The 57,671-nt window shown below is 64.2% G+C and carries 47 protein-coding genes and 4 tRNA genes (2 of these 51 only partly in view); 14 read left to right on the top strand and 37 right to left on the bottom strand.

The window, feature by feature from the left end:
• The 5 genes from GGC64_RS02475 to GGC64_RS02455 all read right to left on the bottom strand — a co-directional run.
• Positions 1 to 7,180: the 5' portion of an AAA family ATPase gene (locus GGC64_RS02475; protein WP_192720861.1), read on the bottom strand. 977 nt of this gene lie to the left of the window's left edge; 7,180 of the gene's 8,157 nt are visible here — the first part of the coding sequence; its start codon is at positions 7,178 to 7,180; the stop codon falls past the left edge of the window.
• A gap of 2 nt (positions 7,181 to 7,182) precedes the next feature.
• A complete protein-coding gene (locus GGC64_RS02470) occupies positions 7,183 to 8,250 on the bottom strand; it encodes an oxidoreductase family protein (protein ID WP_192720860.1) in 1,068 nt (355 codons plus the stop codon).
• A 114-nt stretch (positions 8,251 to 8,364) separates the two neighbouring features.
• Entirely contained in the window at positions 8,365 to 9,654 is a 1,290-nt protein-coding gene (gene aftC / locus GGC64_RS02465; RefSeq protein ID WP_192720859.1) for an arabinofuranan 3-O-arabinosyltransferase, read from the bottom strand.
• Between the two features lie 21 nt (positions 9,655 to 9,675).
• Complete coding sequence (locus tag GGC64_RS02460) at positions 9,676 to 11,241, bottom strand: alpha/beta hydrolase (RefSeq protein ID WP_192720858.1); 1,566 nt, start codon at positions 11,239 to 11,241, stop codon at positions 9,676 to 9,678.
• 25 nt (positions 11,242 to 11,266) lie between these two features.
• Positions 11,267 to 12,040 carry a pyrimidine reductase family protein gene (locus GGC64_RS02455; RefSeq protein WP_192720857.1) on the bottom strand — a complete coding sequence of 258 codons (774 nt, stop codon included), beginning with the start codon at positions 12,038 to 12,040 and terminating at the stop codon, positions 11,267 to 11,269.
• 34 nt (positions 12,041 to 12,074) lie between these two features.
• On the opposite strand from GGC64_RS02455, the gene zapE reads away from it, so the two are divergent.
• A complete protein-coding gene (gene zapE, locus GGC64_RS02450; RefSeq protein WP_192720856.1) occupies positions 12,075 to 13,115 on the top strand; it encodes a cell division protein ZapE in 1,041 nt (346 codons plus the stop codon).
• Here zapE and GGC64_RS02445 read toward each other — a convergent pair.
• Genes GGC64_RS02445 through GGC64_RS02415 form a run of 7 tightly spaced genes read right to left on the bottom strand, consistent with a single transcriptional unit; the run spans position 13,112 to position 17,027 of the window.
• Positions 13,112 to 13,642: a GNAT family N-acetyltransferase gene (locus tag GGC64_RS02445; RefSeq protein WP_192720855.1), complete on the bottom strand. Its 531-nt coding sequence runs from the start codon at positions 13,640 to 13,642 to the stop codon at positions 13,112 to 13,114. The genes zapE and GGC64_RS02445 overlap by 4 nt on opposite strands.
• A gap of 4 nt (positions 13,643 to 13,646) precedes the next feature.
• Positions 13,647 to 14,174 carry a hypothetical protein gene (locus GGC64_RS02440; RefSeq protein WP_192720854.1) on the bottom strand — a complete coding sequence of 176 codons (528 nt, stop codon included), beginning with the start codon at positions 14,172 to 14,174 and terminating at the stop codon, positions 13,647 to 13,649.
• A 46-nt stretch (positions 14,175 to 14,220) separates the two neighbouring features.
• Entirely contained in the window at positions 14,221 to 14,643 is a 423-nt protein-coding gene (locus GGC64_RS02435; RefSeq protein WP_192720853.1) for a PPOX class F420-dependent oxidoreductase, read from the bottom strand.
• Between the two features lie 41 nt (positions 14,644 to 14,684).
• Positions 14,685 to 15,278 (bottom strand): methylated-DNA--[protein]-cysteine S-methyltransferase, encoded by a 594-nt coding sequence (locus GGC64_RS02430; protein ID WP_192720852.1) that lies wholly within the window; start codon positions 15,276 to 15,278, stop codon positions 14,685 to 14,687.
• Positions 15,275 to 15,751, bottom strand: a complete 477-nt coding sequence (locus GGC64_RS02425) for an RNA polymerase sigma factor (protein ID WP_370581946.1) — start codon at positions 15,749 to 15,751, stop codon at positions 15,275 to 15,277. Before GGC64_RS02425 ends, GGC64_RS02430 begins: the two co-directional genes overlap by 4 nt.
• Positions 15,752 to 15,792: 41 nt before the next feature.
• On the bottom strand, positions 15,793 to 16,506 hold the full coding sequence (locus GGC64_RS02420) for a Clp protease N-terminal domain-containing protein (RefSeq protein ID WP_192720850.1): 714 nt from the start codon (positions 16,504 to 16,506) through the stop codon (positions 15,793 to 15,795).
• 32 nt (positions 16,507 to 16,538) lie between these two features.
• Positions 16,539 to 17,027, bottom strand: a complete 489-nt coding sequence (locus tag GGC64_RS02415) for an SRPBCC family protein (RefSeq protein WP_192720849.1) — start codon at positions 17,025 to 17,027, stop codon at positions 16,539 to 16,541.
• 75 nt (positions 17,028 to 17,102) lie between these two features.
• Between GGC64_RS02415 and GGC64_RS02410 the strand changes: the two genes are divergently transcribed.
• The gene (locus GGC64_RS02410) at positions 17,103 to 17,459 is read left to right on the top strand and encodes a helix-turn-helix domain-containing protein (RefSeq protein ID WP_192720848.1); all 357 of its coding nucleotides are present in this window, start codon (positions 17,103 to 17,105) and stop codon (positions 17,457 to 17,459) included.
• A 14-nt stretch (positions 17,460 to 17,473) separates the two neighbouring features.
• Here GGC64_RS02410 and GGC64_RS02405 read toward each other — a convergent pair whose 3' ends face one another.
• Together GGC64_RS02405 and GGC64_RS02400 are read right to left on the bottom strand one after the other, a co-directional pair.
• Positions 17,474 to 17,899 carry a hypothetical protein gene (locus tag GGC64_RS02405; protein WP_192722369.1) on the bottom strand — a complete coding sequence of 142 codons (426 nt, stop codon included), beginning with the start codon at positions 17,897 to 17,899 and terminating at the stop codon, positions 17,474 to 17,476.
• A 98-nt stretch (positions 17,900 to 17,997) separates the two neighbouring features.
• Positions 17,998 to 18,378, bottom strand: coding sequence for a hypothetical protein (locus GGC64_RS02400; RefSeq protein ID WP_192720847.1), 381 nt, complete (start codon positions 18,376 to 18,378; stop codon positions 17,998 to 18,000).
• 416 nt (positions 18,379 to 18,794) lie between these two features.
• On the opposite strand from GGC64_RS02400, the gene GGC64_RS02395 reads away from it, so the two are divergent.
• Positions 18,795 to 19,421: a GNAT family N-acetyltransferase gene (locus GGC64_RS02395; RefSeq protein WP_192720846.1), complete on the top strand. Its 627-nt coding sequence runs from the start codon at positions 18,795 to 18,797 to the stop codon at positions 19,419 to 19,421.
• 427 nt (positions 19,422 to 19,848) lie between these two features.
• On the opposite strand, the gene GGC64_RS02390 is transcribed toward GGC64_RS02395, so the two are convergent.
• The 5 genes from GGC64_RS02390 to GGC64_RS02370 form a co-directional block, all read right to left on the bottom strand.
• Positions 19,849 to 21,459, bottom strand: a complete 1,611-nt coding sequence (locus GGC64_RS02390) for a N,N-dimethylformamidase beta subunit family domain-containing protein (RefSeq protein ID WP_192720845.1) — start codon at positions 21,457 to 21,459, stop codon at positions 19,849 to 19,851.
• Between the two features lie 2,100 nt (positions 21,460 to 23,559).
• The gene (locus GGC64_RS02385) at positions 23,560 to 23,754 is read right to left on the bottom strand and encodes a hypothetical protein (protein WP_192720844.1); all 195 of its coding nucleotides are present in this window, start codon (positions 23,752 to 23,754) and stop codon (positions 23,560 to 23,562) included.
• Between the two features lie 164 nt (positions 23,755 to 23,918).
• Positions 23,919 to 23,993: transfer RNA gene (locus tag GGC64_RS02380), tRNA-Val, on the bottom strand.
• A gap of 10 nt (positions 23,994 to 24,003) precedes the next feature.
• Positions 24,004 to 24,077, bottom strand: a tRNA-Cys gene (locus tag GGC64_RS02375).
• A 27-nt stretch (positions 24,078 to 24,104) separates the two neighbouring features.
• Positions 24,105 to 24,177, bottom strand: a tRNA-Gly gene (locus GGC64_RS02370).
• Between the two features lie 304 nt (positions 24,178 to 24,481).
• On the opposite strand from GGC64_RS02370, the gene GGC64_RS02365 reads away from it, so the two are divergent.
• Positions 24,482 to 24,553 (top strand) — tRNA-Val (locus GGC64_RS02365).
• Positions 24,554 to 24,636: 83 nt separating this feature from the next.
• On the top strand, positions 24,637 to 25,629 hold the full coding sequence (locus GGC64_RS02360) for an NAD(P)H nitroreductase (protein WP_192720843.1): 993 nt from the start codon (positions 24,637 to 24,639) through the stop codon (positions 25,627 to 25,629).
• Here the strand turns inward: GGC64_RS02360 and GGC64_RS02355 are convergent.
• A complete protein-coding gene (locus GGC64_RS02355) occupies positions 25,615 to 26,145 on the bottom strand; it encodes a GNAT family N-acetyltransferase (protein WP_192722368.1) in 531 nt (176 codons plus the stop codon). The two genes, GGC64_RS02360 and GGC64_RS02355, sit on opposite strands and share 15 nt — an antisense overlap.
• 499 nt (positions 26,146 to 26,644) lie before the next feature.
• On the opposite strand from GGC64_RS02355, the gene GGC64_RS02350 reads away from it, so the two are divergent.
• Entirely contained in the window at positions 26,645 to 27,535 is an 891-nt protein-coding gene (locus tag GGC64_RS02350; RefSeq protein ID WP_192722367.1) for a universal stress protein, read from the top strand.
• 3 nt (positions 27,536 to 27,538) lie between these two features.
• Here GGC64_RS02350 and GGC64_RS02345 read toward each other — a convergent pair whose 3' ends face one another.
• The 3 genes from GGC64_RS02345 to GGC64_RS02335 are packed head-to-tail and all read right to left on the bottom strand — an operon-like array spanning position 27,539 to position 30,159.
• Positions 27,539 to 28,189 carry a response regulator transcription factor gene (locus GGC64_RS02345; RefSeq protein ID WP_192720842.1) on the bottom strand — a complete coding sequence of 217 codons (651 nt, stop codon included), beginning with the start codon at positions 28,187 to 28,189 and terminating at the stop codon, positions 27,539 to 27,541.
• Between the two features lie 44 nt (positions 28,190 to 28,233).
• On the bottom strand, positions 28,234 to 29,100 hold the full coding sequence (locus tag GGC64_RS02340) for a universal stress protein (protein WP_192720841.1): 867 nt from the start codon (positions 29,098 to 29,100) through the stop codon (positions 28,234 to 28,236).
• A gap of 60 nt (positions 29,101 to 29,160) precedes the next feature.
• Positions 29,161 to 30,159 carry an NAD(P)H nitroreductase gene (locus GGC64_RS02335; RefSeq protein ID WP_192720840.1) on the bottom strand — a complete coding sequence of 333 codons (999 nt, stop codon included), beginning with the start codon at positions 30,157 to 30,159 and terminating at the stop codon, positions 29,161 to 29,163.
• A gap of 128 nt (positions 30,160 to 30,287) precedes the next feature.
• Between GGC64_RS02335 and GGC64_RS02330 the strand changes: the two genes are divergently transcribed.
• From GGC64_RS02330 to GGC64_RS02320, 3 genes are read left to right on the top strand one after another with little or no spacing between them, the layout of a single operon-like run.
• The gene (locus tag GGC64_RS02330; protein WP_192720839.1) at positions 30,288 to 31,787 is read left to right on the top strand and encodes a bifunctional aminoglycoside phosphotransferase/ATP-binding protein; all 1,500 of its coding nucleotides are present in this window, start codon (positions 30,288 to 30,290) and stop codon (positions 31,785 to 31,787) included.
• Complete coding sequence (locus GGC64_RS02325) at positions 31,769 to 32,719, top strand: universal stress protein (RefSeq protein ID WP_225951143.1); 951 nt, start codon at positions 31,769 to 31,771, stop codon at positions 32,717 to 32,719. The genes GGC64_RS02330 and GGC64_RS02325 overlap by 19 nt, the downstream gene beginning before the upstream one ends.
• Positions 32,716 to 34,077 carry a wax ester/triacylglycerol synthase family O-acyltransferase gene (locus GGC64_RS02320; RefSeq protein WP_192720837.1) on the top strand — a complete coding sequence of 454 codons (1,362 nt, stop codon included), beginning with the start codon at positions 32,716 to 32,718 and terminating at the stop codon, positions 34,075 to 34,077. The genes GGC64_RS02325 and GGC64_RS02320 overlap by 4 nt, the downstream gene beginning before the upstream one ends.
• 45 nt (positions 34,078 to 34,122) lie before the next feature.
• Here the strand turns inward: GGC64_RS02320 and ppsA are convergent, their stop codons facing one another.
• Positions 34,123 to 36,393, bottom strand: a complete 2,271-nt coding sequence (ppsA, locus tag GGC64_RS02315; RefSeq protein WP_192720836.1) for a phosphoenolpyruvate synthase — start codon at positions 36,391 to 36,393, stop codon at positions 34,123 to 34,125.
• Between the two features lie 157 nt (positions 36,394 to 36,550).
• Here ppsA and GGC64_RS02310 point away from each other — a divergent pair, with 157 nt between their 5' ends.
• Together GGC64_RS02310 and otsB are read left to right on the top strand one after the other, a co-directional pair.
• Positions 36,551 to 37,546 carry a 1-phosphofructokinase family hexose kinase gene (locus GGC64_RS02310; protein ID WP_192720835.1) on the top strand — a complete coding sequence of 332 codons (996 nt, stop codon included), beginning with the start codon at positions 36,551 to 36,553 and terminating at the stop codon, positions 37,544 to 37,546.
• Positions 37,543 to 41,499 (top strand): trehalose-phosphatase, encoded by a 3,957-nt coding sequence (gene otsB / locus GGC64_RS02305; protein ID WP_192720834.1) that lies wholly within the window; start codon positions 37,543 to 37,545, stop codon positions 41,497 to 41,499. Before GGC64_RS02310 ends, otsB begins: the two co-directional genes overlap by 4 nt.
• Before the next feature lie 6 nt (positions 41,500 to 41,505).
• Here the strand turns inward: otsB and GGC64_RS02300 are convergent, their stop codons facing one another.
• From GGC64_RS02300 to GGC64_RS02250, 11 genes are all read right to left on the bottom strand, one after another.
• Positions 41,506 to 42,390, bottom strand: coding sequence for a universal stress protein (locus tag GGC64_RS02300; RefSeq protein ID WP_192720833.1), 885 nt, complete (start codon positions 42,388 to 42,390; stop codon positions 41,506 to 41,508).
• A gap of 81 nt (positions 42,391 to 42,471) precedes the next feature.
• Positions 42,472 to 43,377: a carbamate kinase gene (gene arcC, locus GGC64_RS02295; protein ID WP_192720832.1), complete on the bottom strand. Its 906-nt coding sequence runs from the start codon at positions 43,375 to 43,377 to the stop codon at positions 42,472 to 42,474.
• Between the two features lie 3 nt (positions 43,378 to 43,380).
• Entirely contained in the window at positions 43,381 to 44,385 is a 1,005-nt protein-coding gene (locus tag GGC64_RS02290) for an ornithine carbamoyltransferase (RefSeq protein WP_192720831.1), read from the bottom strand.
• Between the two features lie 13 nt (positions 44,386 to 44,398).
• Positions 44,399 to 45,676, bottom strand: a complete 1,278-nt coding sequence (locus GGC64_RS02285) for an arginine deiminase (RefSeq protein WP_225951142.1) — start codon at positions 45,674 to 45,676, stop codon at positions 44,399 to 44,401.
• The gene (gene arcD, locus GGC64_RS02280; RefSeq protein WP_192720830.1) at positions 45,673 to 47,151 is read right to left on the bottom strand and encodes an arginine-ornithine antiporter; all 1,479 of its coding nucleotides are present in this window, start codon (positions 47,149 to 47,151) and stop codon (positions 45,673 to 45,675) included. Before arcD ends, GGC64_RS02285 begins: the two co-directional genes overlap by 4 nt.
• Positions 47,152 to 47,363: 212 nt before the next feature.
• Complete coding sequence (locus tag GGC64_RS02275) at positions 47,364 to 48,359, bottom strand: NAD(P)H nitroreductase (protein ID WP_192720829.1); 996 nt, start codon at positions 48,357 to 48,359, stop codon at positions 47,364 to 47,366.
• Between the two features lie 90 nt (positions 48,360 to 48,449).
• The gene (locus GGC64_RS02270; RefSeq protein ID WP_192720828.1) at positions 48,450 to 48,896 is read right to left on the bottom strand and encodes a hydrogenase maturation protease; all 447 of its coding nucleotides are present in this window, start codon (positions 48,894 to 48,896) and stop codon (positions 48,450 to 48,452) included.
• Positions 48,893 to 50,185, bottom strand: a complete 1,293-nt coding sequence (locus tag GGC64_RS02265; protein WP_192720827.1) for a Ni/Fe hydrogenase subunit alpha — start codon at positions 50,183 to 50,185, stop codon at positions 48,893 to 48,895. The genes GGC64_RS02270 and GGC64_RS02265 overlap by 4 nt, the downstream gene beginning before the upstream one ends.
• Positions 50,182 to 50,940, bottom strand: a complete 759-nt coding sequence (locus tag GGC64_RS02260) for an oxidoreductase (RefSeq protein WP_192720826.1) — start codon at positions 50,938 to 50,940, stop codon at positions 50,182 to 50,184. Before GGC64_RS02260 ends, GGC64_RS02265 begins: the two co-directional genes overlap by 4 nt.
• Complete coding sequence (locus GGC64_RS02255; RefSeq protein ID WP_192720825.1) at positions 50,941 to 51,798, bottom strand: FAD/NAD(P)-binding protein; 858 nt, start codon at positions 51,796 to 51,798, stop codon at positions 50,941 to 50,943.
• Complete coding sequence (locus tag GGC64_RS02250) at positions 51,791 to 52,888, bottom strand: 4Fe-4S dicluster domain-containing protein (RefSeq protein ID WP_192720824.1); 1,098 nt, start codon at positions 52,886 to 52,888, stop codon at positions 51,791 to 51,793. Before GGC64_RS02250 ends, GGC64_RS02255 begins: the two co-directional genes overlap by 8 nt.
• A gap of 166 nt (positions 52,889 to 53,054) precedes the next feature.
• Between GGC64_RS02250 and GGC64_RS02245 the strand changes: the two genes are divergently transcribed.
• Positions 53,055 to 53,489 carry a pyridoxamine 5'-phosphate oxidase family protein gene (locus GGC64_RS02245; protein ID WP_192720823.1) on the top strand — a complete coding sequence of 145 codons (435 nt, stop codon included), beginning with the start codon at positions 53,055 to 53,057 and terminating at the stop codon, positions 53,487 to 53,489.
• Positions 53,490 to 53,491: 2 nt separating this feature from the next.
• Here the strand turns inward: GGC64_RS02245 and GGC64_RS02240 are convergent, their stop codons facing one another.
• Together GGC64_RS02240 and GGC64_RS02235 are read right to left on the bottom strand one after the other, a co-directional pair.
• Positions 53,492 to 54,373 carry a 3-oxoacyl-[acyl-carrier-protein] synthase III C-terminal domain-containing protein gene (locus tag GGC64_RS02240; RefSeq protein WP_192720822.1) on the bottom strand — a complete coding sequence of 294 codons (882 nt, stop codon included), beginning with the start codon at positions 54,371 to 54,373 and terminating at the stop codon, positions 53,492 to 53,494.
• Positions 54,357 to 55,460: a 3-oxoacyl-ACP synthase III family protein gene (locus GGC64_RS02235; protein ID WP_192720821.1), complete on the bottom strand. Its 1,104-nt coding sequence runs from the start codon at positions 55,458 to 55,460 to the stop codon at positions 54,357 to 54,359. The genes GGC64_RS02240 and GGC64_RS02235 overlap by 17 nt, the downstream gene beginning before the upstream one ends.
• Positions 55,461 to 55,567: 107 nt before the next feature.
• Here GGC64_RS02235 and GGC64_RS02230 point away from each other — a divergent pair, with 107 nt between their 5' ends.
• Complete coding sequence (locus tag GGC64_RS02230) at positions 55,568 to 56,296, top strand: hypothetical protein (protein WP_225951141.1); 729 nt, start codon at positions 55,568 to 55,570, stop codon at positions 56,294 to 56,296.
• A 56-nt stretch (positions 56,297 to 56,352) separates the two neighbouring features.
• On the top strand, positions 56,353 to 57,671 hold the 5' portion of the coding sequence (locus tag GGC64_RS02225; protein WP_192722365.1) for a GAF domain-containing sensor histidine kinase. The gene runs 367 nt beyond the window's last position; only the first 1,319 of its 1,686 coding nucleotides appear in the window; the start codon lies at positions 56,353 to 56,355; its stop codon lies off the right edge, out of view.

Raw genomic sequence — 57,671 nt, 5'->3', positions numbered from 1 at the left:
CGAGGCGGGCAATGCCCCACTCGGGCGACAACCAGCACAACGCGCTGCTCCAGGACTTAGTCGAGGCGACCATGCCGTTCAGTTCCTCGAAGGTGGCGCGGAACTCGGCTGCAGTGGGATCTCCGAATACCGATAGCGATCGATTCTCGACGCGCAGGTCGGGGGCGGTGAGCTCGTTGAACAGTCGGTCGAAGTCCCCTCGATTGAGCGCACATACCCATTCGGTGCCGACTGCGCCACCGGCGCCGAACGCCGCGCCCTCGCCCGCGTAGTAACGGTCTTCGAGTTCACGGTAGGCCGCTTCGAAGTCGTCCTCTTCGAAGCGGCCGTGATAAGCGATTCGTCCGTCGTCGTCAACCTCGCACACGGTCAGGTACCTGGCCTCGTTGCCGGCGTCGTCCCACCAGCGAGTCCAGCGCATCTCCAAGCGATCACCTCGCACGGCCAGGACGCGCCAGTCGATGTGTGGGTACTGCTCGAGGATGCGCGCAGATGCTGCAAGTAACTCAGTGGTGCCTACTATCGGATCGCCGCTGAGTCGTCGGTGATCGTCATACACGAATCGATCTGAGTGCACCGCAACCGCGGCCTCGACATCATGGTCTCGCATTGCCCGCAAGGAGGTGTCCGCCGCCTGCGTTGCCCTGTTCCTCACCGCAAGCCTGCTCGCGGTCGTCCGCATTCGCTCCTCGGCGAAGGCGAATGCCGCCGCCTCATCCTCGAGTTCGAAACGGCACAGCGAGACCAGCCGCCCGTCGCGGATCTCGGTTACGTGAAGTTCTGCCCACGTGTACTTTTCGCCACCTTGTCCGATGGCCTCCCGCTCGAGACGGGCAATGCCCCACTCGGGCGACAACCAGCACAATGCGGAGCTCCAGGACTTAGTCGAGGCGACCATGCCGTTCAGTTCCTCGAAGGTGGCGCGGAACACGGCTGCAGTGGGATCTCCGAATACCGATAGCGACCGATTCTCGACACGCAGGCCGGGGGCGGTGAGCTCGTTGAACAGTCGGTCGACGTCTCCTCGGTTGAGCCCACATACCCATTCGGTGCCGACGGCACCCCCGGCGCCGAATGCCGCGCCCTCGCCCGCGTAATAGCGGCCTTCGAGTTCACGGTAGGCAGCTTCGAAGTCTTCCTCATCGAAGCAACCGTGATATTCGATCCGGCCGTCATCGTCGGTTTCATTCACATATATGGAGGTCGTCACGTTGCCGTCGTCGTCGGACCAGCGAGTCCAGAGAAGGTGCAAACGCTCTCCACGAACGGCCACAACGCGAGTCTCGAACTCGGTGTACTGATCAAAGACGCGCTCGATCGCGGCCCTCATCGCATCACGGTCGAGGATGGGATCGCCGCTCAACCGTCGTCGATCGTCAAACACGAACCGGTCTGAGTACCAGGCCAGCGCGCGATCGACGTCGTGGGCCTGGGACGCCTTGAGGAACGGGGCGATGTACTCGCATGACTTGTTTGTCACCGCAAGTCTGCTCGCGGTCGTCCGCATTCGCTCCTCGGCGAAGGCGAATGCGGCGTCTTCGTCGTCGAGTTCGAAACGGCAGGCCGCTGCGAACCGCCCCTCGCTGATCTCGCTTACGTGAAGCCATGTCCACGTGTACTTTTCGCCGTCAAGCCCAATCGCCTCTCGCTCGAAGCGAAACACGACGATGGTGGGCGACAGCCAACACAGGGCCGAGTGCCATGACCGCGACCAGGCGACCATCGCGTTCAACTCTTTGAAGCTGCCGCGAATCTCAGCGGCCGAGCGATCCACGAAGACAGATCGTGAACGACTGACGACATGCATATCGGGGGTTGTCAGCTCACCGAACAGTCTGTCGAAGTCGCCTTGGTTCAGCGCTGCGATCCACTCGGTCGCAATTGCGCCGCCGGCGGCGAATTCCGCGCCCTCATCGGCGTAGTAGCGGCGCTCCAGTTCGCGGTAGGCGCTTTCGAAATCGTCTTCATCGAAGCGGCCGTCGTAGTGAATCAGTCCGTCATCGCCGATTTCGTATAAGTGCAGGTAGGTGGTTTCATACCCGGCGTCATTGAACCAGCGATTCCAAAACAGATGAAGACGCTCGCCCCGGACAGCAAGGGCCTGCGTATCGAAGTGGTTGTACTGCTGGAAGATCCGCTCGATCGCGGAGCGCATGCCTTCCAGAGTATGCAACGGGTCACCGCTGATGCGACGCCGATCGTCGAACACAAACGGCTCCGCATAGCACGCGATGGCAGCCTCGCGATCACCAGAGCGCATCGCGTTCGCAAGCTTTTCCGCTCTCTGGCTGGCTCTGTTCGCAATTGCGAGCCTGCGCGTGGATGCCCGCATCAACTCATCGGCGTACGCGAACGCCGAGTCTTCGTCGTCGATTTCGAATTGGCACACTGACACAAGCCGACCGTTGCGGAGCTCGTTGACAAACAGCCGTGTCCACGAGTAGCGCTCGTCGTCGTGTCCGATGGCCTCCCGCTCGAAGCGTCCAACGACCACCGTCGGCGATACCCAAGACAATGCGGAGAGCATTGTCCGCGTCGAGGCGACCCTCGCGTTGAGGTCCTCGAAGCTGACGCGAAGTTCTGCGGCGGAGAGATCTGGAAGTGCCGAGCGCGAACGGTTCTCGACCCGCAAGTCGCTGCTACTCAGTTCATTGAAGAGCCGATCGAAATCGCCCCGGTTCATGGCGTTCAACCAGTCGGTTACCGCGGCACTCGCTTCAGCGAATGCCGCACCTTCACCGGAGCAGTAGCGGCGCTCGAGTTCGCGGTAGGCGCCCTCGAAATCTTCATCGTCGAAGCGGATGAAATGGCTCACCCGTCGGTCGTCGTCGGTCTCAATTACGTACAGTGTCGGTGTTTGGTTACCGTCATCGTCTGACCAACGGCTCCACAGAAGATGCAAGCGCTGCCCGCGCACCGCCAGAACGCGAAACTCGAAGTGGTTGTAGTGCTCGAAGACGCGCTCGATCGCCGTGCGCATCGCATCGCGGGTGACAATGGGGTCACCGCTGAGGTGTCGCCGATCGTCGTAGACGAACTCATCGGCGTAGACGGAGAGCGTGGCGTCGACGTCGTGGGCCCGTGTCGCCTCGATGAAGCCCGGCAGGAACTCGCATGACTCATTTGTGATCGCCAGGCGGCTCGTGGTCCCGCGTAGCCGCTCCTCGGCGTAAGCGAAGGCGGCGGCCTCGTCTTCGACGTCAAAGCTGCAGACCGCCGCGATTTGACCGTCGCGAATCTCGCCCGCGCTGAGCCATGCCCACGCATAGTTCTCGCCGTCCGGTCCAATGGCTTCGCGGTCGAATCGACCGACCATCACAGTCGGCGACAGCCAGGTCACCGTCGAGTTCCACAGCCGCGCCGATGTGACCATCGCGTTGAGTCCCTCGAAGCCGGTGCGAATCTCGGTGGCGTAGTCGTTGGTGAAGGGTGCGCGAGAACGATTCTCCAAGTGTGCTTCTGAACTGATGAGCTCACCGAACGCCCGGTCGAAGTCGCCCCGATTCAGCGCGGTGACCCACTCCGTGATGAAACTCCCCGCGTCTGCGGAAACCACCCCGTCTCCGGAGTAGTAGCGACGGTCGAGCTCGCCGTAGGCACCCTCGAAGTCGTCCTCGTCGAAGCGGACGTCGTGGGTCAGCAGTCCGTCATCGTCGACCTCGTACACGATGAGATAAGCGGTTTCGTAACCGGCGTCATTGGAACAACGGCTGTGCGCGAGGACCAGCCCTTCGCCGCGTACCGCCAACGTGCGTATCTCGAAGAGACTGTACTGCTCGATCAGCTTTTCGTACGACGCCCGCAACGTTGTGACATTGTCCACCGGGATGCCGCTCAACCGCCTCCGGTCTTGATAGGTGAACGTGTCCGAGCAGGCTGCAACCATACCGTCCACATCCCCGGCCTGTAGCGCGCGATAAGCAGCATCCACCGCTCGACTGGCCCGGTTGGTGACCGCCGTGCGTGAGGACGTCGTGGTCGGTGGAGCTGGTGGAACCGCACGTTCACCCCCCCGACTGATCGCACTCGCCACTTCCTTCGCTGTGTACAGCGCTTCGGCGTCAGCCCGAGCGGCGTTGCTGCCCTCCACATCTCCAGCTGCAGCAAGTACCCGGCTCAATGCGAGGCAGGCTTCGGCGTGGTCAAGTACCAGGTCGGTGCCTGCGGCGACGGCAACCGCATCCCGCGCCATAGTGGTGGCTTCATCGTATCGGTGCTGTGCTGCCAGGATCTCGGCCCGAACTGCGCGCCAGGCGATTGCCGTTTTCAGGTTGCGGCCTGCGAGGCGCTCGCTCTCCGTCGCATACCGGTCGGCTTCGTCAAGCCGGCCTTGGACGAGTACGGATCGCGCCAGAAGCGCCGCGGCCTGACCTGCGTCGGCGCCAACCCCGAGCGCATCCAAACCCTCGAGGGCAGTTCGGAAGTGGGGTTCGGCGGCGATCGGGTCGCCTTCCATCGTCTCGATGATGCCAGCGAACAGTTCGGTCTCCATGAGCCCGTGCCGCAGGCCGAGATCGGCGACCACCTGCCGGGCGTCGGCGAGCATCGTGCGGGCCTTGGTCGACCGGCCTCGTAACATTTCCAGAACCGCCAAGCAGCGCAACGATGTTGCCTCGAGTGACGGTGCGGCCGTGGTCATTCGCTGCATCCGCACCACGTCGAGGCAACGGCCGCCGGCCTTCGGCACGGGGCTAGGCCCCCATAGCGCGGCGCCGGGCGCGGCGCCAAGGGCGGCGGTGATCTGCCGGTGGTCCCCGCTTCGGCGCGCCGCGATGAGCGCCTCGAACAGGTCGGCTTCGCAGTCACCGATCCGGCCAAGGCGTGCGCGCGCGCCCGCCCGCACCCGATGCGCCTTCGCCAAACCTGCCGCATCGTTGCGGCGGCCGAACTCGTCGATGGCGCTTTGCAGGCGGTCATCGATTTCCAATAACCGCTCCGGGGCGGTGTAGACCACGAATTGGCATCGATAGCAGGTCGCCCACGGCGCCAGCGCGTCGCCGGCGATGCGGTCGAGTTCATCGACCAGTGGCGCTCCGGCGGACACGTCGCCCGCCGAAAGGAAAGCCTCACAACCGATCAGCAGCAGTTCGGCGTGCAGCGATTCGTCCGCCGCCGCCAATGCTGCACCGCGAGCGGCCTGGGTGCCCGCAGAGACCAGCTCGTCGCGATCGAGGGCCCGCCGCGCCGATGCGGCATAGCGGTGGGCCGACCGCAGGGCGAGATCGCCTGTGGGGGTGCCCAGTTCGAGTCGATAGGAGTGTGCGGCTTCCAGATTCCGGGCGATGATCTCGTCGGATTCGAATGCCGCCCCTGAGCCGCCCGCTTCGACCAAATCGGCCAGCCGCTCGTGCAGATCCGCGCGGTCAGACTTCAGCAGGCGGCGGTAGGCCACGTCACGGATGAGGACGTGGTGGAAGCGCCAGACCGCCTCGTCGCCGAGGTAGGTCCCGCTGGGTTGCGCGAACTCGAGGCGTCGAAGCCGGTTGAGGGACACCATGATCTCAGCTGCGCTTGCACCGGCGAGGGCGGACACCGCCCCGGGCGAGAAGTCGTTGCCGATCACCGATGCGACTTCGAGGACGCGACGGTCGGAAGCGTTGAGCCGTTCCAGACGCGACGCGAGCAAGGCATGGATCGTCGGCGGGATCGTGATCGCGTCGACGTCGATCGCAAGTCGCCAGCCCGTCGCCTCCTGCACGAGCACCCCGTCGTGTGCGAGCATGCCGATCAGTTCCCGTACGAACAGCGGATTGCCTCCGGTCGACGACGGCAGGCGGTGCAGGAGTTCGTCGGGCAGCGCAATGGCTCCGAGCACCTTGGCGGCGAGTTCGGCTGTGGCGCCGGCGTCGAGGCCGTCAAGGTGCACCGCCTCCGATACCCAGCGGCTGACGGTGACGAGGTCGGGCCGGATCTCGCGGAGTTCGGGCCGTGCCAGGGCCAGCAGCAGTATCGGCGCTTCCTGCGCCCATTCCACCAGATGCTCGATGAAATCCAGCAAGAGGGCGTCGGCCCACTGAATGTCGTCGAGAACCAACAGGACCGGGGACGCGGAAGCCAGCACCTCGACGAATCGTCGCAAGGCCCAGAAGTTTTCCTCGACAGAGCCCGCGACGCCGGTCGCCAAGCCGTTGAGGTCGCGCAGCAACCGATCGCGCTCGGGAACGCCTGCGGGAACGTCACTTTCGAGGTCTCTGGATCGGAGGACCTCCACGAGGGGTGCCAGGGCGACCGTCGCCGCGACGTCGCACCGGACCGGGATGATGCGCGCATCGCCTTGCGCCGCGGTGAACTCCGCCGCCAACCGGCTCTTTCCCACGCCGGGATCACCAATGACCGTGATCATCCGCGCCGCTCGCGCGGCGACAACGTCGTCGAGTACCGCCTGCAATCGCCGCACCTCGTCGGCCCGGCCGACGAATGGAGTGGCATCGGTGTCCGACTGGCGGCCGAGCCACTGGTACACCGCAACTGGGGCGCTTCGCCCCTTCACCTGCACGTCGCCGAGCGACTCGTACCCGTGCCGTCCCCGTGTGGACCGCCAGGTTTCCTCGCCGACCACGACCCGTCCGCGTGGGCACTCGGCCTCGAGTCGGGCTCCGACGTTCAGCGCGTCGCCGACAAGGTCGGCATCGCCGGCCCCGACGACGACTTCACCTGTGTTCACCGCAACGCGCAGTGCGAGTTCGACCCCATGGATTTCGGTGACCATGGCTGCCAGGTCGACGAAATGCTCCTGCAACTCGACAGCGGCTTCGACCGCCCGCGCGGCGTCGTCCGGGCCGATCTCGGGCACACCCCAGACGGCCATGAACCCGTCGCCGATGTACTTCGTCAGCCCCGCCCTGTGGTGTTCGGCGGTCGAGCGCAGCAGATCGTGGTAGCGGCCAATGACCTCGCGCGCTGTCTCCGCATCAACCTGCTCCTCGAAGCCGGTCGAACCGGCCAGGTCGGCGAACATCACCGTTACCGTCTTGCGAACCGGCCCGGCATTCGAAACGCCTTGTGACACTTGAGCATCCAGCCGTGCACCGCATCCCCGGCAAAACCGTGCGGTGGCACTGGCTTCCACACCGCATGTCGCGCACTCTCGGGCCAGTGACGAACCACAGCCCTCGCAGAAGCGCGCATCCTCTTCGTTCGGCGTCCCGCAGGCGGGGCAGGCGCGGCGATGCTCGGCCATGTTCAGTCCGGCCTGAGCATGAGGGCGTCGTGGTCTTCGATTGCCGTCGCCGACCTGTTGAGCATCGCTCGCAGCAGATCCAGTTGGCGTTCGTTGACGATGTCGATGCGGCCGGCCGCGATGACGGGGTAGCCGAAGCACCACGCTGTGGTGAGCCGGTAGTCGCGCAGCAATTGTTCTCGGGGGTAATCGATTCCGTGTTCGGCCAGCCGTTCGGCATACCGCTCGAGTAACCCACTTTCACAGCTTCGTCGGGTCTCGACGGTAAGGCTCTGGCTCAGGAAGTAGCCGACGTCGTAGGCCCCTCGACCCTTTGCGGTGATCTGCCAGTCCAGCGCGGTCACCGGCGGGTCGTCGGCGTCGACCGCGAAGAACAATTGGTCGAGGCGGAGGTCTCCATGCAGGAAGGTGTGGGGCGGGTGCGTGAGTTCGGTCAGCAACCAGGGCATCAAGGAGGGCAGCTTCCTGCCGAAATCGAGCAACGAGGGGGAGAGGTCGGCCCCCACGCGTTCGAGGAACACCGGCCAGCCGGTTGTGTAGTTGGCGATGGCGACGTCCGGAAAGGGAGGCAGGTTGAATGGCGTCAGCCACGACAGTGACGCCAGCCGGTCGTTGGCCCACCAATGGGCGTGGTGACGGGCGATGGCGTCGATCACGGTCTCGGCGTCCGCCGGGCTGCATCCGGCGGTCTGGTCTGCTAGGCGAAGCCGGCCCAGATCCTCGAGTACAAGGACGAAGTCGTGGGTGGTCTCGTCGAAGGCGGTGAAGTAGGGGAGCGCCGGTGGAAGAGGATTCGCGATACCGATTTCGTCGTAGAAGCGGACCTCGCGGAGATAGAAGTCGGCGGCCTCGCAAATCTGCCTGCGGACCTTGGTGTCGAGGGTCGGCAGCTTCACCACCACGGAGGCCGGAACGCCGGGTCCGCCCTCGAGATGGACGCGAAACAACCGGCCCAGAAGGCCGACCCCGATTGCGATCTGGTCGATCGCGCATGCCCGTACGTCTGCCTGCAGGGTGTCGCTCAGCCATGCCGGGGTTACGGATAAGGGATCGACTGGAATCGTCGGCATACGCTTCGCCTCCCCGTGGCGCCCCCCGGCCAGCGAATCAATCGTACGAGATTCGACCGCCATCAGCGCTGATACCGCACCCCGGGAAGTTGCAGAAGCAAACGCCGCCCGGGTTCAAGCCGGCACGGGCTCCTTGGGCTTCATCCACGTCGGGTCGATGCCGTCGTCGAGTCGGCCGTCGGCTTTGGCGTCGAGATAACGGAAGTAGAGCACGCAGAACACCACGATGAGCATCAAGCACCACCCGTAGGTGAACTTCATGTACTCCAGGAAGCGTCCCGTCGTCGGCCAGTGCCCGAGCAGCCAGCGGTCGGCGCTCATGAACCCGTAGATCGCCAGCCAGGCCGGCCAGTTGCGGATCACCGAATTCGGCAGCACCACCGTCATCAGGAACGGGAACAGCATCATCGAGTAGTAGCCCTGGCCAAGCGACAGCACCAGATACGACGCGATCAGCAGCACACCCGACGAGGTCGCCATCCAGAACAGCGGGTCACGGGTGCGGTAGTGACGGTACAACAACCACAGGCTGGCGATAGCCAACGCCAGAAACGCGATGCGCAGCAACAGGATCAGCCACCCCGGTAAGCCGTAGTAGATGCCGTTGCCCTGGATCGAGCTGTTGAAGTAGTCGCGGATCGAGAAGATGTAGGGAATCGTGCCGCGCACGAAGTTCATCGGATCGCTCACCATGAACCAGCCGATTGCGTTGAACACGACCGGAATCACGATCGCGGTGACAATGGCCCGCCATTGCCGGTTCAGCAGCGGCAACAACAGCAGCGGTCCCAGAAGCGGTTTCACCACAAGTGACAGCCCGATCGCCACGCCGGCCCACCATTGGTGATTGACCTTCCCGTCGAGCAGCCAGCGGAAGAACAACACCTCGAGCAAAAGAATGCAGCCGTTGATGTTGCCGAAAACCAGTGTGTTGACCACGCTTTCGGTGCAGAACATCGCGACGAGCAGTGCGGGCAGTGCCACCGACGTCCACGAGAACTTGAACAGGTTCACCAGCAGGAACGCCGCGATGACGATCGCGATCGTGTTGAACGTGATGAACCAGTACCGCGACGCGTCGACCGGTAGATAGCCGAACGGCGCCATGATCAGCGTGCCGCCGGGTGGGTACAGGTAGTGCGGGTCGACCTGATCGAAGTGCTCGTTGTAGATGTCCCAGCCGCGCTTGAAGTTGACGACTGCGCGGTAGACCGGGCCGTAGTCGTCGGTGATGTAGCCGTTGGTGGCCAGCACGTAGCTGCGGTGGATGATCATCACGATCGCGATCGGCCAGAGGATCGACCGCAGCACCGTTGCGACACTTGGGGCTGAGGTGGGGGGTGCAAACGCCTTCAGCAGGCCGGTTCGGATGGAGTCGGGAGCCGCCACCAGCGCACCGTACACCGACAGCCCGAGCGGCCCGTGTCAGGCAGGGCAGTACGTGTCGGTCGGCGGCAGGTTGCCGCTGTCCAGGTAACCGATGATCGGCGGCAGCGCGCAGTCCGAATAGATGCTGGCGCCGTGCCCGATGCCCTGCCACATCACCCGCCTGCTGGTGGTGCCCGCGTTGATCACCGTCGCGGCGACCGCCGCCACGCCCTCGTTGCCGACGATCGGGTCGTTCTGCACACCGAGTAGCACCACCGGGATCTTCAGGTTCTTGGGATCCTGCGGCGCCGATCCGCTCGGCCAGTTCAGGCACTTGACCAGGCTCAGCGCGCCGACGAGGCCGAACTGCGGGTAGAGCTTGGGCCACGCGACCACGAGCTCGCGGACCCGGTCGGGCGTCGGCCGGTTCAACGAGTCGCTGCAGCCGTTGACGAACTGCCCATCGGTCTGGCGCAGCGCCTCGGCGGCGGTGATCAGGTTGGTCATCTGGTTCGCATTGCCGGAGCGGGCCGCCGCCACCGCCGCGGCCAGGTCGTTGCCGGCGTTGACGCGGTCGCCGCGCGGGTACGCCAGCGCGGTCGAGATGGCGTCGGCGACGCTCGCCACCGACGCGCCGCCCGGCCCGCTTCCGTTGCGCGCCGACGTCAGCAGCGCGTCGATCGCCCCCTTGGGGTCGGGCGCGAGCGGGCAGTTGGTGGCCACGCACTGCGCGGCCCACGCGTCGAGCGCCGCCTGCTCACCTTTGACACGTTGTTCCATCGCGGCCTCGGCAGCGATGCCCAGCGGCAGCGGGGAGTCGAGTATCAGCCGGGCCACTTTGTTCGGGTGCGATCCGGCGTAGGCCAACGCGACCTGAGCGCCGTTACCGACGCCGAGCAGTGCGAGCGTGGGCACATCCCAGGTGCTCCGCAGCCGTTCGATGTCCTCTGCGGCATGCCCGTTGTCGTAGGCCGAGTCGCCGGGCGCGATGGTGTCGGTGCAGCTGGTGGTCGCGGTCTGGGTGATGGCGCCGAGGTTGGCCACCGGGTCATCGCCCGACTGGAACTGCGCCTGGTCGATCATCTCCTGGCGGTCGAACACATCGCGGCAGTCCAGCGCACCCGACATGCCGGTGCCGCGGCGGTCCACCGCCACGATCGGATTGGTCTTGAGAATGTCGGCGCCCGCGCGAGACAGCCAGACGGGCAGCTGCGTCGACGACGGCAGGTCCGATCCGGTGGTCATCACCAGCGGTCCGGCGTCCTTGGGCGTCTGCGCCGACGTGGCCCGCACGACGCCGATGCTGACGGTCCCGCTGGCGCCGTTGATGGGATCGAGGTCGGCGTCATAGCTGGCGCAGTCCAGCTTCACGCCGGGCAGTGGCGGCACGGCGGCCTCATTGAACAGCCGCGAGGTGCAGTCCCGCCAGGACAGGTCGTTCTTCGGCGCCTCGATCGGCGGCGGCCCCGTCGGCGGTTTGGTGGTCTGCGGCGCTCCCTGCGGGCCGGCGCCGGAGTCGGTGGCGTACCGAGGATTGGCGGCCAAACCCGGCGCGCATGCAGTCACCAACGCCAAAACAGTTGCCAAGCTCAGGGCTTTTGCGAGCTGACGACGCCGATGCATGCTGACCAATGTACTGGTGGTCGACTTAGGCGCCCTTGACGTAGCGGCTGTACAGGTAGCCGTCGTCGTCGGTCAACAGGTGGGTGCGCCGCATCGTGGTGTGCACGCTGCCCATGCCGGTCACGATGCGTTTGGATCCGCCGCCGACGAGGATCGGCGCGACGGTCAGGCACAGCTCGTCGAGCAGCCCCTCCTCGATCAGCGAGCCGAGCAGTAGCGGGCCGCCCTCGGTGAGCACGCGGTAGAGCCCGCGTTCGGCGAGGATTTTCAGGACGGTCGCATTGTCGACGGATTCGGGTTCGCGCCCCGACGCATCGACGACCTCGGCTACCGAGCCGAGTCGACGACGTGCGTCGTCATGGAAACGGCTGGTGGTCAGGATCAGCGGCGGCACCTCGGTGCGGGTGAACAGCAGAGCGTTCGGATCGATGTTGCCCGAACGGGTGACGATGGCGATCGGCGGTACCTCGGCCTGCCCGCGGTGCTGACGTTCTTGCCGGGCAGCGACGGGCAGTTGGGCGCCGGAGTAGTTCTCGATGCGGACGGTGGAGGCGCCGACCAGGATGACATCGGCGGCGTGACGCATCAGCGAGAACACCGCGCGGTCGCCGGCACCGGCCAGGCCGCCGGCCTTGCCGTCGTCGGTGGCGCCGCCGTCGAGGCTGGCGATCATGTTGCCGCGCACCCAGCACGACTGCAGGCCGTCGGGGTAGGAGTACAAGTCGACAAGCCGGCTGTCGTCGACGGAGTCGGTGGCGCCAAGCACTGTGAGCTGGATCCCGGCAGCGTCGTCAGGCATACGCAGAATTGCAGCACGTCGCTAAGGTGCGTGCATGCACGGGTCCAGTGGTGTCGCGCATTTGGTCGATCGGCACCCCACCGTGACGCCCGAGCGGCTGATCGCCCAGCTGATCCCGCCGCCGACCTTTTCCGACGTCAGCTTCGAAACGTACAAACCCGATCCCGCCGAGCCGACGCAGGCGGCAGCGGTGCATTCGTGCCGGCAGTTCTGTGAGCAGGCCGTCGCGCGACGGGCAGGCAAGAAGAAGTTGTTCGGCAGGCACGAGGTACTGCCAGGGGTCGGCATCTACCTCGACGGTGGGTTCGGCGTCGGCAAGACGCACCTGCTGGCGTCGTCATACTTCGCGATCTCTGCAGCCTCCGCGGCGCCGACGGCGTTCGCGACGTTCGGCGAGATGACCCAGCTGGCAGGCGTGTTCGGCTTCGTCGAATGCATCGAGCTGCTGGCCGGCTACACCGCGGTCTGCATCGACGAGTTCGAACTCGACGATCCTGGCAACACCACGCTGATCTCGCGGCTGTTGTCCGAACTGGTCGCCCGCGGCGTGTCGGTGGCAGCGACGTCCAATACGCTGCCCGACCAACTCGGCGAGGGCCGCTTCGCCGTGCAGGACTTCCTCCGTGAAATCCAGGCTCTGTCAAGCATTTTCACCTCCGTGCGCATCGACGGGCCGGACTACCGCCATCGCGATCTCCCGCCGGCGCCCGAACCGCCGAGCGACGAGGAGGTCGCGAAACGCGCCGCACAGGTGCCCGGTGCGACGCTGGACGACTTCGACGCGTTGTGCGCACATTTGGCGACCATGCATCCGTCGCGTTATCTGACGCTGATCGAGGGCGTTAGCGAGGTGTTCATCACCGGCGTGCACCCGATCGATGACCAGAACGTCGCGCTGCGCTTGGTGTCGCTGACCGATCGGCTTTACGACGCAGGCGTTCCGGTCGTGGCATCGGGGACGAAGCTGGACACCGTCTTCTCCGCCGAGATGATGGCGGGCGGCTTCCGCAAGAAGTACCTACGCGCGACGTCGCGCCTGTTGGCGTTGACCGCCGCCGGCCATAGCTCCGGCTAGAGCGGGCGCACCATCACGTAATCGTTCTCGACGCCGGCGCCGAGCCGAAAAGTCTTGGTGCCGTTGATCGTAAAGCCCTGCTTGGTGTAGAAGCGCTGGGCGCGCTGGTTCAGCTGGTTGACACCGAGCCAGACGCACTTGGCGTCGACATCGGCCGCGTACCGCAACGCCGCGGCCATCAGCGCGGCGGAGACGCCCGCGCCGTGGCTGCCGGGCAGCACGTAGATCTTGGACAGCTCGACGGCGGGTCGCAGCGTGACGGCTTGCTGCACATCGGCATCGTCGGGCACACCGCGAATCAGCATGGCGTAGCCCGCAATTCGGCCGTCATCTCGTGCACACAGCACTGCGCGATCAGGGTCGGCGAGGTAGTCGGCAAAGCGCACCTGCGACAGGTTCTCGGCGACGAACGCGGCGATGTTCTCCGGCGTCGCCGACGGCGGGCACGCCAGCGGAAAAGTGCGGGCGGCCACGTCGGCGAGTTCAATTAGATCGGCCGCTACGGCCGCCGCGACATCAATGGCCACGGTTCTACGGTAGCGGCGCTCCCGGCTGCCAGATGTTCCACTGCGCCAAGTGCTCACCCGACTGGCGGTCGAGTAGCACCACGTTCGTCACGAGTGCGCGATAGACCTGCCAGTACACCGCCCCGTTGACCGTTGCCCCCGCCGGCGCATTCACCAGGGCAGCCATCAGCTCGTCCGGTGCGTCGGTGTTCTTGGGCTGGTATGCATCGGCATAAGGGGTGACGCCGTTGAAGGCGAACGATTTGGCCATCGCAAACGGGGTGGGCGCCTGAATGGTGTGGACGGTGATCAGCGCCTTCCACGGGCCGCCTTGGTTGATCCACCGCGGCGAGCCCGTGGCAACGTAGCCCGGAGGTGGCGGATCGACCGGAATCACGTCGTGCACGGTGACGTCGGCGACGATGCCCTTGAACTCGACGCGCAGCGTGTCACCGAGGTTGCCGATCGGGCTGCCCTCCGCCAACGCAGACGGGGCTACGAAACCGGGGACGGCCACCAGTAGGGCGATGAGGAGCACGAAGCTGCGACGCATCCACGCATGATGGCACAAACTGAAACGTGTTACAGCCGGTTGGACGTCAGGAGGCCACCGCTCCGAAGCCGCCGACCTTGTCGATCCGGATGCGGGTCAGCAATCCTTCCGGAGCGTTCGGCGGCGGGAAGTGCTCGTCGCTGCCGAGCATCGCCTTGGCCAGCTTCTTGAGCAGCGCGGGCGCGCCGCCCTCCTCGATCCTCGCCGTCCCGCTGATCGCGAGGTAAGGCGTCTGCTGCTGCGGGTGCTTGGTGGACAGGATGGTGAGGGCCACCCGCGGGTCGCGGCGGATATTGCGGGTCTTCTGGTACTCGGACAGATGCGCGGAGACGAGCTCGTCGCCGTCGGGGGTTGATTCCAGCGCCACCCAGACGACGGTCACCTGCGGGCTGCCGTCGGGGTTGATGGTGACCAATGTCGCGTCGGCGCCTTCGCCGATGAGTTCGCGAGCAGCGTCGTTGAGTTTCATGTACTTGTTCTACCGCGGCGCCCGCCGAGAAATTCCCTCTGTCAGGCGGCCTCGAGGTTCAGCAGCGTCGACTTGGCCAGCGGTCCGCCGACGTACTGGCCCGTCGACCCGTCGGAGCGCACGACGCGGTGGCACGGGATCACGACCGGCAGCGGGTTGTGGGCGCAGGCCGTGCCGACGGCGCGCACCGCGCGCGGGCTTCCGATAGCGGCGGCCACTGCCGCATAGCTTTCGCGGTGGCCGTAACCGATCTCGCGCAGATGCTCGATGACGTTGCGGCGGAAGCCTTCGGCCAGCCGGAGGTCGACCGTCACCTCAAAGGCCTTGCGGCGCTTGGCGAAATACTCGTCGATCTGCCGAGCCACACTGTCCAACCGCGCCGGGGCGCGCAGCACACGCGGGCTGATCCGGTCGGCCAGGCTCGTGAGGACGGCGTCGTGGCCCTCGACGTCGTAGGCCACCCGGACGAGTCCTGCGGTGGTGGCCGCCAGCAGCAGCGTGCCGACGGGTGTGTCGACGGTGCGATACGCGACGTCGAGCAGGTCGGCCGCGGCGGCGTCTCGCTCCAGTCGTGCGTGGAGCCGCGACAGTGCGCCGTCGTCGGCGGCTAGACCGTCAAAAAGGTTGGTAGTCATGCTGTTTCGTCCTCACGGTAGTACTTGCGCAAAGTCTTGAGTCCGTCCGCCGCGGCGCGGCGCGCGGCATCGGGGGAGTTGCCGAGCAGTTCGGCGATCTCGGCGAACGGCAAGCCGGCGACGTGGTGGTAGGCCAGCGCCTGGCGTTGTTTGGTCGGCAACCGCTGCAGCGCGGTCCACAGGTCGGGATCACGTGCCGCGGGATCGGCATGGGTGGCGGGTCGGTCGGGCAGGGTGTCGGTGGGCACGGCGCGGCGTGAGCGGGCGCGGCCGACGTCGACGGCGCGGCGGTGGGCGATGGTGACCAGCCACGCTTCGACGTTGGCGTCGGCAGGCAGGTCGGGGTAGGCCCGCAGCGCCGACAGAAATGTTTCCGACCACGCGTCCTCCGCGTCGACCGGGCCGACGACGGCACGGCAGACCCGCAACACCGTCGCGCCGTGCTCGGCCACCACGTCCTCGAACGGTCGCACCCTCACATCATGTAGTCGCCGCGGCGCAAAGGGATGTGAGATCAGGCTTTGGTGTACGCCTCGAGCGCTGCGACGAGTTCGCGTTCGAAACGGTCCCTGTCGACACCTAGCCGGTGCAGCGTGCCGTCTTCGTCCTCGGCCTCCCACAGCGCCAGCAGGATGTGTTCGGTGCCGACGTAGTTGTGGCCGAGTCGAAGTGCTTGTCGGAAGGTCAATTCGAGCGCCTTCTTGGCCTGGCCGTTGAACGGGATCAGCGTGGGCCTGTCGTCGACGCGCGGCGGCAGGGTGATGGCCTTGGACACCTTGTCGGCGTCGATGCCTTGACCGGCGAGCAGTTTGGGAGCCAGGCCGTCGGGGTCTGCGAACAACCCGAGAAGTAGGTGGTCGGGCGTGATTTCGTTGTTGCCGGCTTCACCGGCCTTGTTCTGCGCGACGACGACGACATTCCTGGCCCGCGGTGTGTATCGGGCGAAGCCCGCCTGCGGATCGAGGGCCGCGTCCGCTTTGGGCACGAACCGCTTCTGCGCGGCCTGTTTGGTGACGCCCATGCACTTGCCGATCTCGGTCCACGACGCGCCTGATTTGCGTGCCTGGTCGACGAAATGGCCGATCAGATGGTCGGCGACCTCGCCAAGGGTTTCGGCGGCGAGCACTGCGTCGGTGAGCTGCTCCAGCGGTTCCTCGTGGACCTGCTTGATCACGTTGATCAAGTCGTCGAGGCGGACGGGATAGGAGATCTTCGCTGACTCGGTCATGACGTCAACTCTAGGTTGACGATCCGGGTTCGTCAACTCCGGGTTGACGAACCCGGGTAACCGCGGTGCACTGTGCGGTCGAGGATGCCCAGGGTGGCGCGTAGTGCGCTCTCCGGCACGACCGGGAAGATGTCGGCCTCGCGCCACTCCGGATCGATGTCGGACCAGTCGTAGAAGGACGTGACGAGGGTTCCGTCGTCCGTCGGCTCGAGCCGATAGCCGTAGATGTGCCCGATCTGTGGCCGGATCCGGCCGAGGATCGTCCATGCGATGAGCCGGTCCTGCTCGTACTCGCGGATGGTCACGGTGACGTCGTATTTGCCCATCGGATAGTCATTGAGCGATTCGCGATCCATGTGCACGACGAAGCTGTCGCCGACGGCCTGGGCAGGGGCGCCCTCGGCGTCCTGCAGCATGCCGCTTGCGTCGATGGCGACGTGACCCTGCGGATCGCACAGAACGGCGAAGATGTCGGCGGCCGGTGCGGCAATGGTGCGCTGGACTTCGATGCGTTCGGTCATGGGGCAGATCGTGTCAGGGCGCAGCGCGCGGCCGGGGCGGTTTGAGTTCTTCAGCGCCGGGTATGCGTCTGGCTAATGCGGAACTATGTCGGAACCTCTGTTGCGCAACCGCGGACGTTGCGCAGGGCAATCGCGTTCATCCACGAAAACGCGCATCGGGATATCGGTCTGAGCGACATCGCCGCCGCAATCAACGTCACCCCGCGGTCCGTGCAGTACACGTTCCGCCGCCATCTCGGCACGACGCCGCTGGAGTACCTGCGCCGGGTGCGTCTGGATCGCGCGCATCGTGATCTTTTGGCCGCCGACCCGACCGTCGACACTGTGATGGCGATTGCGGGACGGTGGCGGTTCAGCCACGCGGGCCGGTTCAGCATCGCCTACCGCGAAGCGTTCGGAACCCCGCCGAGCCAGACGTTGCGCGGCGCTTAGCCGCCGGCGAACTGTCAGCCCTGGAAGAATCCGTCGCGGGTGAAGAAGCCGGGCTGCCAACCTTGCTCGCCGAGGCATAACAGCGGGCGGCCGTCGGGGGACTGGGCCGCGGCTTGTGGCTTCGGGCACGGCGTGCCGATTTCTTGAACGCCGAACAACTCGTAGGTGATCACCCAGAAACCGGTGGTGACGGGGGGCCACTGATTGGCAATCCACCGGCACTGCAGGGCCTCGCCGCCTGGCCCGCGCCCGAAGGTGAAGAAGTCCATGTTGTCGCACGGCGCGGCGAGGTGGGCGTCGTAGTTCATGCCCGGCACGTCGGTGGCGTAATGCGCTGGCTGGTCGAAATACATGTTGTCGCCGTTGTCGGCGGCGGCGGCCGGTGCCGTGCTGACGGCAGCACCCGCGATCGCAGCGGCGGCGAGAAGTGCGCGAATCATGTCCCACCCCTTGGTCGTCATGACCGGTTGGTCTCCGCGAAGCCTAACGGGTGCGGTCTGGGCAGTGAACGTTTTCCCGGACTGTGCTGCGCATCGTGTCACTGCACGACGATATCGAGCGGGATGTCGAATCGCTCATGGGTCCCTTCGACCCGGAAGCTGTAGACGTGCCGCCCTCCGCCGGGCTCGATCGGCAGCGTGATCTGGGTCAGCACCATGAACTTCATCGCGCTGGGGAGTTGGAATTTCGTCGACCATGCCGGCGTCCAGCGTTGCCCGGTGGGGCCGGCCGCGTCGATGTGCACGGTGTAGTGAAATCCCACGTCGCGTCGCCGCGTATCGCAGAGCACGACGCAGCAGCACTGGAACGTAGTGGCGCCCGAGGGCACCGTGGTACTCGCCCAGAAGCCACCCTCGACATTGAGCATGTCGTCCACAACCTCCGCCTTGTTGGCGAAGAAGGCTCCGGCTAGCCGCATGCCACGGAAATTACCGCAAGTCGCAGCAAACATCGAGACGAACTGGATGGGTTGATGCGCCATGGGGAATCGTGCTCGCAGCAATATGCGGGGAATTGGCGAACGTTCAGACCAAGGCGACGACGAGGATGACGGCCATTACTGCGACGATGACCGCTCCAACGATCCACACCACCGCGTAACTTGGCCGCTCCGGTGCAAGTTGGTTGAAAATGCACTCACTCGGGTGATGGCAGTCGCATTGGCGAGGACAGTTATTGGGGTTCATGGGGGCTCCAGTTATTCAAACGTACCGTGAGCCGGTGAATTCGATGTATGCGCTTGTCACGGGCTGGTGACTTAGTGCTGGCCTGGGTGCGGTTAAGCCCGTTGACCAATCAATCCAGCGCCGTCAGGGCCGTGACACACTTCGCTCCATGGGGGGAATCGACATTTGTCCATTGAGAAGGAACGAAGTTAGCCAATCGGCGACGGTGTTGGCGCGCGCCTTCTTCGACGATCCCGTTATGACATGGGTCGTGCCCGATGACAAGGCTCGGGCCCGCGGCCTGGTTCGGGGCTTCGCCACTTTTGCGCGGCACCATTTCCTATCCCGCGGCGGCGCAGAAGTGGCCCGCCGAGAAGGGTCTGTCGGCGGCGCCGCGTACTGGGACCCGCCGGGAAAGCGGAAATCATCCCGGTTCGAGGAGCTTGCGATGCTGCCAGGCTTGCTGTGGGCCAACCGATTACGAATCACTGCACTGATGCAAGTGATGGAGTTGATGGAGGAACACCATCCAGACGAACCCCATTTGTACCTGATGTTGATCGGTAGCGACCCCGCCGCGCGGGGCGCACGCTTCGGACACGCGTTGATGCGTTCGCGTCTGGATCGCTGCGACGCGGAGGGCTGCCCCGCGTACTTGGAGAACACGAAGCCAAAGAACGAGGGCTATTACACGAGGTTCGGATTCGAGATAACTGGCGAAATGAAGCTTCCCGAAGGAGGCCCGAGCCTGCTGACCTCGATTTGCCCTTCAGCGACGAAGGACCAGGCGTCCTAGCGCCCCCGGGGCAAATTAGGCAGTGTATCGGCGTTCCGGGACAGTGGAACAAGGGTCCGGTACCGGCTCAGCTGATACCGCTGCTGCCCTTCTGTCCGGACCTGAATCCGGGTTTCCGCATCCGGGAGGGGTAGGAATTGCTAGCCGTGCGGGTAAGCAACGCGGACGGCCCATAATTAGGTCCCGGCACCGCTGGTGGCGGACCGAACCCATTACGTGGTGCGATTGTGACGCTTGGTAAACGGTGGTGGCGGTATGCAGCAACGTAGTGGGCGGCGTCTGTGAGGGATGACCTAGGCGTTTCCTGCAAGGCGGTCTGCGGGGTTCATCCCCTCTCGTCAAGACGCTAGCGTTGCCCCGCGGCAGTGCCACACCGGAAGTCCTCACCGAGGGCCGCGGTTGTCTGAGACGACGACTTCTTGCGTCGTTACCCCGGTCGAGGCGTCGACGCAGGCGCCGCGCCGAAGGCGTTGAGGACGTTTCGGGTGATTGTGGCGGCAGCTGGGCTCAACCGCGACGTCCGGATCGTTGGGGCGTTGTAGTCGTCGAGCCCCCAGCTCCACTGGATCGTCCCAGTGCTGAAAACGCCGGCGCCGCTGCTCGCGGTGTAGTAGGTCATCTGCGAGTTCTGGGCGGGCTGCCCGGTCCACAGGCTCACCACAGGCGTGCTTGTGAGCGTGACCGTGTTCGGCGGCTCACCGCCAAAGCGCCCATCGACCTCGTAGCCGAGCAGCCCGGTCAGCCGGCTTCCGTTCGACAGTCCCGTGCCCTGGAAGACCCAGTGCGAGGCATCCGTGACGATCAGGTCGTCGTCGACCGGATTGAGAATGTACTGACTGCCCTTCATTTGCTCCTCGGGCCGTAATACGGGTGGCAGCCGGAACTGCGTGGTAACGAGACGCTCGTGTGACGGGTCGCCATCTTTCGAGTAAGGGTCCGCCGCATCCTTGTACGCCACGATCACACGGTCGGAGGCACCAGTGGCAGGGCTGGGCTCCAACCTGATCTGCCAGTACGACGTGTTGGCCGAGAAGAACGCCAACTTCACCCCGGAGTCGCGCGCGCCTTCGACGTTATCGCGCATCTGCCATGTCCAGTACTCGTCGTGCCCGTCGGACATGAAGATCTTCGCGCTGCGGATCAAAGCGGGTGACGTATGAGTGTCGATGTTCGTCGCGTAGGAGACGTCGTATCCCTCCCGCTCGAGCCACCGGACCATGTTGTAGTCCCAGCCGGCTGGTGAGCTCGGTGCGCCGGCTAAACCAACGGGCTGCACGTTGGTCAGAAACTCACCCGCGCCGACGCCGCTGGCGGCCGACGGGACGGTGCTTGCGGCGTAAGGTCGATTGAGCGACACCTTCACAGCGGGCGGTCCTTCCGTGGAGCCCCATGGCGCCGCCGACCCGCTGTTGAATGAGTAGAGGGACTTGCCGCCCCAGTCGTTGTACGCCTCGTAGGTCGTGACCGGCAGCTGGAACAAGATGTCGTGGGCAAGCCGATCGTCGCGGACGACGAAGATGATGTAGGACTGTTTGCCACTGTCCGATGCCGTGAGCCGCGCGAGGTAGACGCCGGTCGCCCACGACGAGTCCGTTGCCAGCGTGTAGGACACGGCCCAGCGGCAGTCGACCAGCCCGGTTGTCGGGTCCGGCGTCGGCACAGTCTGCAGTCCCCCCGGTACCGTCACGGGGCCCGCGATGCGGCGGGCACCCAATCCTTGGTACCAACCCATCCGGAACACCTCGAGCTGGAACGTGGGCGCCGACGTGCTCACGTGGAACCAAATCGAACCACCACGTGCAACACTCGTCGCGGAGGCATAACCCTCGATCTCCCGGTTCATTGCGGGATTAGTCAGGGTCCACTCGGCAGTCCCCGGAAGCGCGTTCTCCGCGACCACCTGATTTTGCTTGTTCTCGTGATTCTCGGCTGCGGTGCAGCCCGCCATAACAGCGAGCAGTCCTACGACGAGAATCAAGGACACCCACCTGCGACCGACGCGCAAATCCTGGGGTTGGCGCGCCACGAGTGTGGCCACGCCTACCCTCGCCGGTCGCATCGTTGCAAGCCTATTGGTTGTCCGGAGTGCTAATGCCGCATACGCCGGTTCGGGGCCTAACCATGTCGGCATAGCGCTGACGTGACCGCTGGCGATCTGGCCCTGAGTGGACGTCGTGTTTCTCAGACGATTCATGTCAGTCGTTGTCCGCCTGGCGCACTGCCACGGACACACCCTCTAGCATGCAATAGCTTCGGACAAGATGGCCTCAGCTCGGTAACCACGCAGCTCAATGCGTTGGTCAAGATCCATACGGGCCCTTTGCTGTGTCCATGCTGCGACCCTCGTCCACGCATGAGCCCCCGGCCACATGGCAAACACGTGAAGCAATAGCGACGTCACGTGGACCCGATCGCGCGGATGAGTGTCTGATCTGTGTTCGGCCCTGACACCGGTGTCCTATGGCCGGCCGAATCCCCTTAAGCAGGAATCGCCGGGAGGCGGCTGGTAGGGCACGTCGCCGGGAGCATACGGCTCCGTGCCCATCCCGTTTGACCGAGGCGACCTTGGTGACCACCACCGTGGCGCTGACGTCGGTCGGGCCGTAACCGCCGATTCCGCGGTCGTGGCGGGTCGTTTCCTTCGGCCGAGGCGCTCACTTCACCGGCAGCGCCTGTAAACGCCCTTTCCGCCCGCACCCTCAGCGAGGATGCGGGCGGAAAGCGTTGAGATTGGCCGTGTTTGAACAGCGCCGTTATTTGGATTGCTGCTGATACTGGCCCGGCGTGAGGCCTGTATAGGTTTCGAAGACTTTCCCTGTGTGGCCGCCGAACTCGTGCGAAACAAAACTAGTGGTGTTTCCGGGAGGTCCCGTGACTCCGGGGCCGGTGCCCTGACCGCCACCGCTTTGAGGGTCTCCCGCCGCCCACGCTGCACCAGCGAGTGGAACAGAGACGGCCCCCGCGGCGACTATGCCGACCAGTAGTTTCTTAAGCATATTCGTCCCCCTGAATTTTCGGTTCGAGTGCGATGAACATGCCAGCTGCGCATGCTTGACTGCTGACACTTTTCCGTGGCCCCCCGACCGGTTTGGTTAACGACACTGACTTTGCAGGCTGATCTTGTGGGAGGAATCGGGTGTTTCCCTACGCGTTTGCTGGCTGCCTCGGCTTCAGCCGACAGATCTTCTCAGGACGCGTGCTGAGGCGAGTCGCAGCTAGATCCCCACGGTGGCGGACCGATTACTGCCCCCCAACAGACCAGACGGCCCGCCCCCAATGAAGGGGATACGGGCCGCCGGTCTTCAGCTTCAGAGCTGGTTAACACAACCCTGGCGTCGGGGCGATTACGAACGCACCGCCAGACCAGCAGTATTCCTCTCAACAACCCAGATCCAAGAGCCAGAGAAACTTCGAGAGCGAATCATCAATGATCATTTCAGCTCGCCGCTTGGCTTCGGCCGCTTGCTCGCTGGCGCGTTTGCGCTCGCATCCGCTCCGTTGACACACGCCTTACCCCCGCCGCCTCCACTGCCCACGGCCGGCGAGTGGGACATCGGCAGGTACGAGGATTGCCTTTCTCGAAGCGACGCCAGTGACCCGACTGAGGTTCGCTCTTGTTGTCTGGACAGCGGCGGCGTATGGATTCACCGCGACATTGGGCAGCCAGGAAAGTGCGTTGCTCCGGCAGGGCGGTCAAACGATTCCGAGCCGGGACAGATCCCCAATCGGTTGCCGACCACCAACATCCCGACTACACCGGTGTTCTAAATCTGAAGCCGATTGCTTATACGCAGACATAGTTTCGGGCCGCCACCGTGGGTCTCTAGGTGACGGGACCGAACAGTGGTGGACGTCAGTCTGACAAGTTCGGTTCCACGAAGGGATTCGGGCGGAACGGGTAGCCCGGCCCCATTTGCTCGCATTCAGCGATATCGGGATCGTCGCTGTCGTCTCTCAGGAGCGCGTGACGGGTGACTTGCCTACAGGCAGGCACTTGAGTAAGCAGACCATTCGCCAGCCGTTGGCGTTGCGCCCGTCGTCGGCGACGTATCCACGGTGTTGATAATTAGCGCTCACGGTTCGTAGATTCCCGCATTCACAGCACAGCACAGCGCACGTACGTGCGTCGGGGTGGCGGTCATCGCACCCAGCCGCCTAGTTGGTCGGCGATGGCGACCAGTGCGGCGGCGAGTTCTCGCGCCGCGGCCATCCGCCAACTGTGGATGGCCGACCCCTCAACGGACAGATTGAGGCCAGCGATGTCGTGGCGGTGGCAATACACGATCCGCCACGCCGACTCGCGGACTTCGCCCAGACGTCGGGGGCGATCCAACCGCTAGTTTCGTCGGCGCCGGGAGGCAAGGGGAGAGTGGTGGTTGTGGTGGTCATGGGCTAGCCCTCTGGTGTGGGTTGCTAGCGCGCCGATTGACGAGTTCACATCTAGTTCATGCGGTCCGCTTGTGGTGTGAGAAAAGTTACTCTGACCTCAGTCGGAGCTGGTGCGCGATACTGGGATTGAACCAGTGACCTCTTCCGTGTCAGGGAAGCGCTCTCCCGCTGAGCTAATCGCGCGGGTCCAACGTGGAGGTGGAGACGGGAATCGAACCCGTGTGCACGGCTTTGCAGGCCGTTGCCTCACCACTCGGCCACTCCACCGCTGGGGTTGATGCGACTGCACCCTCGAGCGGATGACGGGATTCGAACCCGCGACCCTCACCTTGGCAAGGTGATGCGCTACCAACTGCGCTACATCCGCGCGCCACGAACGACTGGTCGTCCGTCGCGAAGGACGACGATAGTCCACCAAAGTGTAGCCGCACAAATCCGATTGACGGCGAGGTCAGAACAGGCGATACGCCTCGCGAGAGATTGAGAACCCGTGGCCGGTGCGCACATCGCGGCATGTGATCCCTGACTGGGCACTCTCGCACGGACCCGGCGGCTCATCGCGCGACGATCACCCGCTGTATGTGCGCGCCGCAGTGTCCTTGCGGATTCGGGTGGCAAGGCGCTCACGTGCTAGTCTTCGACGTCGTTCGACCTATTCGGTCGGGCTCCCCGGTCTCGTAGCTCAGGGGGAGAGCGTCCGCCTCACACGCGGAAGGTCACTGGTTCGATCCCAGTCGGGACCACCGCAATCGGCGGTTCCCCAAGTCCCCCAGAGCAGGGTCTTTGTGCCCTCCTCAGGCAGCACGCCGGGCGTCATCGTGGATGCATGAACGCGTATTTCCCAGACGTCGAGACCATTCGGTCAGCGCTGTCGCTGGCCCTCCGCGCTCCGTCGGTGCACAACACACAGCCGTGGCGATGGCGCGTCGGGGAGCACAGCCTGCATCTGTACTCGGACCCCGACCTGCACCTGCCCCATACGGATCCAGACACCCGCGACATGATGATCAGCTGTGGCGCCGCGCTGAATCACTGCGTAGTCGCCTTCGCCGCGCTGGGGTGGCAATCGAAGGTCCACCGGTTCCCGAATCCAGCCGAGCCCCACCATCTGGCCGCCATAGAGCTTCACCGGTATCCGGCCAACGACATGGATGTGGCTCTGGCCGCTTCCATCCCGCGCCGTCGAACCGACCGACGGTTCTACAGTTCGTGGCCCGTACCGCAGGGCGACATCGCCCTGATGGGGGCGCGCGCAGCACGTGCTGGCGTCATGCTTCGCCGTGTCGACGGGCTCGCCAGTCTCAAGCACCTGGCGGCCGAAGCAGCACTGCGGCATTCGGCCGATTCTGAATACCTGGCCGAATTATCCACGTGGAGTGGACGATACGGGTCCCTGGCCGGCGTGCCTGCGCGCAACACTCCGGAGCCTGATCCGTCGGCTGTCATGCCTGCCAGGGCATTCGCGGGGCCGGTGCTCGCGCAAGCGCCTGGCTTTAGCGCGACTGAGGACAATGCCGCCGTCATAGCGCTGGGCACAGTCGAGGATGACGACATGGCGCGGCTGCGTGCAGGCGAGGTGACCAGCCTGGTGCTTCTGACGGCGACGGCATTGGGCCTGTCGAGTTGCCTGATCACCGAGCCGTTGGAGATCGCTGAAACGCGGGCTGCCGTGCAGTCCGACGTCTTCGGAAGCGACGGCTACCCACAAGTGTTGCTGCGCATCGGTTGGGCGCCGGTGAACACAGACCCGCTGCCGTCAACTCCGCGGCGCGCCCTGTCGGAAGTGGTTGCGCAGCTGGATGGTTCACCGTTCGGGTAGATCGGTCTCGGAATCCAAGTCGACCTCGATGGTCAACACCGAACCGTCGAGTTTTCGCGCGCACGGCCACCCGGCATCGGCGAGCACCCGCAGCATCGGGTGGTTTTCCCAAAGCACCTCGGCAACCAGACGATGCAGGCCGTTGGCCTTGGCTATCTGGCCGAGGCGGCCAAGCAGCGCAGTGCCCACTCCGCGGAGGTGTTCTGCATGTGCCACCACCACCGCCACTTCGGCCTCCCCGGGCTCTGGACATGCGGCGAAATTGGCTACGCCCAACAACTTTTCCGCGCTGAATGCGCCGAGCGAGCATTGGCCATCCCTGGGTTCGGCGATTGATCGCGCCCAACTATCCAGGCCGGCCGGATGCATCGCGAAAAAGCGAAAGTAACGTTCCTCGTCAGTCATTGACTGGTAAAGCTGAACTATTGCGTCGGTATCGCCCGGCTTCAGCTGACGAAGCGAAATCACTGACCCGTCAACGAGTTCAGCGGTACCGGGTTCCTGACAGCTCAGCATCTCACTGCGCGGCACGATTCCGTCCGCATGATCCACTCCATCATCACGCTGTGCGGCTGTGCCTGCGCCTTCCATGACCGACGGTATCTCGTGCCCTATCCGCGGTCCCAGTGACATCGGTCCACAGACTGAGAGTCGTTGGGCCCTGGGGAGCCTCGGCGGCAGCGCGCACCATCAATGGGTGGTTCCGCGCAAGCGGAACTCATGACCAGGGAGACGTGATGGTTTGGGTGAATGACGCCGGCCAGAACGTGGGGAAGCCAACACCACCGAGCCGCGCCGACGGCGAAGCGATCGGCGTTGCCTTGTTCGTATGGATCGCCGCGGCTGAAGGCGGGGCAGGCTTCGTGTCTGCCGTACGCCGCCGGCCGGATCGCGGGCGATTTGCCCAGCGGGACCGCGAAATCAACGGCTCCCATGACAACGATGACCGAAGGAATCACAAATCATGACACCAAGTGGACACACCGTACCGGTCACAGTGGCGGCCAGCGAGCAGATGTCCTTGCCCGCAACCGATCATGGAGTTGCCGTAGGAGTCGATGGTTCAGCACCGTCGAAAGTCGCGGTGGACTGGGCGGCTCGCGAAGCCGCGTTGAGGGGGCTTCGGCTGACCCTGGTCCATGTCGTTCCGTCCTCACTCACCCGCATGTGGCCCGAGGTTGCGATACCGGTCGAGCTCGAGGAGTGGTACGAACTCAACGGTCAGGAGACCTTGCGGGTGGCGCGTCAGGTCGCCGAAGACGCGATCACGGGCGGCGATGGAATCGAGGTGCGCTGCCACGTCATCAAGGGCAACACGGCCGCAACACTCATCGACCTTTCCAAGGAGGCCGCGATGGTTGTCGTAGGCAGTCGCGGACTGGGCGCAATCGGCAGGCGGCTGCTGGGATCAGTGGGCTCGGCGCTTGTGCACCATGCGCATTGCCCGGTCGCCGTGATCCACGACGAGGATCCGTTGATGCCGACGCCTGCGGTGGCTCCTGTCGTCGTGGGCATCGACGGCTCACCCGCATCGGAATCGGCAACGGCGATTGCGTTCGACGAGGCGTCGCGCAGGGGAGTCGAACTCGTTGCCGTGCACGCGTGGAGCGATTTCGGGGTCGACGAGCTGCCCGGCGTGGAGTGGACAGATCTGCGGGCACAGGCCGAGGAGACGTTGGCCGAGCGGCTGGCGGGATGGCAGGAACGCTTTCCCGATGTGACTGTGCGCCGTGTTGTTGTCCTGGACCGGCCTGCAAATCAGCTCCTCGAGCATTCCGAGGCGGCGCAGTTGACGGTCGTCGGCAGCCACGGTCGCGGTGGATTCGCCGGGATGCTGCTCGGTTCGGTCAGCTCGGCGGTTGCACAGTCGGCGCGGATGCCCGTGATCGTCGCGCGCGCGTACTGACGCCTACTGCTCAGGCTGGCGGTGCGCCTGGTCGAGTTTGGAAATGAACACCGCCGCCTGGGTTCGCCGCTCCATGCCCAGTTTCGCCAGCAAGCGGGAGACGTAATTCTTCACAGTCTTCTCGGCGAGGAACATCCTCGCCGCGATCTGCTTGTTGGTCAGGCCTTCGCCGAGCAGATCCAGCAGGACCCGCTCCTGGTCGCTGAGCCCAGAGAGCGGATCGGAGTGTTCGGCTGCCCCGCGCAGCTTGGCCATCAATGCTGCTGCCGCCCTGTTGTCGAGCAGCGACCGGCCGGCCCCGACCTCCTTGATGGCCTCGGCGAGTTCCATGCCTTTGATGTCCTTGACGACGTAACCGCTTGCGCCGGCGAGGATGGCGTCGAGCATGGCTTCGTCGGAGGTGAAGGACGTGAGCATCAGGCAGCGCAGATCGGGCAACCGCGACAAGAGATCTCTGCAGAGTTCGATGCCGTTGCCGTCCGGCAGCCTGACGTCCAAAACGGCAACATCTGGCTGTAACGCAGGAATCCGGGCGAGCGCTTGGGCGACGGAGCCCGCCTCGCCGACGACCTCGAGCTCGGCGTCAGCGCTGAGGAGATCGATGAGTCCTCGCCGGACGACCTCGTGGTCATCGACGAGAAAGACTTTGACCACTCGAAGACCTTCCGTAGGCGCTGCCGAGACCGCAGACGTACTGCTCACAATACGTTCTGCGGTTCGCAGATCAACACGGAACATCTGGCATTCTGCAGTGCCGCCAGGCCCGGTGGGCCGAGGAGCGCGCCGACGCCGTGCGGTCGCTCGTGTCCTACTACGAGCAACTGAATTGAATGAACATTCTTGGCAAGGAAACTCAGGGTGTTGCCGTTTACGGCGGCCGCACGCACATCGAGATCGGGGTAGCGTTTCTTCCATTGCGCGAGACGACGGTCGAGGTGCGCTCGTGCGAGCCTATTGCCTTCGGTGACGGCGCTGCCGTCGTGAATATCGGTGAACCGTGATTGCCACGCGGTCAGTACCCGCAGCGGGGCGTCTCGTAGTTGGGCCTCGTCAAGCGCGCGTCGCAGCACGCCGTCGCTGGCCGCCGATGCGTCGACCTCGGCGACCACCCACTGGTTTTGTGCCTGCACTGGGTCGTGTCCACGCACGATAGCCACGGGGCAGTGGGCCGACGAAGCAAGGGCCGCCGCGGTCGACCCGATCTTGCCGTGTGAACAATGTTTGAGTCCCATCGAGCCAACACAGAGCAGGGACGCCGACCGCGAGCTTGTGAGCAGTGCCCGAATCGGCCTGTCCTGCAGTATTTCCACCTCGATCTTGACGGGCTTGTCGGTTGATTCCACGGCAGTGAACGCATGCCGGACGGCTATCTCCGCCCTGGCGAGGTCCCGTGCGGCGTCATCAGGATCCGCCCCTGCGCAGCTCGGATCTATCGCGTACACCAACCGAAGCGGGATGTCCCTGCTGACTGCTTCGTCGACGGCCCAAAGTGCGGCATCGATCGCGGATCGTGACCCGTCTATGCCGACAACCACTGAGGGCGACGGCGAGCTGTGGTCTTGCATGATCTCGACGCTATCGATCTCGCGGTTCGCCGCAGAGGGGCGAAAGTCCCTCACGTGCGGTCATTGGTCCTTGGCGAGAACTTCGAACACTTCTTCAACCGGCCGCCGCGGTGTAGGGGGAGGAACGTCTTCGATCGATGGCGCCAGACCGATGCGAATCAGGACCTGCGGGGTGATGTCGTGGCTCTGTCCGATCAGATCGGCGACGATGTCTCGGCTTGCCGGTATTTCCGTGATGTGGGTAAGCGTGCACGTGGCCAGGCCGACCATCGTCGCGTCCAGCAGCGCGGCCGAGAGCATCTCACCGCACCGAAGCACACTATGGGGCGTTTCGTCGTATGTCGACAGCACCACGACCTTGGCGTGATCCTCGTCAACTTGCGGCCTGCGGTCGAGATGATTGGTTACCGGAAACGTCCGGCCCACGTCGACACGGTCGCTTTCGGCTGCCGACACCAGCGCGTTGCGAGGTATTCCTTGGTTAACCTCGAATGCCGCTGTCCACCATTCGAGTTCGGCGTGATACGAGGAGTCGTAGAGGCGTAATGCTTCGGTCAGCTGCGATGCTTCCGCGAGTTGCGCACGGTGCTCATCGGGCACAGTGTCGATCCGAACGCGATCGGAGCGAACGGTATCGTGCAGCTCCGCTTCGAACGACTCCCAGTCGGGCGGCGCGGCGAGCGGAAGGCGATCCGTGCGTCGCAGCAGGATCGCATTCGCGCGCTGACGGTGTCCCTCGGTCACGTATTCGAGCGGCGCGAAGTCTATGGACGCTACGTGTAAATGGTTGTTCGGGTTGGGAAATCGATCGACATTGGCGACGAAGCCCGCAGCGGCCATCGCCACTCGAAAATGGTCAAGCACGGCCCCGCAGCCCATCAAGGCCTCTCGCCCCGACGTGTCGGCGGCCCGAACCACACGGCGTGGGTCCGCGTACAGATGCAGCGCACCGCGATCAAACACCCAATGCCAAGGCTGGCTGTTGTGCAACGACGGCGCGCGGCACGCAAGTCGCACGGCATCTCGGATGACCCCGGCGTCAACCGTTGTCGTAGGCATCGTGACCTCGCTCTCTTGTCATCACCCACTCTCGGCGCCGTGACCTCGCGCGAAACAGGGTCAATGGTCCCGAACGCGGGGCCTTAGGACTCTTGGTGCCAGGCTCCTATGTCGAGAGGCTTGGCGTTATGACTGGCAGGCCGGCTACCTCGAGCGCTTCGCAGGACGCCTACGCGACGGCCGGAGACCTCAATGCACAAGTGCGAGAGACCCATACCGGCATCGTCTTTCTCGTCGGCGACAAGGCCTATAAGGCCAAGAAAACAATGACGACCGATTTTCTCGACTTCAGCACACCCGAGCGCCGTCAACGCGCGTGCGAGCACGAAGTATCTCTGAACAGGAGGCTGGCGCCGGACAGCTATCTGGGCGTGGCGCACTTCAATGGCCCGGAATATGGCCACGCTGAGCCTTTGATCGTGATGCGACGTTATTCGGACGACGCGCGGTTGGCATCGCTTGTCACCAACGACGAGCCGGTGGACCGTCACCTGTGCGCGATAGCCGAGAAACTGGCGCGTTTCCATGAAATCGCTCGGCGAAGCAGGGTCATCGACACGCACGGCAGCGTCGCCGCAGTCTCGGCCCGCTGGGAGCAGAACCTTGCTGAACTCGCGCGCTACGGGTCCGTGGTCTCACGGGAATCACTGCGTGAGATCGCGCGATTGGCGGCTCAGTTCGGCCGTGGTCGTGAGGCACTGTTCGTGAAGCGGATCAGCGATCAGCGGATCGTCGACGGCCACGGCGATCTGCTAGCCGATGACATCTTCTGCTTGCCGCACGATGAGGTCTTGCTCGACTGCCTGGAGTTCGACGACAATCTCCGCTATCTCGACGGCATCGACGACGCTGCGTTCCTCGCAATGGACCTGGAATTCCTGGGCCGCAAAGAACTTGGCGCCTACTTCTGCACCGAATACAGCAGATGTGCTGACGATCCGGCCCCGCGAGCACTATGGGATTTCTACATCGCGTATCGCGCGATAGTTCGAGCCAAGGTGGACTGCATCCGCGTCGACCAAGGTCATTTGGAGGCACGCGCCGATGCGTGCCGGCATATCGACATCGCGTTGGACCACCTGAGGGCATGCACCGTACGGCTTATCCTCATCGGGGGCGGTCCCGGCAGCGGCAAGACGACGCTGTCCCGTGCGCTCGCGCAAGCGCTTGGTGCAGAGGTGATTTCAACCGACGAAGTCCGTCGGGAGATGGCGCGACAGGGCGCGATCGACGGGCGGGTCGGTGAGCTGAACGCCGGACTCTACACACCTGAGAACGTTTCACGCGTCTACGACGAGGTGCTTCTGCGAGCGCGTCGCTTACTCACGGCCGGTGAGTCGGTGATCCTGGACGGCACCTGGCGTGATGCCGACCAGCGTAAGAACGCGCGCCTGTTGGCGGGTGAAACCGCGGTGCCGATAAGCGAATTCACATGTTCGGTACCGACCTCGTTGGCCGCCGCCAGGGTTGAGCGGCGACCGGTTTGCACCTCAGATGCGACGTGGCAAGTCGCGGAGGCACTGGCCGAACCTCCTGCCGAGCCGTTCGACGGCTACCGGATCGACACCAGTCGTCCACTTCCGCAGTCGGTTTCAGAGGCACAGAAGCTATGTTGCCTCGCGACCTAGGGAACGGCAGTCGGACAGCCGAGTCCGCAAACCCAGTCGTCGTAGGCGTGGACGGGAGCCACGCTGCGCTGCGAGCGGTACGGTGGGCGGCGGCGGTCGCCGTGCGGCTGGGGGCGCCGCTACACCTCGTACATGCCAGGCCCTCGCTCGGGCACACCCTTTCCGATGCCGCCGCCGACATTCGCGCGATCGAGATGGAAGTGGAGCGGGAGTCGGCCACCGCGACACTCGCTGCTGCCACGCGCACAGCTGAAGCTGAGTCCAGCGATCTCGTCATCACCACCACCGACATCGATCGGCCCGCTGATGTGACCTTGACGGATTTGAGTAAAACCGCGCTTCTCGTCGTTCTCGGCAGTGACGAGATTCTGCTCGGCCCGGCGATGTTGATCGGGTCGACGACCATCGCTGTCGCGACCCATTCGACGTGTCCTGTGGTCGCTTTTCGTGGTGACATGCCCACTCCGACAGGACAGCCCATCATGGTCGGCATAGACCATGACCATGACGCCCAAGTGGCGGTCACGGCGGCTTTCGAGTTGGCGCACCGACTCGGCGTCGAAGTGATCGCTGTTCACACTTGGATGAGACGGCGACCGGCAGGGGAAGTCGCGCTGCCGTTCATGATCGACTGGGATGAACTCGAACACGATGAGCGAACACACCTTTCGGAGCGGCTCGCGCCGCTGATCGGGCTCTACCCAGACGTGGGGGTCACAGAAGTCGTCGACCTCGATAAGCCCAGCCGGGCTTTGATACGACGTGGCGAGGACGCGCAGCTGGTTGTGGTGGGTAGCCGGGGTAGAGGGCTGTTGGCCGGCGCTTTCTTGGGGTCGACCGGACTCAACCTGCTACATCACTCCGCGATTCCGGTCATGATTTGCCGCTCAGCGCACCCAGACCACGAAGCACGAAAAGGAATGCCGACATGACCGAACACCTTTCCACGCTTGACGCAGGATTCCTCGAGGCGGAGGACTCTGACCGGCATGTCAGCCTTGCCGTAGGCGGCATTTCAGTTATTGAGGGCCCGTTGCCCGACTACGACGTGCTCGTTGCCGGCATCGCCGAACGGATCCTCAGAGTGCCCAGATTCAGGCAGGTGCTGCGCACGCACCTTCTCGATCTCGGCTCACCGCAATGGGTTGAGGATCGCAACCTCGACGTATCGCATCACATACATCGCGCCGCGCTGCCGCATCCGGGTGATGACGAGGCGTTGTTCCGATTCGCCGCGGACGTCATGGAGCGGCGCCTTGATCGCGAACGCCCGCTATGGGAATGCTGGATCATCGAGGGCCTCGCCGACGGTCGGTGGGCGATGCTGATGAAAATCCATCACTGTATCGCCGACGGCATCGCCACGATGCACATGATCTCCGGACTCAGCGACGGCGGCGAGGGTGAGACATTTGCCACCAAGATCCGCGCCGCCCACGAACCATCCAGCAAGCTGATTCGACTTCCGTCGCTCAGTTTGAATCCTCTCAACTGGGCGAGCGGGATGTGGCGTCTGGCGACCGACGCCACCAACGCCGCAGCACTCGTGCTCGAGGGCGCCATGGAGATCGCCGGGGGACTGATTCGTCCCAATGCTCCCTCGTCACTGGCCGGGCCGATCACAACCATGCGGCGGTACAGCGCCGCGCGGGTGGCCCTCGCCGACGTGGTCGAAATCCGGCACAAGTTCGGAGTCACCCTCAACGATGTTGCGCTGGCGGCGATCACGGACAGCTATCGGGCCGCTCTGCTGCGCAGGGGTGAGCGACCGAGCCGCAATTCCCTTCGCACGTTGGTCCCGGTGTCGATGCGTTCCAACGAGCAGATCGATGCCACCGACAATCGCGTATCGATCATGCTGCCGTTTCTTCCTGTCGAAAAAGAGGACCCGGCAGAACAACTGCGTGCGGTGCACCGTCGGCTCACCCGCAGTAAAGCGAGCGGCCAGCGGCAAGCAGGCGGGATCTTCGTTGCAGCAGCGAGTGCCGTGCCTTTCCCGCTGACCGCTTGGGCGGTCCGCGCGTTGACCCGCCTCCCGCAGCGCGGTGTCGCGACACTGGCGACCAACGTCCCGGGCCCGCGGCACAAATTGCAGGTAATGGGCAGGGAAGTCGTGCGCGTACTGCCAATCCCACCGATCGCGCTGCAACTGCGAACGGGCATAGCCATCGTCAGCTACGCCGACGAGTTGGTGTTCGGTATCACCGCTGATTACGACGCAGCGCCCGACGTTGACGAACTGGCTCGCGGCATCGAGCGAGGGGTAGCGCGCCTTCGAGAGTTGGTGTGAAGGCGCCTTCATAGGGGCGGTAAGCCACCCTGACCCAAGGGTGGCTTACCGTGCCGATTCCAGGAGCACGCGCCGCTCGGCAGCCGCTATTGTCCGCCGGGCTGCATCGAGCGCATCGGGATTCACCGACACCGATGTGATACCCATTCGCACCAAATGCTCGGCGAACGCCGGCTTGGTCGATGGCGCCTGACCGCAGAGTGACGAGGTGATACCGAGTTTTCTTGCGGTGCCGATTATCTGGCTGATCGCGTCGAGTACGGCGGGGTCGGACTCGTCGAACAGTTCGGCGCAGATGTCGGAATCCCGGTCGACACCGAGTACGAGTTGAGTCAGGTCGTTGCTGCCGATGGAGACGCCGTCGATACCCATGCCGATGTACTCCGGCAGCCAATGCACCACCGATGGTACTTCGGCCATCACCCAACGGTGCAGTCCGCGTTGGCGGCCCAGCGGGCTGGCGTCTATCAACGACAGGCATTCCTCGAGTTCCCACCGGGTTCGCACGAACGGAATCATCACGTGCACGTTCGGCGACTGTTCACGCACGCGGGCCAGGGCCTGCAATTCGAGCGCGAACAGGTCCGGTTCTTTTACGTATCGGTAGCATCCGCGGTATCCGATCATCGGGTTGTGTTCGACAGGCTCGTATGCCTCGCCGCCGACCAGGCCACGAAACTCGTTGGTGCGGAAGTCGGTTGCGCGGTAGATCACCGGTCGTGGAGCGAAGGCCGCACCGATGCGCCCGACCGATTCCACCATTCCGTCCACGAGGACGCTTTGCTCGCCGTGGGCGATCAGATCGCGCGGATGACGTCCGCGGAGCGCCTCGGTCAACATGAATTCGGCGCGCAGCAGGCCGACGCCGTCCGAGCCCTGTGCTGCAACGGCTTCAGCGGAGTCCGGCATGGCCAGGTTTACGTAGACCTTGGTTCCGGTGACTTCCACCGACGAGGCGACCGACTCGCGTCGATCGGTTACCGACAGCGCCGGCGCAGCGTCAGCCCGGCCGGACAGCACCTGTCCGTGAGTACCGTCGACGGTCACCGTTGTGCCGTCATGCAGATCGGTGGTCGCCGTCCGCGTTCCGACCACGCACGGAACCCCCAACTCGCGGGCCACGATCGCGGCATGGCACGTCATGCCGCCGGTGTTGGTCACCAAGGCGGCGGCACGACGGATGGTGGGCAGCCAATCCGGATTGGTCATCTGCGCAACCAGGATCTCGCCCTCGAGCAACCGGTCGCCCTCGTCGGGAGTCTGCAGAACTCGGACCTTGCCGGACGCCGTGCCGGGTGCCGCGGCCAGTCCCCGTGCCAGGACGGCATGCTTTTCCGACCGCGGAGCGACCGTGTGGCGCAGAGTCGTGATCGGCCTGGCTTGCACCAAATACGTCCTGCCATCGGAGACAGCCCATTCGGTGTCTTGTGGGCAGCCGTTGTGCTGCTCGGTCGCGATCGCAAGCGTGGCAATGGCACGCAGTTCGTCGTCGCTCAGGACCCGCGAGTCGGCCTGGGCTTCATCGAGATCGACGATCGTGTCCTGACCGTCCTGGCCGCGCACGATCTTGAACGTCTTGTGCCCCAGGCGGGTATCGAGCACCGCGAGGTTCTCTTTTGACACGATGTAGGTGTCGGGTTCGACCTCTCCGGACACCACCACCTCACCGAGGCCGAACGCTGCCTCGATGACGACTCGATCTTGGGCCCCGTTGCTCGGGTCGGCGGTGAATGCGACGCCGGCCTTCTCGGAGTTCACCATCTGCTGCACCACGACCGCCATCGCAGGGTCACCGGTGAAGTCCCGGCTCGCGCGGTAGGTGATCACCCGGGGGCTGAACAATGACATCCAGCATCGAAGAACGGCCTCGATGAGACCCTCGTCGCCGGTGATGTTGGTCAGGGTCGCGTTCATGCCCGCGAAGGACGCATCGCGGCCGTCTTCGCCGGTCGCTGACGAACGCACGGCGACCACAGCATCGGAGTCGAGTGCGTGATACGCCGCGAGGATCAAGTCGTGCACGGTGTCGGTAACGCCGGCTTTTTGCACCAGACCCTGCATCCGATCACACAGTTCGCCCAGATGTGTCGTGTCGGCGACGTGGTCAAGTGCCTCCCGGTGCAGCGTGCTCAATTCCGCGTCGACGCCGCCTGCTCGCATGGAATCGCGGTAGCAGTCGCGCAACAGGACGAAGCCGGGCGGTACGGGCAGGTTGGCTGCCACGAGCTCGCCCATGTTCGCACCCTTGCCGCCCGCCTCCTCGGCGTCGGTGATTCGCAGCGTAGAGATATCCCGAACGTAGGTGTCGCTTTGCATGGTCTAAGCCTTTTCCACAGCGATCGACAGACCTAGCGTCCGAGGACCACATCCGGCGCGCTGAAGGTCACGACTGCATAGGGCACTAAGTCCCTGCTTTCGGACGTGGGACTTCTTTCCCTAGCGGCAAACTCGGTGACGTAGTCGGATCGACGTCATGGCCCCGACGACGGCACCATCGATCGTCACGTTGACGATGAACCCTGCGTTGGACATCTGTACCAACGCCGATCGGGTGCGACCGACTGACAAGATCCGTTGTGGCGCAGCTCAGTACGACGCGGGCGGCGGGGGGATCAACGTCGCGAAGATCGCCCATGTGTTAGGGGAGTCGGTGACAGCGGTGTATCCCGCCGGTGGTCCGACCGGTGACATGTTGACCGACCTTCTCGGCCAAAGTGGTGTGCCCATCCGTCCAACCGGGATCGCGGCTGCGACGCGGGAAAGCTTCACCGTCAACGAGATCAGCTCCGGCGTGCAATACCGGTTTGTGCTACCGGGACCGGTTATTTCTTTTCGCGAGCAACAGCAGTGCCTTGGCGAGCTTCGGCAGGCGGCGGTATCAGCCCAGTTCGTCGTAGCCAGCGGAAGCCTGCCCCCGAGTGTTCCCGTGAACTTTTATCAGCAGGTGGCGTTGATCTGCCGCGAGATCGGCGTGAAATTCGTGCTCGACACATCCGGTGGCGGACTTCGACACATCACCTCCGGGGTGTATCTGCTCAAGGCCAGCGTGCGGGAACTGCGCGAGTGCGTTGGACGGCCACTGTTGACCGAATCCGAACAGGTGGCCGCCGCTCACGAGATCATTGATTGTGGACAGGCCGAGGCCGTTGTGGTGTCGCGTGGAGCCGAGGGCGCCGTACTCGCCACGGTCGAAGGGGACCTGCGCTTCGCCGCCATCCCCATGCGTGCGCTCAGTGGGGTAGGGGCAGGCGATGCGATGGTCGCGGCCATCACGGTGGGGTTGAGCCGCGGGTGGTCGCTGAGCAAGTCGGTTCGCTACGGAATCGCCGTGGGTGCAGCAATGCTGCTGACTCCGGGTACCCAGCCGTGCACTCGGGCCGATGCCGAGCGGCTTTTCGAAGTTGCGCCCGATCCCGTGGAAGTCGAGACCGTGCATGGCGGTGCAATCGAGAAGGCGGTGGTCCGATGAATCCTCCCGTGACCGTCGATCCACGGTTGCACGACGCCGTCATCTTCGATCTCGATGGCGTCGTGACCGACACCGCATCGATTCACGCCGCCGCCTGGGCCGCCACCTTCGACGAATTCCTGGCGCGACGACCCGCGCGTGACCACGAGGACCTTTCTCCGTTCAGTGACCACGATTACCGCCAGTTCGTCGACGGCAAGCCACGTCAGGACGGCATAACGGATTTCCTTGCCTCACGAGGGATTTCGTTGCGACCGGGAGACTCGTCCGACAGCACCGAGGACACCGTGTGGGGACTGGGCAACCGCAAACAACAGCTCTTCCTCGAGCGCGTCGAGGACGGGGTGCCCGTGTTCGAGTCGACGGTCACTCTGGTGCGCAAGCTTGTCCACGCCGGGGTCAAAACGGCGATGTACTCGTCGAGTCGCAACTGCGACCGCATTCTCAAGGAGGCCGCACTCGAAGACCTCTTCACCGTTCGCGTCGACGGCGTGGTCGCTGAAGCCCTCGGACTGCCCGGTAAGCCGGATCCGGCCGTTTTGCTCGAGACCACAAGCAGATTGGCTGCCATCCCACAGCGGACGGTCGTGGTCGAAGACGCGGAAGCAGGCGTGGATGCCGGACGTAGGGGCGGATTCGCGATGGTGGTCGGTGTCGATCGCACCGGGGATGCCGACGAATTGTTGCGCTGCGGCGCGGACGTGGTGGTGCCCGACCTCGCCGAGGTCGCGGTGCGGACCGGCGACACACGTATGCCAGACCTTCCCAATGCGCTCGACGCCTACGGCCAACTGATCGGCGTGGTCGGCGGCAGGACACCGTTCGTGTGTCTGGACTTCGACGGAACCCTTTCGGAGATCGTGGCGGATCCCGATGTGGCCACCCTCGTTCCCGGCGCCGCCAAGGCCCTGGAAAACCTCGCCGCGCAGTTCCCCGTAGCCATCCTCAGCGGACGCGACCTCGCAGATATCCGCGAACGGATAGGCCTGCCCGGCCTGTGGTACGCCGGCAGCCATGGGTTCGAGCTCATCGGACCGGACGGCACCCACCACCACAACGACGCGGCCGCCGGTGCAGTGCCTGTTCTCGCGGCGGCCGCGACCGAACTGCGTGATGAGCTGAGAGACGTCGCGGGAGCGCGCATCGAACACAAGCGGTACGCCGTCGCAGTGCACTACCGCAACGTGACCCCGGAGCGGGTCGGCGAAGTTGTCGCAGCCGCGCATCGACATGGGCACCGACATGGCTTGCGGGTTACTGGTGGCCGCAAAGTCGTTGAGCTGCGGCCGGATATCGACTGGAACAAGGGAACGGCACTGCTCTGGATCCACGAAACGATCCACCAGGCCGGCCGCGTGCTGCCGATCTATATCGGTGACGACCTGACGGACGAGGACGCCTTCGACACCGTTCGATTCAACGGCATCGGGGTGGTGGTGCGCCATGACGAGGACGGTGGCCGTCCCACCGCGGCGCAGTTCTCTCTCAACAGTCCATCGGAGGTATGTGAGTTTCTGCGCCGCGGCGGCAATTGGCTGGCATACGAGCAACAAGCCGCCAACGACGCTTGGACATTCACGTTCGACGGCTACGACCCGCACGGCGAGAAGCTTCGCGAGGCGTTATGCACGGTCGGCAACGGTTGCTTCGCTACCAGGGGAGCGGCCCCGGAGGCGAAGGCCGGTCAGGTTCATTACCCGGCGACCTATGCGGCGGGTGTCTACAACCGACTCGACGACACCATCGACGGCCGAAAGACCGGGCACGAGAGCCTGGTGAACCTGCCCAACTGGCTTCCGCTGACCTTCCGCTTCGATGGCGGTGACTGGTTCGACATCGACGCCGTCACGTTGTTGTCCTATCGCCAGACGCTCGACCTTCGCGGGGCGATACTGTTGCGTGAGTTCCGTTTCCGCGATGATGCGGGCCGCACCACGTCGGTCGCTCAGCACCGATTCGTGGCCATGAACCAGGCGCATATTGCCGCGCTCGAAACGACGATCCTCGCCGAGGATTGGTCGGGGCGCATTGAAATCCGCTCGAGTATCGACGGCAATGTGCAAAACTGCGGCGTTGAACGGTACCGAGAGCTGGCAAGCAGCCACCTCGGATCCCTCACCACTCGCGCGCTGTCGGAGAACTCGGTGCTACTTACGGCGCAGACCACACAGTCGCGAATCCCGGTGGCGGTGGCAGCCCGGACCATTCTGTGGCGCAACGGCACAGCGGTGCCGGCCACGTACCGTCTCATCGGCGACGGCTTCGAGATCGGCCATGAAATCGCTACCGACCTGCTCGCAGGCCAGCCGGTGTCGGTGGAGAAGGTCGTTGCCTTGGTCACCGGGCGCGACGTCGCCACCTCCGATCCGGCGGTCGGAGCCGAACGAAACCTGCTGGGGCAAGGTCGATTTGCGGAGATTCGCGATGCGCACATGCTTGCCTGGGCCCATCTCTGGGAGCGCATGTCGATCGAGTTCGACGACCACGCTGACGAATTACGGATTCTGCGGCTACACGTGCTTCATCTATTACAGACGGTCTCATACAACAGCGACGACCTCGACGTCGGCGTGCCCGCACGCGGACTGCACGGTGAGGCGTATCGCGGGCACATCTTCTGGGACGAACTCTTCATCTTCCCAGTCCTGAACCTCAGGCTGCCAACTGTCACCCGTTCGTTGCTGCGGTATCGGTTCCGACGGCTGACGGAGGCAAGACGCGCGGCGAAGCTCGCCGGCTATGCCGGCGCGATGTTCCCGTGGCAATCAGGCACTGATGGACGTGAGGAAAGCCCGGAACTGCACCTCAACCCGCGATCGGGTCGGTGGAATCCCGACCCGAGCAACCGCGCACACCACATCGGTATCGCCGTCGCCTACAACGTCTGGCAGTACTACCAGGTCACGGGAGATCTGGCATACCTCATCGACTACGGCGCAGAGATGCTCGCAGAAATCGCCCGATTCTGGGCCAGTAGGGCGACCCTTGATGAAAGCCGCCATCGGTACTGCATAACCGGTGTTATCGGCCCCGACGAGTTTCATTCGGGCTATCCGGACAAGCCGTACGACGGGGTGGACAACAACGCATACACCAACGTGATGGCGGTCTGGGTGATCCTGCGGGCGCTCGACGCGCTGGCACTGATGCCGCTGCCCAATCGGCTCGATTTCCGGGAAAGGTTGGGATTGACAGACGAGGAACTGGCGCGCTGGGACCACGTCAGCCGACGGATGTTCGTACCCTTTCACGACGATGTCATCAGTCAATTCGAGGGATACGACCAACTGGCCGAACTTGGTTGGGATGCCTATCGGAGCCGCTATGGCAACATCCAGCGCCTCGATCGCATCCTCGAAGCCGAAGATGACAACGTGAACCGGTACAAGGCGTCCAAGCAAGCAGACGCATTGATGCTTCTGTATCTGCTTTCCTCAGATGAATTGAGCGAGTTGCTCGAACGACTCGACTACCGGTTCGGGAGCGACCAGATTCCGAAGATGGTCGACTACTACATGGCTCGGACGTCGCACGGATCAACCCTCAGCGGCGTGGTGCACACCTGGGTTCTGGCCCGCTCAAATCGTGATCGGGCGCTCGAGTTTTTTCAGCAGGTACTCAAGTCGGACGTCGCCGACATTCAAGGCGGCACTACCTCCGAGGGCATCCACCTCGCCGCGATGGCAGGCAGCATCGACCTCGTGCAACGGTGTTTCACCGGTCTGGAGACCCGTGATGATCGGCTTGTGCTATCTCCGCATTGGCCGGAATCACTTGGCGCTCTCGGATTTCCGATTCACTATCGCGGTCATCATGTGCATGTGCGGGTCAGCGGTAAGGGTGCCGAAGTCAGCGTGGATCCCCGCGACCTCCCGCCGGTGGTCATCGAATGCCGCGGCCGCATCGAGCAACTCGCACCCGGCCGGACGATCCGGTTCCCTGGCGTGAGCTGAATCGGACTACGGCCGGCGCGCGACGATCACCGGCGTGCGCGACGCCTGTACCACTGCAGCGCTGACCGAGCCCAACAGCATGCCCCCGAACCCGCCGCGGCCGTGACTGCCCACGACGACGAGCTGCGCCGACTCCGCCTGCTCGATCAGCTGACGCGCGGGCTGGTCACAAACGACGAGACGATGAATCGTCACGTCGGGGTAGCCCTCCTGCCAGCCGGCCATCCGCTCGGCCATGACCGCTTCCTCCGAAGTTTTCACCGTCGACCAGTCGAAACCAGGAAAGTCGAGTACTCCGGCGTCGCTCCACGCATGCAGCGCAATCAAATCCACGTGCCGGTGTGACGCCTCATCCAACGCGATGGCGGTGGCCAACTCCGATGCCTGCGACCCGTCGATACCCACCAGGACCGGCGAGTGCTCCTTGTGCCCGCTCAACCGGTTGTCGTCATGGATGACCGCCACCGGACAATGAGCGTGATGGATCAGCCCTGAGCTCACTGAACCGAGAAGAGTCCCGAACGCGCCATGGCCGCGGCAGCCCACCACCACCAGCTCTGCGTCTTTCGACATGTCCACGAGCGTGGGAATGGTTGCAGAGTAATACATTTCGGTCTTGACCCGGATCGCGTCGCATTCCCGAGTGGCATTCTGAACGGTCCTGACCGCGTCTGCGATGAGCTCACGGCCCTGCTTTTCTTGCCATTCGCCGAAGCCGATCGGTGGAGGCGTGCGGGCCCACGCTCCAGGAAGCCCGCCGGCGACGTGGACCAGGGTGAGCGAAACGTTGCGCAGCGATGCATCGCGGGCCGCCCAATCGACAGCCGCCCTCGAGACAGGTGATCCGTCGACGCCGACGACGATTCCGGGTGGTTCGACCGAAGTGGACATAGCCGCGACGTTAGGGCCCTTCGCGTTCGCGGTGTTAGGGCCGTAGGTCCCGGGTGCAATGCCGTTGGACACCGGCCGATGTCAGCTCCGCACGCGGGTGCCGGCGTTGCCGGCGACGATCTTGGCGATGTCATCCAACGACCCGATGACAGCCTCATTGCCGGTGTCCTTTGCGAAGTCGCATGCGGCCTGAACCTTGGGACCCATTGACCCCGTAGGAAAATCAAGCCCGGCGAGTTCGGCGGGCGTCACCGTTCCGAGCCGCTCCTGATTGGGCTTTCCCCATCCGGCATAGACCCCGTCGACATCGGTGGCGATGACCAGAAGGTCGGCTTCGAGCTGTTCGGCCAGCAGTGCCGCGGCCAGGTCTTTGTCGATGACAGCCTCGACACCCTGTAGCTGGCCGTGTTCGTCGTACATCGTCGGGATACCACCGCCTCCCGCGCAGATCACGATGGTGCCCTGCTCCACCAGGCTGCGGATCGGCCGGATCTCGAAGATCCGCAGGGGTTTTGGGCTCGCTACGACCCGGCGGAACTTGTCACCGTCGGGCGCGACGGTCCAACCGCATGCGGCTGCCAGACGTTCTGCGGTCTCCTTTTCGTAGAGCGGACCGATCGGCTTGGTCGGACGACCGAAGGCGGGGTCGTCGCGGTCCACCTCGATCATCGTCAGAACCGTGGCTAGCGGTTGGTCGTGGGGCAGCAGGTTGCCGAGTTCCTGTTCGATGACGTAGCCGATCATCGCCTCGGTCTGGGCGCCCAGAACGTCGAGGGGGTAGGGCGCGACGTCGTGGTAGGCGGCGGCCTGCAGTGCGAGCAGGCCTACCTGAGGGCCGTTGCCGTGCGCAATGACGATCTCGTTGCCGGGCGCTACCTCGGCGATCCGCTCGGCCGCGATGCGGATGTTGGCCCGCTGGTTGTCGGCGGTCATCGGCTGGCCGCGCCGCAGGAGCGCATTGCCGCCAAGCGCGATAACGATTCTCATCAGTCAGCTCAGCGCCGCGACGAGGACAGCCTTGATGGTGTGCATGCGGTTCTCCGCCTGATCGAATGCGATGTTGGCCGCGCTTTCGAAGACGTCCTCGGTGACCTCGATGCCGTTGCTGAGGCTTGGGTACTGAGCCGCGATCTTTGCCCCTACCTCGGTTTCGGCATTGTGGAATGCCGGCAGGCAGTGCATGAATTTCGTTCGTGGGTTGCCTGTCAGCGCCAGCATCACGGAGTTGACCTGGAAGGGCAACAGCACGTCGATGCGTTCACCCCAGGTTTCGATCGGTTCGCCCATCGACACCCACACATCGGTGTAGATGAAATCGACGCCGCTGACGGCTTTGTGCGGATCGTCGGTGATCGTGATGCGCGCACCGGAGGCGGCACCGAAGTCGCGGCACATGGTGACGTGCTCGTCTGTTGGCCACAAGTCTGGTGGCGCGCCGATGCGGACATCCATACCTAGCTTCGCTGCGATCAGCAGCAGTGAGTTGGCCACATTGTTGCGGCCATCGCCCACGAAGGCAAACACGATGTCGGTCAATGGCTTTGGGCAGTGTTCAGTCATTGTCAGCACGTCGGCCAGCATCTGTGTGGGATGGAACTCATCGGTGAGACCGTTGAATACCGGCACCCCGGCGTATTCGGCCAACTGCTCGACGATATCCTGGCCGGCGCCGCGGTATTCGATCGCGTCATACATCCGGCCCAGTACCCGAGCGGTGTCCTTCATTGACTCCTTGTGACCGATCTGCGACGACGCGGGGTCGATGTAGGTGACATGGGCGCCCTCGTCGTGTGCGGCCACCTCGAACGCGCACCGGGTACGCGTGGAGGACTTCTCGAAGATCAGGGCGATGTTCCTGCCTGCAAGGCTTTGTCGCTGCGCCCCCGAGTATTTCGCCCGTTTCAGATCCCGAGACAGGTCGAGCAGATAGAGCAGTTCGCGGTCGGTGTGATGGACCAGGCTGAGCAGACTTCTGTTTCGGATATTGAGTGGCATCGCTGTTCTCTCGTTAGGTGTAAATCGGGTCACGCAGGATGGGGCAGGTCATGCAGCGGCCGCCGCCCCTGCCGCGGCCCAGTTCGCTCGCGGTGATGGTCACGACCTCGACCCCCGCCTTGCGCAGCGCGGTGTTGGTGAGGATGTTGCGGTCGTAGCCGATGACGACGCCGGGTTCGAGCGCCACCACGTTGTTGCCGTCGTCCCACTGCTCGCGCTGGATGCCGTAGACATCGCCTGCGGTGGCTACGACGCGGAAGTCCACGCCAACCGCCTCACCGATGGTGGCCACGAGTCCCTTTGGCTCGCGACGGATATCCAGACCTGATGCGGTGCTGTCGTCGGGACGCAGGCTGAAGGGCACGATCGCATCGACGATCGGTGCGTAGGCGGTGACGAGGTCGTAGTCGCAGAACGTGAACACGGTGTCCAAATGCATGGCGGCGCGCGACTTCGGCAGGCTTGCGATGATCACCCGTTCGGCGGCCCCGGCCGCGAACAAGTTGCGCGCGACCTGGGTGATGGCCTGATGTGACGAACGTTCCCCCATGCCGATCACCACCGTGCCCTTGCCGATCGGCATGACGTCGCCGCCCTCGAGGGTGGCCGCACCATGGTCGCGGACAACGGCTTCGGGATCAGAAAGCCAGAAGTCGAACTTCTCGTCGGCGAAAGCAGGATGGAATTTGTAGACAGCCGACGTGAGCAGCGTCTCCTGCCTGCGGGCCGGCCAGTGCATCGGGTTCAGCGTGACACCGTGAAAGATCCACGACGAGTTGTCGCGCATGAACTGGGTATTGGGAAGCGGGCGGAGCACGAATCCTGCGGGGTCGAGTTCGCGGAAGGCCGACAAGAAGCTACCGGCGACATCGTCGGGCACATCCTGGTACGCGACGCCGCCGATCAGGAATTCTGCGAGCCGTTCCGCTGGGAGCTCGGTCAGCCAAGCCTGTATCTCGTGGGTCAGACCCGCGCCGACCAGGTCGTCGGTGATCTTGCGGTCCAGTAGCCACTGTCGGGCTTCGGTAACCTCGAGCACCTCGGCGAGTAGGTCCTGCAGTTCGAGGACCTCCACACCGCGATCCGCCATCTTGGCGACGAAGTCGAAGTGGTCGCGACGGGCCTGTTGCAGCCAGATGACGTCGTCGAACAGCAGCTCGTTGCAGTTCTCCGGGGTCAGGCGCTGATGCGCGAGTCCCGGTGCACACACTATGACTCGTCGCAGCCGGCCCGCCTCCGACCACACCCCCAACCGAGATTCGTTGCCGCTCAGGGCTTGTCGGCTCGTCATAGCACGGCCAGGTTGCCGGTGGCCATCAGGAGCAGCGCAACCATCGACGTCAACGCGACGGCGATGACGACAGCCCATTCCGACCTCGTGAACGCGGGCAGATGGCTTTCCCGGCGAGCCCAGACGTACAGCGCAGTCCCGGCAAGGTAGAACAGCGCAGCGATCAGCAGGTACTGCCAGCCTCCGGCGTAGACCAGCCACACCGCATACCCGAGTGCGACCACGCCAATGATCAGGTCGCGTGCCCTGCCGCGACCCGACTCATAGGTCTCACCACGCACCGCCAACAACACCTGGTATGCCGCGGACCACAGATACGGCAACAGGATGAGCGAGGTGGCAAGATAAACCAGGTTGGTGTAGGTGCTCGCGTTGGCCAGGGTCCACAGCAGCAGCGCCTGAACACACGAGTTGGTCAGCCATAGGGCGGCCGCGGGCGCGCCGTGCTTGTTCTCTCGGGCAAGCGCTTTCGGCATCACGTTTTCCTTGGCGGGCAGGCGCAGGATCTCGACGCACAACATCACCCAGGCGATCAGCGCACCGAGCAAGGAGACGACCAGACCGATCGAGATGAATGCGGCGCCCCAGCTGCCGACCTCGTTCTCCAGCAGACCCGCCATGGAGGGGTCGGGCACGCCGGCCAGCTCCGCCTGCGCCATCAGACCGTACGACAGCAGGTTGACCAGAAGCAGCAGCGCCAGCACACCCGCGAAGCCAAAAACGGTGGCCCGGCCGACGTCGCTGCGTCTTGCCGCGCGCTGCGAGTACACCGCTGCGCCCTCGATACCGATGAAGACCCAGACCGTGACCAGCATCATGTTCTTGACCTGGGTCATGGTGTCTCCCAGTGGCGCCCCGTCGATCTGTGTCGCCCTACCCCAGAAGTCGGCGGTGAACAGGCCTGCCTTGAAACCCACCGCCGCGATCGCGATGAAGACGAGAATCGGGATCACCTTGGCGATCGTGACGAGCATGTTGACAAACGCAGCCGTTTGAACGCCGCGCAGCGTGAGCGCATGCACTGTCCACAGCACGACCGACGCGCCGATGATCGCAGAAACCGTTGTGCCGCCTTGGAACTGAGGGAAGAAGTAGCCCAGCGTCGAGAACAGCAACACCAGATAGGCGACGTTGCCCACCCAGGCCGACATCCAGTATCCGAAGGCCGACGTGAACCCGATGTAGTTACCGAAACCGGCGCGGGCGTAGCCGTAGACACCTCCATCGACCTCCGGCTTGCGGGAGGCCAAGGTCTGAAAGACGAAGGCCAGCATTAACATGCCGACACCGGTGATCACCCACCCGATCAGGAGCGGGCCGGGAGCCGAGCTGGCGGCCATCTGCGAGGGCAATGCGAAGATTCCGCTGCCGATCATGGAGCCGACCACGATTGCCGTCAGTGCGGTCAGTCCAAGACCTGTGCCGCGAAGGACCGGACGGGTCTTAGGTGGCGGTGGAACAAGCGTTTCCGACATCGTTGTCTCCCAGGCTCGATCGGTGCGAGGTCGTTGATGTCGCCTCGTGTGATCGACGCTATGGGCGGGGCGCGCCGAAAAGAGGAGTCTTTGGTCCCTGATCAATTGGCGTAAGTCCCAGCCGCGAAAGCAGAACAGGCCAGGCGCTGTTTGCAGGCAAGCTGCTTCTGCGCCGCAGGCTGATTCGACGATGTATCCACCGTGCGGTGGTTTTAGTGGTGCGTTCGAACGTCAAAGACATCGTTGACCGGCCGCCGCGGGGTTTCGGCCTGGACCGCGCCCTCGTCGTCAAGTGAGGTGCCGACCCTTATCAACACCTGTGGGAGACCGTGCTGACCCGTGAGTTCGCGCACGATTTCTCGGCTCGGGGCGAGTTCGGTCATGTGCGTCAGGGTGCACGTCGCGAGCCCGGCGACGGTGCACTCGAGCAGCAATGCCGACAACGCTTCTCCGCAGCGCAGCACATCGAGCCGGGCATCCTCATGATGGGTGGAGAGCACCACAATCTTGGACTGGTCGGGAATGCCGTGGAGTGACGCACCCGTCGGCCCGGCGGGAAAGTCGCGGGCGACTTCGACCAGGGCGGCCTGGGCTGCGGACACCAGTGCGCTCTGCGGCACACCTTCGCCTGTGACGAAAGGCGATGTCCACCACTGCAGCTCGGCTTCGTAGGAGGGATCGTTTTGCCTGATTTCCTGGGTGAGCCGAGAAGCTTGTGCCAGCTTCGGGCGTGCTTCGTCCAACACCACATCACACATCACGTGAAACGGGATGATTGCCTGGCGCAGCGAGACTTCGATGCGTGTCCAGTCGCCGGGTTGGCCGAATGGTCGTCGGTCGGTGTGGCGCCGGGGGATGGCTTCGGCGAGTCGCACCGCTGCGGCGGTAGGCCCGGGTGGTGCGGGACGGAAGGTGATGCTCGCCAGATGAGACGGTTTGTCGCGGTCGGGAAATCGCGTAACGGTGGTGTCCCACCCCGCAGCCGCGATCGCGACGACGAAGTGGTCCAGGGCGGCGCCGCAGCTGAGCGTGATCTCACGGCCCTGCGGGTCGGCGGCGGACATCAGCCGGCTGGTGTCGGCGAACAGATGAACGCTGGGGCCGTCGGTGACCCATCGCCATGGCTGGCTGTTGTGCACTGAGGGCGCACGGCAGGCCGACTCCACCGCGTCACGGATAACGGCGAGGTCCGGTGTCGGGGTCGTCATGGTCACCACCTACTCGTTGGTGGATTCGACGCTAACGTCGTTCCCCGGCTTTCACAGGGGCCATTGGTCCCCAAGCCATGAGTCAGGTGTTCACCCGAGTTCGGCGAGCACCGCTTCGACCGCTCCGGGGACCGCGGCGGCGACCGCCGATGTGAGCGTGACGCCGTGACCGGCGTCGTCGATGTCGACGGTAAGCACTACCAATTTCCCGGGTATCCGGCCGAGGGCCTTGCCCAATTCGTAGGTCTGCGCCAGCCCAATTGCGTGCGAGCTCACGACGGACGGTTCGGTGTCATCGCCTGGCGCCCAGCGCCGAATCGTGCCCGGCTTTGATCCCGGGCCCATGGCTGCGTCTACCGCGACCACTAGCGACATGTCGCTCCATGCCTCCAGAATCGATGTCGGCTCGCCGGTGACCGTCGCCACTGCAACACCCTCGAGGCGGCGTTGCGCGATCGCAGCGGCGACCGCGAGCCCAACCCCGTCGTCGCGCCGGAACTCGTTGCCGACGCCGATGACGAGTGCCCTGCTGCTCATTTACGGTCGATGGTCAGCGTCAAGAAGTGAGCCGAACACGAGATGCACGGATCGTGATTGCGGATCGCCTTCTCGCACAGCGACGTCAACGCCGCGTCGTCCAATGTCAGATTCGCTGCCACGAGTTCTGCCATTTCGTGCTCGATGGCGGCCTGGTTCTGCGCGGTCGGCGGCACGATCGCTGCCGACCGCACGAGGCCGTCCTCGTCGATTTCATAGCGGTGGTACAACAGCCCGCGCGGCGCCTCGCTGACACCGTGGCCGATGCCTGCGCGGGCCGCAACGTCGACGAACGGCCTCGCGGGGCGTTCGTATTCGGCGATGATGCGCAGCGACTCCTCGATGGCGTATACGACCTCGACGGTGCGAACGAGAATGCTGCGGAAGGGATTCCGGCACACCGCAGAAAGCCCTGCTGCTGTAGCAGCTTGACGGGCGATGGGTGACAGCGCCGCTGAGTTCAGCGAATACCGGGCAAGCGGACCGGTCAGATAGCGCGCGCCGTCCAGCGTTGCGTGCAGTGCGGTGGAGTGTTTGACCTGCGTCTCGACCACGTGATCGCTGAAATCGGCTACAGCAAACGGGGTTCCATCGCTGCGCGCGATCGTGCCGTTCTCGATGGGATAGGAGTCGGTGTCGACCAACGAAAGCAGCTCGTGGTCGAACTCGACGTCAGGGAAGTCGAACCCGGCCACCAACTGCAGCACCTCGAGTGCCTGGTCGAGCGAGCGGTGCAGCATCTCGGCAAGCGGATCGAGGTCGTGCTTGTCGGGCACGGAGTAGAAGCCGCCCAGTCGCACGTTGACGGGGTGGATGGCGCGCCCACCAATTTGTTCCATCAACCGGTTACCGGTCTTCTTCATCGCAAGACCGCGTTCGATCAGGTCGGGCCTGTCCTTGGCGAGGCTGATGCCGTCGGGGTATCCGAGAAAGTCGGGTATATGCAACAAAAAGATGTGTAAGGCGTGGCTGTGGATCCACTCACCGCAGTACAGTAACCGGCGCAGCGCCGTGAGTTCGGGAGGAACGGTTACCCCGCAGGCATTTTCGATCGCGTTCGAGGCACTGATCTGATACGCAACCGGGCAGATGCCGCAGACACGCGCGGTGATGTCCGGAGGTTCGGTGTACGAGCGGCCGCGCAGAAATGCCTCAAAGAACCGCGGTGGTTCGTAGATGTTGAGTTCGACGCTTTCCAGTTCACCTTCGACCAATGAGACGTGAAGTGCGCCTTCACCTTCGACGCGGGTCAGGGCGCCGACTGAGATGGTGCGTACTTCTCTGCTCACAGGTCGTTCCGCTCCGCGGTGAATTCGGCGACGTTGAACGTCGAAAACACCCGGTCTACCGCATCATCCGACATGCCGTCGCGGTTCAGGACCGGGATCAGGGCGGCGGTGTTGGGTGTCGCCGCGGGGCCGAAGCAGCCATAACACCCGCGGTGATACGACGGGCACAGTGCGCCGCAACCAGCGTGCGTCACCGGGCCTAGACAGGGAATGCCTTCGGCGACGACCACACACGTCACCCCGCGCAGCTTGCATTCGGTACACACCGTCTTGGCGGGCAGTCGCGGTTTGCGTCCGGTCAACAGCGCGGCCAGGGTGCCGAGCAGTTGGCCGCGGTCTATCGGACAGCCCTGCAGTTGGTAGTCGACAGTCACGTGTGCAGCGGCGGGGGTGGACGTCGACAAGGTGTCGATGTACTGGGGGTTGGCATAGACGACAGAGGCGAACTCTTCGACATCGGCGAAATTCCGAAGGGCCTGAATTCCGCCTGCCGTAGCGCAGGCGCCGATGGTCACCAGAATGGCGGACTGCTCACGAATCTCGAGGATTCTGCGCCTGTCGGCGGCGGTGGTGATGGACCCTTCGACCAGGGAGACATCGTAGGGCCCGCCGACGATTGTGCTGGATGCCTCGAGGAAGGTCGAAATCTGTACTTGTTCGGCGAGGGTGAGCAGTTCGTCCTCGCAGTCGAGCAGGGTCAACTGACAGCCGTCGCACGAGGCGAACTTCCATACGGCCAATGTCGGTGTGGTCATCTACAGCTCCTTGACCGCGAGCAGGGGTTGCGCGGCGTCATACCCGACAACGGGGCCGTCCCGGCACAACAGCAGCGGACCGAGCTGGCAGTGCCCGCACCAACCAATCCCACATTGCATGTTCCGTTCCAGTGAAACCCGGATGTCGCTGGCGGCCAACCCTTTTTGAATGAGTGTGTCGGCACTGTTGCGCATCATCGGCTCGGGTCCGCATAGGAACGCGGTGGTGCTGTCGGGCCGCAGTTGCAGCTTGCGCAGCGGTTCGGTGACGAAACCCACCTCCCCGGGCCAGCCCTGCACTGGAACATCAACCGTGAGGTGCACATCGATCAGCGAGCTTGTCGTCCAATCGTGCAGTTCGTCGGCGAACAGAAAGTCGTCTCGCGACCGCGCGCCGGCGATCAGCGTCACCCTGCCGTACGAGTCCCGGTCGGCCAGAGCGCCGAGCACAACGGGCCGAAGGGGAGCAAGTCCGACGCCGCCGGCGACGATGACAAGGTCACGGCCCGCGGCCTGCGCCAGCTCCCAGTTGGTGCCGAATGGGCCACGCATCCCGATCACAGCGCCGGGTTTGGCATCGTGCAGTGCACGGCTTATCGCGCCGACAGAGCGGATCGTGTGCGTGATGATGGGCTCGGAGGTGGATGGAACGCCGCTGACCGAGATGGCGACCTCGCCGATACCAAAGGCATACATCATCATGAATTCACCTGGCAGAGGGGCGGTTAGCGCGTCGAGTACCGGTTCGAGCCGCAACGTCGACGAATCGTGATTCTCGGCCACGCGGCTGCAGACGCGGTATGGCACCGGTGTCATGGCCGTTGGCGCGGACGTCTGCCACTGCGCAGGATCAGTCATCGTCGCGCTCCGCCAGCAGTGACAAGACGTTCATCTCTTCGGTGATGTCAATTCCCGTGGGACACCATGCGATACAGCGCCCGCAGCCCACACAACCAGAGGTGCCGAATTGATCGTGCCACGTGCCGAGCTTGTGGGTGAGCCAATGTCGGTAACGCGACGGCCCGGATTGGCGCACGCTGCCCTCGTGCACGAAGGTGAAATCGAATTCAAAGCATGACGCCCAACTCATCCACCGCTCTGCATGGTCACCCGTGAGGTCGGTGACGTCCTCCACGCTGGTGCAGAAGCAGGTGGGACATGCCATCGTGCAGTTGCCACAAGTCAGACACCGGTCGGCCACCTCATCCCAACGCGGCGACTCCCGTGAGTCGATCAAGAGTTGCCGAAGGTCGTCACCCGGCATCTCGCGACCCATGTGGTTGGCCGCCTCGGTGACTTCGGCCCGTGCGGAGTCGATTTCGGCGGTGTCCGCATCGCGATGCGGAAGCGCCGCAAGCACATCGGCACCGTCCTCGCTTCCGACGTCGACAACGTAGATGCAGTCGTCACCGCTGATGCGCTCGGTCAGCGCGAGATCGTAGCCCGGCCCGACCGCGGGTCCGGTATGCATGGACGCGCAAAAGCACAGGCCGCCGGGCTCGGTGCAATTGACTGCGACGACGAACGTGCCTGCCAACCTGCTCACGAATCCCCGATCGGGGTGAGCACCCTTGCCGAGGACGCCGTCGAGCACCGCGATCGCTGCGAGATCGCACGCCCGAACCCCGATGAACGCGTCTGGACGTACCCGCTGCGGCGCTACCCCGTCGGAGGACCAAAGCCGCTGACGTGGAGGATGGAGGAACTGCTTCCAGGACTGCGGACCAGCCGAATGGCCGAACAGTGCGCTGTCGCCGCGTCGGCGCAACCGGTAGCGTCCCGGCCCGACCTCGACTCCCCACCCCTTCGGCAGCTCGTCGGCGGACGCCAGTTCTTCGAGCACGATCGCGTTATCCGACCGCGTGGGACCGACCACGCGGTATCCGCGGTCGATCAGTGCGGACACGAGTGCGGCCAACCCAGCGGCGTCGATCACCGCGCTGCTCATGGCCCAATCGTGCTCCCGGACCGGCGGCGATACACGGTCCTTACGGCTCATTGATCAGGGCCAAAGGTCCTCGCTGTGTTAGGGCCGGCCAGAGGGGCCGTTGGTGCTCGATTTATGGGACTTCAGACCATGGCCGCCCGGAGTGCGCATGGCTAACGTCCCCGGCATGTCCACAGAATCTCAACCGATCTCCATCCTCTCGGAGACCGAATCCTGGAATCTACTGTCCAGCGTTGCGCTCGGCCGGCTGGTCACAAGTGTCGACGGCGAACCGGCGATCTTCCCGGTCAACTTCGTCGTCCAGCACCGCACGGTGCTGTTTCGCACGGCCGAAGGCACCAAGCTGGTCAGCGCCGCGATCAACCATCACGTGCTGTTCGAGGCCGACGATCACGGTGTCACCGAAGGCTGGAGCGTGATCCTCAGCGGCCAAGCGCGCATATTGCACACCGACGACGAAATAGGCGAGGCCGACCGGGCGCAACTACTCCCATGGACGGCAACGGTGAAGCAGCACTATGTGCTCATCCGTCCGCTTCGCATCACTGGCCGCCGATTCGTGTTTGGCTCAGAACCTGACCGCGAGTTCACCGTCGCGTAGGGCTACGGCCGACCGGCCGGAACCCGGTACAGCGCAGCGCCCGCCGTGATTCCGGCGCCTGCTGCGATCAGCAGTACGAGGTCACCGCTGCACATGCGGTCTGCGACCTGCTTGAACGCAGCCGCCAGCGATGCCGTATGGATATTTTTGTCGGACATGATGATTCGGTCCTCGGCCACGTCGAGAGATGTCGCTAGTTGAGTCCGATACCGGGGCCTGTTAGGCGCGGCGATGATCATGTCGACGTCATCGAGCCGCAGTCCGGCTTCGCGTAAGCACTCGTCGACGGCCCGGCAGGCGGCCTCTGCGAATCTGGTGTCGACTGTTTGCGATTCGACGAACCGAAGCACATTGCGGCCATCCACGAGACCGACTGTGGCATTGGAGCTTTCCCCTTCGTCGTAATTGCTTGCCCAGTGAACTCTTTGTAGGCCATAGTCGTCATCGGTCCACTCGCACAGCAGCGCCGCTCCCGCAGGCGAGAACGGAAAGCGCTCGCTCATCCCGTGTCCGGGATCGGCGTCGCTGGCCAGAACAAGGGCGCAGTCGACGGCGCGCGACTTGAGGAACCCGTCGACGATCTGCAGGGCTGTCAGCGTTCCGCAGGTTCCGTTGGAAACATCGAATGAAAAGGTGCCGTGCGTTTGTGGATGGGGGTTTTCGGGATGGGCGCCGATGTCCTTCTGGATCAACGCCGCAAGCGCAGGCTCTCCCAGATTGCGGTCGCGGTAGATGCCTGCGTTCACGATCAGGTCGACGTCGTTGGGCTGTTTGCCGGCGTCGTGCAAACAGTCACTGGCCGCCCTTACCGCGACGCGCAGCGCACTGTGCCGATCGCGCCATCCGCCATGGCTGAGCGAGACCTGATCAATCAACGTGCCCATAGCGGTTCACCAATTCCTCGTCCAGGGTCAGTAGTACGACGCCGATCTCCAGTCCCGACGCCAACGCGATCAATGCCACCGTTTCACCCGGCCGAATGTGTCCGGCCTCAAGCTCTTCGACGAGAGCCACGGTGTGCGTCGTCGATGCGGTGTTTCCGTAGCGGTCAACGGTGATCACCGCATCGTGGCGCGGGGTGTCGCCGAAGGAGGCGGCCATCTTTGCCATGCCCTTGCGTATCGCGCGCGCCGAGGTTTGGTGGGTGATCACGTGGTCGATGTCGTGGATCGTAATGCCCACTGCGTCAAGCACTTCGTGCAGCAACACAGGGGTATTCGACATCGCGGCCTTCTGGATCCCGCGCGCGTCGGTGAACATCCGTGCGGCGGGCTCGTGACCCTTGGGGTACGCCAGGCACAGCCGGCTGTAATCGGCGACGGTCGTGAACCCGGCCAAGGTGATGCCGGCGGAACCCGGTTCGGCCCGTTCGAGAAGCAGCGCTGCGCCTGCGTCGCCTAGGGTCAACGAGGCGAGCTCTTTGCTCATGATGTTGCGGATATGACGCGCGGCATTCTGGCCCAGCTGAGAGATGTATTCGCCGCTGACCACCAGGACCCGCTTTGCCGTGCCCTGCCGAATCCAGTTGTTGGCCACCGTGACACCGGTCAGCATGCCGGCGCAGGCGTTGGACACGTCAAATGTCATCGCGTTCGTGGCGCCGATCGCCTTGGCCACGAAGCTGGCCATCGAAGGCTCCAGCCATTGCGTCAGGCCGCCACGGAATTTCGTTATGCTGCAACTGATTACGGCATCGACAGATTCGGCTGTGCGGTCGCCTCTCTGTAGGCAGTCGAGAGCTGCGGAGGTGGCCAAGCTGTAGGAGTCCTCGTCGCCGACCGAGACACGGCGCTCCCGGATACCCGTCAACCGTTCCAGGTCGATGTGGGTGCGGTGGCGCGTCGTCGCCATCAAGGCGGAGGTGGCCAGATGTGTGGCAGGTAGATGCCTTCCCGCGCCGGCCAATCGCGTGCGAAATGGCGTAGTCGCTTCGCCTGCCGAGGGATCCATCACCAGCCACTGCGTACGCATGCCCCATATTCCGACGATGACGCGGAGGTATTAAAGAGCGCTTTGGGCCTCAGCGGCCGGGACCTTGGACCCTTAGCTCTCCCGCGTGGCGGCCCTACGGTCGCTGTATGGGCAATCCACGCGGCTGGGTAGGCGGATTGATGGCTGCGGCAGGCGCAATAGCGGTTTATCGAGGCGCCTTGCGGCCGTGGATGTACCGGTGGGGTGCCACCGATGAAGAGGTCGCCGCCAAGCTTCCAGGCGACGAGCTGATCGCGCCGAATTGCGCTATCACCACGCGAGCCGTCACCATCGATGCGCCCGTCACCGATGTGTGGCCGTGGCTTGCGCAGATCGGTGAATGCCGCGGCGGCTTCTACAGCTACTCCTGGTTGGAGCGAGCCGCCGGGGCCCATATTCGCAACGCTGACACCGTTCATGCCGAGTTACAGGACCTCCACACCGGTGACAGCATCTGGCTGGCCCGGCGTTACGGCGACGTGGCGCGACAGGTGGTGGCGGCGGTCGAGCCGAACTCACATCTATTGCTGATGTCGCCGGACGATTTCGAGCGGGTGCAAAGCGGGTTCAAGGCCAGCGGAGGCTGGGGCTTCTACCTGCGTGAACAAGATGGATGGACACGGCTGCTGGTGCGCGGCAGCGGTGGCGCCGTCGGCCACACGGCGTTCGACGTCGCGCATTTCGTGATGGAGCGCAAGATGATGCACGGCATCCGTCACCGCGCCGAACAGCTGAGCCGCGACGAGCTGAACGCATTTGTACGGTGTCAGTATCGCGACGTCAGGCAGATCAGCGACATCGCCGAATTGGCGCGGAATTCTTCGCCTACTGGTTAGCCCGGTGCGACACTGGTGCGGTGACCAATCCGGTCGAACCGGGGGCTGAGAGCAACATGCCCCCGCTCCGCGAAACGCTGTCCCAATTGCGGCTTCGCGAGTTATTGGTCGAGGTTCAGGATCGGGTCGAACAGATCGTCGAGGGCCGCGACCGGCTCGACGGCCTGCTCGACGCGATGCTCGTCGTTACTTCAGGGCTCGAACTCGACGAAACGCTACGCACTATCGTCCACACCGCCATTCAGCTGGTAGACGCCCGCTATGGCGCACTCGGCGTCCGTGGTCATGAACATGAACTCGTCGAGTTCATCTACGAGGGCATCGACGAACAAATGCGCGAGCAGATCGGTCACCTGCCCGAAGGCCGTGGCGTCCTCGGCGTCTTGATCGACGACCCCAAGCCCATTCGACTGGACAACATTTCCCACCACGCCGCATCGGTGGGCTTTCCGCCCAACCACCCGCCGATGCGAACCTTCCTCGGCGTGCCTGTGCGGATTCGCGATGAGGTGTTCGGCAACCTGTACCTCACCGAGAAGGCGAACGGCCAGCCGTTCAGCGAGGATGACGAGGTTTTGGTGTACGCCCTCGCCGCGGCGGCCGGCATCGCAATCGACAATGCGCGACTGTACGAGGCGTCGAAGCGGCGACAGGCTTGGATCGAGGCCACCCGGGACATCGGCACCGAGTTGCTGTCGGGCACCGATCCGGCCAGGGTGTTCCGGCTGGTTGCCGACGAATCGCGGGTCCTCAGTGGAGCCGAGCAGACGTTCGTCGCCGTACCCGAGGATCCCGAGCTTTCTACGAATGAGGTCGATGAGCTCATCGTGACCGCCGTCGCCGGTGACGGGTCGGCGGCCGAGCTGCGGGCGATTCCGGTCGAAGGAACCCTTGTCGGCGAAGCGTACGTTCAGCGCGCTCCTGGTCGTTTCGACAGATTCGAGCTGGACGCGGGGGAGACTACGGTCAGCGGTCCCGCGCTCGTCTTGCCCCTGCGCGCGACCGATACGGTCGCCGGTGTTCTCGTCGCGGTCCGCCCGAAAGGTGCCCGCCCCTTCACCGGCGAAGAACTCGACATGATGGCCGCCTTCGCAGACCAGGCCGCCCTGGCTTGGCAGCTGGCCAGTACACAACGTCAGATGCGGGAGCTGAGCATCCTGACGGACCGCGACCGTATCGCACGCGACCTTCACGACCACGTGATACAACGCCTATTCGCGGTCGGGCTCGCACTGCAGGGAACGATTCCGCGGGCGCGTTTGCCCGAAGTCAAGGATCGCCTCAACGCCTGCGTGGACGACCTCCAGGAAGTCATCCAGGAGATCCGGACCGCAATCTTCGATCTGCACGGCGCCTCTTCGGGAATGACCCGGCT

The organism is Mycobacterium sp. OAS707, assembly GCF_014873705.1.
GTDB lineage: Bacteria > Actinomycetota > Actinomycetes > Mycobacteriales > Mycobacteriaceae > Mycobacterium.
The sequence above is the reverse complement of the archived record's forward strand: the minus strand, read 5'-3'. Positions and strand labels throughout refer to the sequence as shown.

Coding starts and splice junctions, on each gene's coding strand:
- GGC64_RS02435 (WP_192720853.1), bottom strand. CDS start 14,643: ATGAAACTCAACGACGCTGCTCGCGAACTCATCGGCGAAGGCGCCGAC.
- arcD (WP_192720830.1), bottom strand. CDS start 47,151: ATGTCGGAAACGCTTGTTCCACCGCCACCTAAGACCCGTCCGGTCCTT.
- GGC64_RS02410 (WP_192720848.1), top strand. CDS start 17,103: ATGCGGAACTATGTCGGAACCTCTGTTGCGCAACCGCGGACGTTGCGC.
- GGC64_RS02330 (WP_192720839.1), top strand. CDS start 30,288: ATGACTGGCAGGCCGGCTACCTCGAGCGCTTCGCAGGACGCCTACGCG.
- GGC64_RS02275 (WP_192720829.1), bottom strand. CDS start 48,359: ATGACGACCCCGACACCGGACCTCGCCGTTATCCGTGACGCGGTGGAG.
- GGC64_RS02355 (WP_192722368.1), bottom strand. CDS start 26,145: ATGCTGAGCTGTCAGGAACCCGGTACCGCTGAACTCGTTGACGGGTCA.
- ppsA (WP_192720836.1), bottom strand. CDS start 36,393: ATGCAAAGCGACACCTACGTTCGGGATATCTCTACGCTGCGAATCACC.
- GGC64_RS02240 (WP_192720822.1), bottom strand. CDS start 54,373: ATGGGCACGTTGATTGATCAGGTCTCGCTCAGCCATGGCGGATGGCGC.
- GGC64_RS02360 (WP_192720843.1), top strand. CDS start 24,637: ATGAACGCGTATTTCCCAGACGTCGAGACCATTCGGTCAGCGCTGTCG.
- GGC64_RS02325 (WP_225951143.1), top strand. CDS start 31,769: ATGTTGCCTCGCGACCTAGGGAACGGCAGTCGGACAGCCGAGTCCGCA.
- GGC64_RS02440 (WP_192720854.1), bottom strand. CDS start 14,174: ATGCGTCGCAGCTTCGTGCTCCTCATCGCCCTACTGGTGGCCGTCCCC.
- GGC64_RS02335 (WP_192720840.1), bottom strand. CDS start 30,159: ATGCCTACGACAACGGTTGACGCCGGGGTCATCCGAGATGCCGTGCGA.
- GGC64_RS02400 (WP_192720847.1), bottom strand. CDS start 18,378: ATGCGGCTAGCCGGAGCCTTCTTCGCCAACAAGGCGGAGGTTGTGGAC.
- GGC64_RS02290 (WP_192720831.1), bottom strand. CDS start 44,385: ATGCCACTCAATATCCGAAACAGAAGTCTGCTCAGCCTGGTCCATCAC.
- GGC64_RS02230 (WP_225951141.1), top strand. CDS start 55,568: ATGGGCAATCCACGCGGCTGGGTAGGCGGATTGATGGCTGCGGCAGGC.
- GGC64_RS02270 (WP_192720828.1), bottom strand. CDS start 48,896: ATGAGCAGCAGGGCACTCGTCATCGGCGTCGGCAACGAGTTCCGGCGC.
- GGC64_RS02455 (WP_192720857.1), bottom strand. CDS start 12,040: ATGCCTGACGACGCTGCCGGGATCCAGCTCACAGTGCTTGGCGCCACC.
- zapE (WP_192720856.1), top strand. CDS start 12,075: ATGCACGGGTCCAGTGGTGTCGCGCATTTGGTCGATCGGCACCCCACC.
- GGC64_RS02235 (WP_192720821.1), bottom strand. CDS start 55,460: ATGCGTACGCAGTGGCTGGTGATGGATCCCTCGGCAGGCGAAGCGACT.
- GGC64_RS02415 (WP_192720849.1), bottom strand. CDS start 17,027: ATGACCGAACGCATCGAAGTCCAGCGCACCATTGCCGCACCGGCCGCC.
- GGC64_RS02395 (WP_192720846.1), top strand. CDS start 18,795: ATGGGGGGAATCGACATTTGTCCATTGAGAAGGAACGAAGTTAGCCAA.
- GGC64_RS02405 (WP_192722369.1), bottom strand. CDS start 17,899: ATGATTCGCGCACTTCTCGCCGCCGCTGCGATCGCGGGTGCTGCCGTC.
- GGC64_RS02350 (WP_192722367.1), top strand. CDS start 26,645: ATGTCCTTGCCCGCAACCGATCATGGAGTTGCCGTAGGAGTCGATGGT.
- GGC64_RS02320 (WP_192720837.1), top strand. CDS start 32,716: ATGACCGAACACCTTTCCACGCTTGACGCAGGATTCCTCGAGGCGGAG.
- otsB (WP_192720834.1), top strand. CDS start 37,543: ATGAATCCTCCCGTGACCGTCGATCCACGGTTGCACGACGCCGTCATC.
- arcC (WP_192720832.1), bottom strand. CDS start 43,377: ATGAGAATCGTTATCGCGCTTGGCGGCAATGCGCTCCTGCGGCGCGGC.
- GGC64_RS02250 (WP_192720824.1), bottom strand. CDS start 52,888: ATGAGCAGCGCGGTGATCGACGCCGCTGGGTTGGCCGCACTCGTGTCC.
- GGC64_RS02470 (WP_192720860.1), bottom strand. CDS start 8,250: ATGCCGACGATTCCAGTCGATCCCTTATCCGTAACCCCGGCATGGCTG.
- GGC64_RS02430 (WP_192720852.1), bottom strand. CDS start 15,278: ATGACTACCAACCTTTTTGACGGTCTAGCCGCCGACGACGGCGCACTG.
- GGC64_RS02460 (WP_192720858.1), bottom strand. CDS start 11,241: ATGCATCGGCGTCGTCAGCTCGCAAAAGCCCTGAGCTTGGCAACTGTT.
- GGC64_RS02340 (WP_192720841.1), bottom strand. CDS start 29,100: ATGCAAGACCACAGCTCGCCGTCGCCCTCAGTGGTTGTCGGCATAGAC.
- GGC64_RS02285 (WP_225951142.1), bottom strand. CDS start 45,676: ATGACGAGCCGACAAGCCCTGAGCGGCAACGAATCTCGGTTGGGGGTG.
- GGC64_RS02420 (WP_192720850.1), bottom strand. CDS start 16,506: ATGACCGAGTCAGCGAAGATCTCCTATCCCGTCCGCCTCGACGACTTG.
- GGC64_RS02300 (WP_192720833.1), bottom strand. CDS start 42,390: ATGTCCACTTCGGTCGAACCACCCGGAATCGTCGTCGGCGTCGACGGA.
- GGC64_RS02260 (WP_192720826.1), bottom strand. CDS start 50,940: ATGACCACACCGACATTGGCCGTATGGAAGTTCGCCTCGTGCGACGGC.
- GGC64_RS02245 (WP_192720823.1), top strand. CDS start 53,055: ATGTCCACAGAATCTCAACCGATCTCCATCCTCTCGGAGACCGAATCC.
- GGC64_RS02255 (WP_192720825.1), bottom strand. CDS start 51,798: ATGACTGATCCTGCGCAGTGGCAGACGTCCGCGCCAACGGCCATGACA.
- GGC64_RS02310 (WP_192720835.1), top strand. CDS start 36,551: ATGGCCCCGACGACGGCACCATCGATCGTCACGTTGACGATGAACCCT.